General features: G+C 56.4%; 30 protein-coding genes, 3 tRNA genes, 1 pseudogene and 1 riboswitch. Of the genes and pseudogenes, 6 read left to right on the plus strand and 28 right to left on the minus strand.

Going from position 1 to position 47354, the window contains the following annotated elements; all coding sequences use genetic code 11:
* Window positions 1-11 precede the first annotated feature (11 nt).
* The 7 genes from ACZRMH_RS21695 to ltaE all read right to left on the minus strand — a co-directional run bounded on the left by ACZRMH_RS21695 (window position 12) and on the right by ltaE (window position 5958).
* Window positions 12-88, minus strand: a tRNA-Arg gene (locus ACZRMH_RS21695).
* Window positions 89-159: 71 nt separating this feature from the next.
* Window positions 160-236 (minus strand) — tRNA-Arg (locus ACZRMH_RS21700).
* Between the two features lie 106 nt (window positions 237-342).
* Window positions 343-433, minus strand: a tRNA-Ser gene (locus tag ACZRMH_RS21705).
* Window positions 434-494: 61 nt separating this feature from the next.
* A complete protein-coding gene (csrA, locus tag ACZRMH_RS21710) occupies window positions 495-683 on the minus strand; it encodes a carbon storage regulator CsrA (RefSeq protein ID WP_016782140.1) in 189 nt (62 codons plus the stop codon).
* Window positions 684-869: 186 nt separating this feature from the next.
* The gene (locus tag ACZRMH_RS21715) at window positions 870-2105 is read right to left on the minus strand and encodes an aspartate kinase (RefSeq protein ID WP_464015224.1); all 1236 of its coding nucleotides are present in this window, start codon (window positions 2103-2105) and stop codon (window positions 870-872) included.
* A gap of 83 nt (window positions 2106-2188) precedes the next feature.
* On the minus strand, window positions 2189-4807 hold the full coding sequence (gene alaS, locus ACZRMH_RS21720) for an alanine--tRNA ligase (RefSeq protein WP_464015225.1): 2619 nt from the start codon (window positions 4805-4807) through the stop codon (window positions 2189-2191).
* A 146-nt stretch (window positions 4808-4953) separates the two neighbouring features.
* Window positions 4954-5958 carry a low-specificity L-threonine aldolase gene (gene ltaE / locus ACZRMH_RS21725; protein WP_464015226.1) on the minus strand — a complete coding sequence of 335 codons (1005 nt, stop codon included), beginning with the start codon at window positions 5956-5958 and terminating at the stop codon, window positions 4954-4956.
* Between the two features lie 215 nt (window positions 5959-6173).
* A riboswitch (FMN riboswitch) is annotated at window positions 6174-6341 on the plus strand.
* A 131-nt stretch (window positions 6342-6472) separates the two neighbouring features.
* Between ltaE and ACZRMH_RS21730 the strand changes: the two genes are divergently transcribed.
* Window positions 6473-6985 carry a 6,7-dimethyl-8-ribityllumazine synthase gene (locus ACZRMH_RS21730; RefSeq protein WP_464015227.1) on the plus strand — a complete coding sequence of 171 codons (513 nt, stop codon included), beginning with the start codon at window positions 6473-6475 and terminating at the stop codon, window positions 6983-6985.
* Window positions 6986-7036: 51 nt separating this feature from the next.
* On the opposite strand, the gene astE is transcribed toward ACZRMH_RS21730, so the two are convergent.
* The 7 genes from astE to ACZRMH_RS21765 form a co-directional block, all read right to left on the minus strand.
* Window positions 7037-8047: a succinylglutamate desuccinylase gene (gene astE / locus ACZRMH_RS21735; RefSeq protein ID WP_464015228.1), complete on the minus strand. Its 1011-nt coding sequence runs from the start codon at window positions 8045-8047 to the stop codon at window positions 7037-7039.
* Between the two features lie 13 nt (window positions 8048-8060).
* Window positions 8061-8348 carry a topoisomerase II gene (locus ACZRMH_RS21740; RefSeq protein WP_083369594.1) on the minus strand — a complete coding sequence of 96 codons (288 nt, stop codon included), beginning with the start codon at window positions 8346-8348 and terminating at the stop codon, window positions 8061-8063.
* Window positions 8349-8413: 65 nt separating this feature from the next.
* Entirely contained in the window at window positions 8414-9760 is a 1347-nt protein-coding gene (gene astB, locus ACZRMH_RS21745) for an N-succinylarginine dihydrolase (RefSeq protein WP_464015229.1), read from the minus strand.
* Between the two features lie 140 nt (window positions 9761-9900).
* Window positions 9901-11370: a succinylglutamate-semialdehyde dehydrogenase gene (gene astD / locus ACZRMH_RS21750; protein ID WP_464015248.1), complete on the minus strand. Its 1470-nt coding sequence runs from the start codon at window positions 11368-11370 to the stop codon at window positions 9901-9903.
* Window positions 11367-12404, minus strand: a complete 1038-nt coding sequence (gene astA / locus ACZRMH_RS21755; RefSeq protein WP_464015230.1) for an arginine N-succinyltransferase — start codon at window positions 12402-12404, stop codon at window positions 11367-11369. The genes astD and astA overlap by 4 nt, the downstream gene beginning before the upstream one ends.
* Before the next feature lie 55 nt (window positions 12405-12459).
* Window positions 12460-13479: an arginine/ornithine succinyltransferase subunit alpha gene (gene aruF, locus ACZRMH_RS21760; protein WP_464015231.1), complete on the minus strand. Its 1020-nt coding sequence runs from the start codon at window positions 13477-13479 to the stop codon at window positions 12460-12462.
* A gap of 244 nt (window positions 13480-13723) precedes the next feature.
* Window positions 13724-14944: an aspartate aminotransferase family protein gene (locus ACZRMH_RS21765; RefSeq protein WP_464015232.1), complete on the minus strand. Its 1221-nt coding sequence runs from the start codon at window positions 14942-14944 to the stop codon at window positions 13724-13726.
* Window positions 14945-15434: 490 nt separating this feature from the next.
* Here ACZRMH_RS21765 and ACZRMH_RS21770 point away from each other — a divergent pair, with 490 nt between their 5' ends.
* The gene (locus ACZRMH_RS21770; RefSeq protein WP_464015233.1) at window positions 15435-20531 is read left to right on the plus strand and encodes an NEL-type E3 ubiquitin ligase domain-containing protein; all 5097 of its coding nucleotides are present in this window, start codon (window positions 15435-15437) and stop codon (window positions 20529-20531) included.
* Between the two features lies 1 nt (window position 20532).
* Here the strand turns inward: ACZRMH_RS21770 and argR are convergent, their stop codons facing one another.
* From argR to acs, 7 genes are all read right to left on the minus strand, one after another.
* A complete protein-coding gene (gene argR, locus ACZRMH_RS21775; protein ID WP_464015234.1) occupies window positions 20533-21513 on the minus strand; it encodes a transcriptional regulator ArgR in 981 nt (326 codons plus the stop codon).
* Between the two features lie 114 nt (window positions 21514-21627).
* Window positions 21628-22392 carry an ABC transporter ATP-binding protein gene (locus tag ACZRMH_RS21780; RefSeq protein WP_464015235.1) on the minus strand — a complete coding sequence of 255 codons (765 nt, stop codon included), beginning with the start codon at window positions 22390-22392 and terminating at the stop codon, window positions 21628-21630.
* 23 nt (window positions 22393-22415) lie between these two features.
* Entirely contained in the window at window positions 22416-23528 is a 1113-nt protein-coding gene (locus ACZRMH_RS21785) for a succinylglutamate desuccinylase/aspartoacylase family protein (RefSeq protein ID WP_464015236.1), read from the minus strand.
* Between the two features lie 3 nt (window positions 23529-23531).
* Entirely contained in the window at window positions 23532-24230 is a 699-nt protein-coding gene (locus tag ACZRMH_RS21790) for an ABC transporter permease (protein WP_464015237.1), read from the minus strand.
* Entirely contained in the window at window positions 24227-24916 is a 690-nt protein-coding gene (locus tag ACZRMH_RS21795; RefSeq protein ID WP_261739321.1) for an ABC transporter permease, read from the minus strand. Before ACZRMH_RS21795 ends, ACZRMH_RS21790 begins: the two co-directional genes overlap by 4 nt.
* Window positions 24917-25020: 104 nt before the next feature.
* Window positions 25021-25794 carry an ABC transporter substrate-binding protein gene (locus ACZRMH_RS21800; RefSeq protein WP_464015238.1) on the minus strand — a complete coding sequence of 258 codons (774 nt, stop codon included), beginning with the start codon at window positions 25792-25794 and terminating at the stop codon, window positions 25021-25023.
* 519 nt (window positions 25795-26313) lie between these two features.
* Window positions 26314-28269 carry an acetate--CoA ligase gene (gene acs / locus ACZRMH_RS21805; RefSeq protein WP_464015239.1) on the minus strand — a complete coding sequence of 652 codons (1956 nt, stop codon included), beginning with the start codon at window positions 28267-28269 and terminating at the stop codon, window positions 26314-26316.
* 415 nt (window positions 28270-28684) lie between these two features.
* On the opposite strand from acs, the gene ACZRMH_RS21810 reads away from it, so the two are divergent.
* The 3 genes from ACZRMH_RS21810 (at window position 28685) to ACZRMH_RS21820 (ending at window position 31105) form a co-directional block, all read left to right on the plus strand.
* Window positions 28685-28948, plus strand: a complete 264-nt coding sequence (locus ACZRMH_RS21810; RefSeq protein ID WP_464015240.1) for a DUF2790 domain-containing protein — start codon at window positions 28685-28687, stop codon at window positions 28946-28948.
* Window positions 28949-29089: 141 nt separating this feature from the next.
* Complete coding sequence (locus ACZRMH_RS21815) at window positions 29090-29347, plus strand: heme utilization protein (protein WP_464015241.1); 258 nt, start codon at window positions 29090-29092, stop codon at window positions 29345-29347.
* A gap of 507 nt (window positions 29348-29854) precedes the next feature.
* Window positions 29855-31105, plus strand: a complete 1251-nt coding sequence (locus ACZRMH_RS21820) for a ribonucleotide-diphosphate reductase subunit beta (RefSeq protein WP_016782118.1) — start codon at window positions 29855-29857, stop codon at window positions 31103-31105.
* Between the two features lie 78 nt (window positions 31106-31183).
* Here the strand turns inward: ACZRMH_RS21820 and ACZRMH_RS21825 are convergent, their stop codons facing one another.
* On the minus strand, window positions 31184-32230 hold the full coding sequence (locus tag ACZRMH_RS21825; RefSeq protein ID WP_464015242.1) for a hypothetical protein: 1047 nt from the start codon (window positions 32228-32230) through the stop codon (window positions 31184-31186).
* The gene (locus ACZRMH_RS21830; protein ID WP_464015243.1) at window positions 32227-32460 is read right to left on the minus strand and encodes a hypothetical protein; all 234 of its coding nucleotides are present in this window, start codon (window positions 32458-32460) and stop codon (window positions 32227-32229) included. The genes ACZRMH_RS21825 and ACZRMH_RS21830 overlap by 4 nt, the downstream gene beginning before the upstream one ends.
* Window positions 32461-33169: 709 nt before the next feature.
* On the opposite strand from ACZRMH_RS21830, the pseudogene ACZRMH_RS21835 reads away from it, so the two are divergent.
* Window positions 33170-34023, plus strand: a pseudogene (locus tag ACZRMH_RS21835) (IS5 family transposase).
* Here the strand turns inward: ACZRMH_RS21835 and ACZRMH_RS21840 are convergent.
* From ACZRMH_RS21840 to ACZRMH_RS21860, 5 genes are all read right to left on the minus strand, one after another.
* Window positions 33926-34240: a hypothetical protein gene (locus ACZRMH_RS21840; protein WP_464015249.1), complete on the minus strand. Its 315-nt coding sequence runs from the start codon at window positions 34238-34240 to the stop codon at window positions 33926-33928. The pseudogene ACZRMH_RS21835 and the gene ACZRMH_RS21840 sit on opposite strands and share 98 nt — an antisense overlap.
* A gap of 360 nt (window positions 34241-34600) precedes the next feature.
* On the minus strand, window positions 34601-34891 hold the full coding sequence (locus ACZRMH_RS21845; RefSeq protein ID WP_464015244.1) for a hypothetical protein: 291 nt from the start codon (window positions 34889-34891) through the stop codon (window positions 34601-34603).
* A gap of 1 nt (window position 34892) precedes the next feature.
* Window positions 34893-36536: a hypothetical protein gene (locus ACZRMH_RS21850; RefSeq protein ID WP_464015245.1), complete on the minus strand. Its 1644-nt coding sequence runs from the start codon at window positions 36534-36536 to the stop codon at window positions 34893-34895.
* 110 nt (window positions 36537-36646) lie between these two features.
* The gene (locus ACZRMH_RS21855) at window positions 36647-36919 is read right to left on the minus strand and encodes a hypothetical protein (protein WP_464015246.1); all 273 of its coding nucleotides are present in this window, start codon (window positions 36917-36919) and stop codon (window positions 36647-36649) included.
* 2 nt (window positions 36920-36921) lie between these two features.
* The coding region (locus ACZRMH_RS21860; RefSeq protein ID WP_464015247.1) for a hemagglutinin repeat-containing protein at window positions 36922-47354 on the minus strand (10433 nt) is incomplete at its 5' end.

The following is a 47354-nucleotide window of genomic DNA, read 5'->3' on the forward strand; positions in this document are numbered from 1 at the left end:
TGACTCTTAAATGGTGCACTCGACAGGATTCGAACCTGTGACCGCTCGGTTCGTAGCCGAGTACTCTATCCAGCTGAGCTACGAGTGCAAGTTGTGTTTGATAGACCAGACCACCGCTGGTTGTAACAAAGCTGACTGCCTTGGCAATCAACTCTAAAATGGTGCACTCGACAGGATTCGAACCTGTGACCGCTCGGTTCGTAGCCGAGTACTCTATCCAGCTGAGCTACGAGTGCATTTGAAGCGGCGTATTATAGACCGTTGAATCTCTCTGGCAAGATTTTTTTCAGTAATTTCAACAACTTACCGAAACCTGCCAGACCCAACGTGCTACATGAATAATGGCGGAGAAGGGGGGATTCGAACCCCCGACACCCTTTTGAGATGTACTCCCTTAGCAGGGGAGCGCCTTCGGCCACTCGGCCACCTCTCCGCAACACGGGGCGTATAATAACCAGCCTTTTCCCCGCATGCAACTAAAAACTTAAATAAAATTAAAGACTTGGTTCTTCGCCCTTTTCATTCTTGATCCGCAGGTAGATCTCTTCACGGTGCACAGCCACTTCTTTTGGCGCGTTCACGCCAATGCGCACCTGGTTGCCTTTAACGCCGAGTACAGTCACGGTAATTTCGCCATCGCCTATGATCAGGCTTTCCGCACAACGGCGAGTCAGAATCAGCATACGTTTCTCCTCACACTTTCATTTCAGGGACAACAGTCTGCAAAAAAAAAGAGCCCGGGCCTACTAGCCAATCAGCTATAGCACCCTGTGCTCCTTAGTATTGACTAACATGACAAAGCGGGGAGCTTTGTGCATGCCAGCCAAAAAACAAAGGGCGCGGATCAACCGCGCCCTTCTGGCAAGGCCTTACTCGCCCTGTCGGTCTGGTGCATCCAGATCAAAAGCGGTGTGCAGGGAACGCACGGCCAGCTCCAGGTACTTCTCTTCGATCACAACAGACACTTTGATCTCGGAGGTCGAGATCATCAGGATGTTGATGTTCTCTTTGGCCAGCGACTCAAACATGCGGCTGGCAACACCGGCGTGAGAGCGCATGCCCACACCCACGATCGAAACCTTGGCAATGTTGGTGTCGCCCACCACTTCACGGGCACCGATTTCGCGGGCCGTGTTTTCCAGCACGCTTTGCGCCGCAGTGTAGTCGTTGCGGTGCACGGTGAAGGTGAAGTCGGTGGTGTTATCGTGCGCAACGTTCTGCACGATCATGTCGACTTCGATATTGGCCGCACTGATCGGGCCCAGAATCTTGAACGCCACGCCCGGGGTGTCTGGCACGCCACGGATGGTCAGCTTGGCTTCGTCGCGATTGAACGCGATACCAGAAATGATCGGCTGTTCCATGGATTCCTCTTCATCAATAGTAATGAGGGTGCCTGGACCCTCCTTGAAGCTGTGCAAAACGCGCAGCGGAACGTTGTACTTGCCGGCGAACTCGACTGCGCGGATCTGCAACACCTTGGAGCCCAGGCTGGCCATTTCCAGCATTTCTTCGAAGGTGATCTTTTCCAGACGCTGCGCCTTGGCCACAACCCGCGGGTCAGTGGTGTAGACGCCATCGACATCGGTGTAGATCTGGCATTCGTCAGCCTTCAGGGCCGCCGCCAGCGCCACACCGGTAGTGTCGGAACCGCCACGGCCCAGCGTGGTGATATTGCCGAGTTCATCAACGCCCTGGAAACCTGCAACCACAACCACACGCCCGGCCTTGAGGTCGGCGCGAATCTTCTGGTCGTCAATTTTCAGGATACGGGCCTTGGTGTGCGAACTGTCCGTGAGGATGCGCACCTGGCTGCCGGTGTAGGACACCGCGGGTACACCGCGTTTGTTCAGCGCCATGGACAGCAGACCGATGGTCACCTGCTCACCGGTGGACACAATCATGTCCAGCTCACGAGGCAACGGGTGATCGCTGATCTGCTTGGCCAGGTCGATCAGGCGATTGGTCTCGCCACTCATGGCAGAGAGCACGATCACCAGGTCATTGCCGGCTTCGCGGAACTTCTTAACTTTATCGGCGACCTGCTCGATTCTCTCGACAGTGCCGACCGAGGTGCCTCCGAATTTCTGTACGATCAAAGCCATTTCAAAGCAGCCTCAGCCCATTAAGGGCGCCCATTTATCATTCAAACGACGCGCCATCACTAGACGATGGCGCGTTCTGGACCTCAGATACCTTGCTCGACAAATGGCACAGTCAGGGCCAGCGCGGCGTCCAGGGCTGCAGCATCAACACCGCCACCTTGCGCCATGTCCGGACGACCACCGCCCTTCCCGCCCACTGCCGCAGCAGCCTGCTTCATCAAATCACCGGCTTTGAGTTGGCCAGTCAGGTCTTTGGTTACGCCTGCAACCAGTACAACCTTGTCTTCGTGGACACTGCCGAGCAGGATCACTGCACGACCGAGCTTGTTCTTCAGCTGATCTACCAGCGCCAGTAGCGCCTTGCCATCTTGACCGTCCAGGCGAGCGGTCAACACTTTCACACCTTTTACGTCCACTGCCGACGATGACAGATCATCGCCCGCTGCGCTTGCAGCTTTTGCCTGCAATTGCTCAAGCTGTTTTTCCAGCTGGCGGTTACGCTCAAGCACTGCCGACAATTTGTCGACCAGATTCTCGCGCGAGCCCTTGACCAGGCTGGCAGCTTCCTTGAGCTGCTCTTCGGCAGCATTCAGGTAAGCCAGTGCGGCTGCGCCGGTCACCGCTTCAATACGACGGATACCGGAAGCGACACCACCTTCGCTGATGATTTTCATCAGGCCGATATCACCGGTACGCTTGGCGTGGATACCGCCACACAGCTCAACCGAGAAATCACCGCCCATGCTTAGTACGCGCACATTGTCGCCGTACTTTTCACCAAACAGCGCCATGGCGCCTTTTTGCTTGGCCGTCTCGATGTCGGTTTCTTCTGTCTCTACCGCGGTGTTCTTGCGAATTTCGGCGTTGACGATATCTTCCAGGGCCTTGATCTGCTCTGGCTTGATCGATTCGAAGTGGCTGAAGTCAAAGCGCATGCGCTGACTGTCGACCAGCGAACCCTTCTGCTGAACGTGCTCGCCCAGCACCTGGCGCAAGGCCGCGTGCAGCAAGTGAGTCGCAGAGTGATTCAACGCCGTGGCATGACGCACATCAGCATCAACCTGAGCCTCAACGGTCTCGCCCACTTTCAGGCCACCAGTTGCCACGACACCGTGGTGCAGGAAGGCGCCGCCGGTCTTGGTGGTGTCACGCACGTCAAAGCGCGCTGCGCCAGCCTGCAGATAACCGCAATCGCCGACCTGGCCGCCAGACTCGGCGTAGAACGGGGTCTGGTCGAGAATCACCACGCCCTCGTCGCCTTCATTCAGGCTGGCAACCGACTGCCCGTCTTTATACAGAGCAACAACTTTCGCCGAGGCCTGGGTGGCGCTGTAACCGACAAACTCGGTTGGCACATCGACTTTAACCAGGGTGTTGTAGTCCAGACCGAAAGAGCTGGCCGAACGCGCACGCACACGCTGGGCTTCCATTTCGCGTTCGAAGCCTTCTTCGTCCACGGTCAGGTTGCGCTCACGGGCGATGTCGGCCGTCAGGTCCATCGGGAAGCCGTAGGTGTCGTAGAGCTTGAACACTACGTCGCCCGGCACCACGGAGCCTTTCAGTTCAGCCAGGTCCAGCTCAAGGATTTTCAGGCCCTGTTCCAGGGTCTTGGAGAACTGTTCTTCCTCGGCCTTGAGTACGCGCTCGATATTGGCCTGCTCGCGTACCAGTTCCGGGAAGCTTTCGCCCATTTCGGCAACCAGTGCCGCGACGATCTTGTAGAAGAAATTGCCGGTTGCGCCCAGCTTGTTGCCGTGACGGCAGGCGCGACGAATGATGCGGCGCAGAACATAGCCACGACCTTCGTTCGACGGCAGTACACCGTCAGCGATCAGGAAGCTGCACGAACGGATATGGTCAGCCACAACCTTGAGTGATGCCTGGCCTTCGTTGGCGCAACCGATCGCGTCGGCCGCTGCGGTCAGCAGGCTCTGGAACAGGTCGATATCGTAGTTGGAGTTAACGTGCTGCATCACCGCACTGATCCGCTCCAGGCCCATGCCGGTATCTACCGACGGCGCTGGCAACGGATGCAACACGCCATCGGCGGTGCGGTTGAACTGCATGAACACGTTGTTCCAGATTTCGATGTAACGGTCACCGTCTTCATCTGGCGAGCCCGGTGGGCCGCCCCAGATTTCCGGGCCGTGATCGTAGAAAATTTCGGTACACGGGCCGCACGGGCCGGTATCGCCCATGGTCCAGAAGTTGTCCGATGCGTAGGGCGCGCCTTTGTTGTCGCCAATGCGGATCATGCGCTCGGCAGGTACGCCGACGTCTTTGGTCCAGATGTCGTAGGCTTCGTCATCGCTGGCGTAGACGGTCACCCACAGCTTGTCTTTCGGCAACTGCAAGACGCCGGTCAGGAAGGTCCAGGCGAAGTTGATCGCGTCTTTCTTGAAGTAATCGCCAAAGCTGAAGTTGCCAAGCATTTCAAAGAAGGTGTGGTGACGTGCGGTGTAACCGACGTTTTCCAGGTCGCTGTTCTTGCCACCGGCTCGCACGCACTTCTGGCTGCTGGTCGCTCGGGTGTAGGCACGTTTTTCTTGACCCAGGAAACAGTCCTTGAACTGGTTCATCCCCGCGTTGGTGAACAGCAGGGTTGGGTCGTTATTAGGGACCAAGGAGCTGGAAGGGACACGGGTGTGACCTTGCTCCTCGAAGAAGCGAAGGAAGGCTTCACGGATTTCTGCGCTTTTCATAGGTTCTTCCACGGAGGCTGCGGCCAGAAGCAAGTAAATCACGTCAATCGACAGTGCGACTCGCAAAGGGCCGCATTATATCGGCCCTTCGCCTCGGGTACAGCGTGTTTATACGATAGCGACAAGCAATTGGACGGATCGCAAGTTTATTGGCGGGAAAACTCGGTAAAAACAGCGATTACCTGCTCCATCTGACTGTGACTGACATCCATATGCGTCACCATTCGCAAGCGTGGGGCCGCGCTGAGGAGGATCCCCTCCTCGGCAGCAAAGGCCTTGAGGGCCTGGGCCCGCTCGCCGACCTGAACGTACACCATATTGGTTTGCACCGGTTCGACGTCATAACCAGCCGCGCGCAGGCCTTCAGCGAGGAACTGGGCGTTAGCATGGTCATCGGCCAGCCGCGCAACCTGATGGTCCAGCGCATACAGCCCGGCAGCGGCCAGTTGGCCGGCCTGACGCATGCCGCCACCGACCATCTTGCGCAAGCGCCGGGCCTTGCCAATCAAGTCCGCTGTGCCGCACAACACTGAGCCTACCGGCGCGCCCAGGCCCTTGGACAGGCACACCGACACCGAATCGAAATGCCGGGTGATATCACCGGCGTCCACGCCCAGCTTGACCGCCGCGTTGTACAACCGCGCGCCATCCAGGTGCAGGGCCAGGCCATGCTCTCGAGTCAGACGACTGGCTGCAGCCAGATACTCCAGTGGCAGCACTTTGCCCTGCATGGTGTTTTCCAGCGCCAGCAGGCGGGTGCGGGCAAAGTGAAAATCGTCCGGCTTGATCGCCGCCGCCACCTGATCCAGGTCCAGCGAGCCATCGGCCTGAACCTCCAGCGGCTGGGGCTGAATGGAGCCCAATACCGCTGCCCCGCCGCCCTCATACTTATAGGTATGGGCCTGCTGGCCAACGATATATTCATCACCGCGCGCACAATGGGCCATCAGGGCCAGCAGGTTGCTCATGGTCCCGGTGGGCACAAACAGCGCCTTGGCAAACCCCAGACGCAAGGCCAACTCGGACTCCAGCTTGTTCACCGAAGGATCTTCGCCATACACATCGTCGCCCATCGGCGCATTCGCCATGGCCTCGCGCATACCTGTGGTGGGTTGGGTCACGGTGTCACTACGAAGATCGATAACGGTCATTGGAGCGGCCTCGGTAATAAGTGGTCAGCACTGGATGCTAATAGGGAAACTTTCATTCAAACAATGAGTATTGCAGTGTGCCCCTGTATTTTCAGCCGGTCTCGTAGGATTCGACTGATAAACAAACAGAAAAATTGATAGCTATCAGCAAAAAGCAGCGATGCATCGACGAAAAATATGTGATACAAAATGCCCGCCGCCAGAAAGGCTGGTGGCAACGTTCTCAGGGCGGGGTGCGACTCCCCACCGGCGGTAATTGCGCGCAAAGCGCATAGCCCGCGAGCGCTTGACTGGCCCCCGCTTCGGCGCAGGCCAGCCAAGGTCAGCAGACCCGGTGTGATCCCGGGGCCGACGGTCATAGTCCGGATGAAGAGAGAACGGGATTGGCGCCAAAGGGCCGTAAACCGGGCGGGAATGTGACGATGCCGTATGGCCGTGCGCAGCCCGTCTGAACGTACCCTTTAATCCCATTCGATTCATATGCCCTGTTTTTCACACAAACAGGAATCTGAACATGCAACCCACCGCAATCGACAGCAAAAGCAAAAGCCATCACAACGAACGCGTCGCTTTTATCCAGGCCTGCTGGCACAAAGATATTGTCGACCAGAGCCGTAAAGGCTTTCTGGCCGAGATGCTGGTACAGGGCTATCAGGAAAGCGATATCGACTTCTTTGAAGTCGGCGGCGCCTTTGAAATCCCGCTGCATGCCAAACTGCTGGCCAAGACCGGCCGTTATGCCGGTATCGTCGGCGCGGCACTGGTAGTGGATGGTGGCATCTACCGTCACGACTTCGTGGCCCAGTCCGTGGTCAGCGCCCTGATGCAAGTGCAGCTGGAAACCGAAGTACCGGTGTTCTCGGTCAGCCTGACCCCGCACCACTTCCACGCTGGCGAAGAGCACCACAAATTCTTCTTCGAGCACTTTGTGCACAAAGGCCAGGAAGCGGCAAAAACCTGCGTTGATACCCTGCAGAAAATCCGCGACATCAAACGCATCGACACCCAGCAAAAACGCGCGGTGTAATTACCCCCCGCACACAAAACAGGCCCTTTTCAGGGCCTGTTTTGTTTCGCATCAAGCCAGCGCCGAAGCGCTGGCCGGCTCGATGATCATCCCGGCCCGCAGGCCATTCTTGACCTTGGGGTTGGGGAAGATAATCCGCGCGCCGTCTTCTTCGATGATCCAGCGAGTCTTGCTGGTGTCTTGTGCCAGCAAATAGCCCTTGGGCAATTCGCAGAAATTTTCGACATCCGCAGGCAAGTGCAGGATAAAGGCATCGCTGTGCTTGATCACTTCCCGAGCCACACTAAACAGCTGCAAGCCATCGATCGAAGCATCGGCCAGCGGTGACTCGCTGCCCTCGATAATCTGTTGCAGGCGCGACTCCAGGCGCTCGACATTGACCCCGGCGTTTTGCCCGAAAGGCCGGGCCTTGCCCAGTTCAAGGGTGAATGCCTCGGCACCCAGCTTGTCGTAGGTGTAGGCACTGAACACAATTGACGGCTTGTTTTGCAGCAGTACTGCTTCCATACCGGCAGCGCGCAGGCGGGCCAGTTCGTCGCGCGAATGCGCACGCCCTTCTTTATAGGGATACAGCGCAAACTGCTCGATCTTCGAACCGCGAATGGCCGTGTGCAGGTCATAATGCAGACGGGTACGCTCGGGAGGGCTGAAAAAGGTTTCAGCCAGATGTTCAAGCTCGCACGCACGCAGGGCCTCGGGGCCGCTGCTGCTCTCGTGACGACCGTTGAACAGCCGGTTGAGGTCTTCTTCGACAAATCGTGCACCGGTGCGCATGGCTCCGGGGTTGCCGAACAAGAACAGAATTCGTGCCCGGGGTTTGATTTCTCCCCGGGCAATGGCATGCAACAGGCGATCGAGCAACTCGATCGGCGCGGTTTCATTGCCATGGATGCCGGCGGACAACAACAGATCCATACCGTTGTCACGTGCCTCGGGCGGGCGTACTTCCAGCGCGCCTTCGGTCAGCCAGCGCATCCGCACGCCGTCGACAGTCAGTTGAGTTTTCTCGGCCGGTTCACGTCCGGCCAGGGTCAGTTCAAGCAGTTTGCCGAGAGCGAGCATAGAGCATCCTTAATCAGTGGTTGCAGTCTGGACCGTGCACGTGACCGTCTTCGTCGTCGCTCATATCAGCCGGTTCCATTTCCAGTTGCAGGCTGACAAGGTTAGTCGCTAATGGACGCAGCAGCAGGTTGGCGTATTCGGCATCGCCTTCTTCAACGTCAACACCGATCAACAACTGGCCACGGCCGTCCTGCTGGATCCACAGCTCTTTGCCCTGCCACATCACGGCAACGCGGGTGCAGCTGGTTTCCAGCTGGGTGCCGTCTGTGTCTTCAAGGATCAGCTTCAGGGTATCGGTCATTTTGTCGCTCTCATAGGGGGTGAAGGTGCGTGCCTGGCATCACGATCGCTCAGGCACGCGGCCGTTCAATTGATCTGGAATGGGTAAACCGAGCCCAGTTTAAGGATTTGCGTCAGTTCATCCAATGCCGTACGACATTCAAGTAATAATTGCGGGTCGGCCAGGTCGCTTTCGCGCAGGGCGTCGCGGTAGTGCTTGTTGACCCACTGGGTCAGGGTGTCATACAACGGCGCGGTCATAATAACCCCCGGATTGACCGCCGCCAGCTCGGTTTCGTTGAGTGCGACGCGTAACCGCAGGCAGGCCGGGCCACCGCCGTTCTGCATGCTCTGCTTGAGGTCGAATACTTTGACCTCGCGAATCGGCCCGCCAGCAGCCAGCAGCCCTTGCAGGTACTGCCATACACGCGGGTTGGCGCGGCATTCTTCCGGCACGATCAACAGCATCGAGCCATCGGCGCGGCTCAACAGCTGGCTGTTGAACAGGTACGAGCGCACTGCATCTTCAACCGCCACCTGATCGCGGGGCACGCTGATCGACTGGAAATTGCCGCCACGGGCTGCCAGCTTGCCATGCAACTCGGCCAGCATCTGTTCGGTATTGAGGAACGCATCCTGGTGATGGAACAGCAGTTCACCATTACCCACGGCGATCACGTCGTTATGGAACACCCCCTGATCGATAACCGACGGGTTTTGCTGGGCAAACACCACGCCCTCTTCGCTCAGACCGTGCAGACGGGCTACAGCCTGCGAAGCTTCGAGAGTCTGACGGGCCGGGTATTTTTGCGGCGCCGGGTAGCGGCTATCGAAGGCACTGCGGCCGAACACGAAAAACTCGACGCCTGCCTCACCATATTCACGGCAAAAACGCGTGTGGTTGGCCGCACCTTCGTCGCCGAACTGAGCGACGGCAGGCAACGCCGCGTGGTGGGCAAAGTGCTGTTGATCGGCAAACATGGCACCCAGCACGCGGCTGGTGGTCGGGTGCTCGATGCTGCGGTGGTATTTGCAGTTGAGATTGGCGGCGGTGAAATGTACACGCCCGTCTGCGGTGTCCGCGCTTGGGCTGACCGTGGCCGCGTTGGCCACCCACATGCTCGAGGCCGAGCAACTGGCGACCAGCAATGGCATGGCTTCCTTGGCGGCGCGCTCGATGACCTGAGCATCAGTACCGGCAAAACCCAGGCTGCGCAAGGCCGCAACGTCCGGGCGCTCTTGCGGGGCCAATACGCCCTGGACAAACCCCATGTCCATCAGCGCTTTCATTTTTTCCAGACCTTGCAGCGCCGCTTCCTTGGGATTGGAAGCCTGCTGGCTGTTGCTCTGGGAGGCGACGTTGCCAAACGACAAACCGCCATAGTTATGGGTCGGCCCCACTAAACCGTCAAAATTGACTTCAAAGGACTTCATCAGCGAGGCTCCGCAAAGCGATGGCTAAAGGTATCCCCTGTGGGAGCGGGCTTGCTCGCGATGCGAACAACGCGGTTTTACTGCCAGACCGCGTTGATGCAATCGCGAGCAAGCCCGCTCCCACAGGGATGAGATAAGCGTTACGACAGGCGTACGCCCGGGGTCAGTGTCGCTGGCAAGGTCAGGCTCGGCGCTTCCAGAGATGCCACCGGGTACGCGCAATAATCCGCCGCGTAATAGGCACTGGCGCGATGATTGCCCGATGCTCCAATCCCGCCAAACGGCGCACTGCTCGCGGCGCCCGTCAGTTGCTTGTTCCAGTTGACGATACCGGCGCGGCTCTGCAGCCAGAACTGCTGATAGCGCGCCTCGGAGTCCGACAGCAAGCCCGCCGCCAGTCCAAACGCAGTGTTGTTGGCCTCGGCAATCGCCGCATCAAAGTCAGCGTAGCGAATCACTTGCAGCAATGGCCCGAACAGCTCTTCATCCGAACGATCGCTGACCTCTGTCACATCGATAATACCCGGCGTCAGCAGGGCCGCATTGCTGTCTGGCTGGTGCATTTCCAGTAAGGCCACAGCGCCCGAACCCAACAGCACTTCCTGGGCATCCATCAGGGCGCGCGCAGCACCCAGAGAAATCACCGAACCCATAAACGGCGCTGGCTGCTGATCGAAAGCACCCACTTCGATGCTCTGGCTGACTTCAACCAGACGCGTCAACAGGCTATCGCCCCAAGCGCCTTGCGGCACCAGCAAGCGGCGGGCACAGGTACAACGCTGCCCGGCAGAGATAAAGGCCGACTGAATGATGGTGTACACCGCAGCATCCAGATCTTCGACCTGATCAACCACCAGCGGGTTGTTGCCACCCATTTCCAGGGCCAGGATCTTGTCCGGGCGCCCGGCAAACTGTTGGTGCAAGGCATTGCCGGTGCGGCTGGAACCGGTGAAGAACAGGCCATCGATACCGCTGTGCGCCGCCAGCGCGATGCCGGTTTCACGGGCACCTTGCAGCAAGTTCAGTACACCGGCCGGCAGCCCGGCTTCGATCCAGCACTTGACCGTCAGCTCGGCGACCTTGGGAGTCAGCTCACTCGGCTTGAACACCACGCTGTTACCGGCCAGCAACGCCGGAACAATATGGCCGTTGGGCAAATGGCCCGGGAAGTTGTACGGGCCAAAGACGGCGACCACACCGTGGGGCTTGTGGCGCAATACGGCGGTGGCATCACCCAGCGGGCCGCTTTTTTCGCCTGTGCGCTCACGGTAGCTTTGCACCGAGATCGCCACCTTGTTGATCATACTGGTGACTTCGGTCGCCGACTCCCAGAGTGGCTTGCCGGTTTCTTCACCGATACAGCGCGCCAGTTCATCCGCGTGATTTTTCAGGCTTGCGGCAAAGGCTTCAAGTACGCTCAGGCGCTGCTCGAAGGTGCGCCTGGCCCAGTCCGGGAACGCCTGACGCGCAGCCTTGACCGCAGCATCGACTTGCCCGGCGCTGGCACCATTACCTGTCCACAGCACCTGCTGGGTAACCGGGTTCAGCGACTCAAAAGCTTCGCCCTGCCCGTCCTGCCAGGCGCCTGCGATATACAACGTGCTCATTATTTCGACTCCCGTGAGGCTACTGGCTGGGCAGACAAGGCAACTGCGCGTACTTGATCACCGGCAGTCAGTTGCAGGCGTTTGGCGGTCAGCGGGTCGACCACCAAAGTACCTGCCGCCAGACGCGCAGGAGCAGCAGTGATACGGCAATCCTCGCGTTTGCGGTTGTGCATCAGGTAAGGCGTGGCATCATCACCCGGCGTGCCGATGGCCAGCACCAACGCTTCGCTGTCGCGTACGGCGCGGATTTTACTGGTCTCGCATTCCACCGCCGGGCCTGCGTCGAAAATATCGACATAACCCTGATAGCTGAAGCCTTCGCTTTTCAGCATGTTCAGGGCGGGTTCGGTGTGGGTATGCACCTTGCCAATCACCGCCCGGGCATCTTCAGACAGGAAGCAGGTGTACACCGGAAACTTGGGCATCAATTCGGCAATAAACGCCTTGTTGCCTACACCAGTCAGGTAGTCCGCCTGGCTGAATTCCATTTTGAAGAAGTGCCGACCCAGGCTTTCCCAGAACGGCGAACGCCCGGCTTCATCGGACATGCCGCGCATTTCGGCAATGATCTTGTTACCGAACAGCTCAGGGAACTCGGCGATAAACAGCATCCGCGCCTTGGCCAGCATGCGGCCATTGAGACCGGTGCGGTAATCGGCACTCAGGAACAACGAGCACAGCTCGGAGTTGCCAGTCAGATCGTTGGCCAGAAACAGGGTCGGGATTTCGCGGTAAATATTCAACTCCTGGGAAGCGCTGACAGTCAGGCCCACCCGGAAGTTGTACCACGGCTCACGCAAGCCTACGGCGCCAGCAATGGCGGAAATACCCACCACCTTGCCGTCGTCGTTTTCGAGCACAAACAGGTAGTCCGCATCGCCGCGCTCGGCTTCGCCACGGAAAGTTTTTTCAGCCCAGGTCACCCGATGCAGCAAGCGCTCTTCGTTGGCCGGCAAGGTGGTCAGGCCGGTTCCGGTGCTGCGTGCCAGCTCAATCAGGGCCGGTAAATCGCTGTTGCGTACAGGACGAACGATCATGCTATCTCCTTAGACAGGGCTCGCTGACGAACCCTGCGAAACTCGCTCAAACGCGTTAAACCGCCACAACCCGTACGCTGGCACCTTCGCCAACGCCGAGTGCTTCGGCCGCTTCCAGATCCAGCGTGACCGGCTTGCCCGGCGCCCAGTCAAGCTCCAGCAATACCGCGCGGTAGTCCTGCAACTGAGCATTGGCCACCAGATACTGACGACCGCCGCCCTTGCTCAGTTCGCCGATCTTGACCGGCACCACGCGGCTTTGGGCGATCGAGCGGATACCGGAAACCCGTGCATGCAGGGTCGGGCCACCGTCGAAAATATCGATGTAATGATCAGTCTCGAAGCCTTCGCGCATCAGGATGTCGAAAGTGATTTGCGCACGCGGGTGGACTTGCCCCATCGCCTCTTGGGCAGTGTCAGGCAGCAACGGCACGTAAATCGGGTAATGCGGCATCAGCTCGGCGAGGAAGGTGCGGCTTTTCAGCCCGCACAGACGCTCGGCGGCGGCGTAGTTCAAGTCGAAGAAGTTGCGGCCAATCGCGTCCCAAAACGGCGAGTCGCCATTTTCATCGCTGTAGCCCACGATCTCGGTGACCACGGAATCGGCAAAGCGCTCCGGGTGATTGGCCACAAACAGCAGGCGGCCACGGGAGTTGAGCTCGGACCAGGCCGACCCCACCAGTTCCGGAACCACATAAAAACTGGTCAGCAGGCTGTTACCGGTCAGGTCATGGCACTGCGACAACACGTGAATCTTGTTGTGGATCTTCAGCTCGCGGGAAGCGTGGACGAAAGTCTCGTTACGGAAGCTGTAAAACGGCTCCGAGTAACCGGCCGAGGCCACAATCGCGGAACAGCCCACCAGCTTGCCAGCGACCGTGTCTTCAAGCACGAAGAAGTAGCTCTCTTCGCCGTTGAAGCTGACTTCGGCGGCAAACGAGGTTTCGGACGCGGCGATCTTGTCGCGCAGGCGCTCGATATCGTCCGGCAATGAAGTGACACCAATCGGGCTATCCGCAGCCAGACGCTGTACCTCGCCCAGATCAGCCATTTGCGCGGGGCGCATCACCAGCATGGTGTCACTCCTTAATCCTTGAACAACATAGAGGGGAACATGCCGGGCCTCGTCTCAAACCACACAATTTCAACTGTGGGAGCGGGCTTGCTCGCGATGGCATCACTCGGATATGACTGACATACCGCGCTGCCTGTATCGCGAGCAAGCCCGCCCCCACATTTAAAACCCCGTGTGCATTGAGCCTGGCCCGGCACAGAAAAAATCGGTTCGACGCCCGGCAACCCGGGCGTCGAGGTCACACTCAGGCTTGCGTCAGCTTTTGCACGGCACGTTCGAAGCGGTTCAGACCTTCTTCGATATCGGCCTCTTCAACCACCAGACTTGGGGCGAAACGCACCACATCGGGGCCAGCCTGCAAAATCATCAGATTTTCTTTTTCAGCGGCATTGAAGATGTCTTTGGCCTTGCCTTTCCAGGCATCGCTCAACACACAACCGAGCAACAGGCCCATGCCACGCACTTGAGTAAACAGGCCGTATTGCTCGCCGATCTGCTCAAGACGGGTTTTGAACAGGTCATGCTTGGCCTTAACGCCTTGCAGCACCTCAGGGGTGTTGATCACATCGATCACCGCATTGCCCACCGCGCACGCCAACGGGTTACCGCCGTAAGTGGTGCCGTGGGTGCCGACCACCAGGTGCTTGGCCAGCGCTTCGGTAGTCAGCATGGCTGCGATCGGAAAACCGCCGCCCAGGCTCTTGGCGCTGGTCAGGATGTCCGGGGTCACACCGTAATGCATATAGGCAAACAGCTCGCCGGTGCGGCCCATGCCGGTTTGCACCTCGTCAAACACCAACAGCGCACTGTGCTGGTCGCACAGTTCGCGGGCGCCTTGCAGGTAAGCCTGCTCGGCTGGCAGTACACCACCTTCGCCCTGAATCGGTTCCAGCACCACGGCACAGGTCTTGTCCGAGATCGCCGCTTTCAGCGCGTCAAGATCGTTGAACGGGACATGGGTGATGCCGGTGATTTTCGGACCGAAACCGTCGGAGTACTTCGACTGCCCGCCTACGTTCACGGTGAACAGCGTGCGCCCGTGGAAGCTGTTAAGTGCAGCGATGATCTCGTATTTCTCGGCACCAAAACGGTCATGGGCTACACGACGGGCCAGCTTGAAGGCGGCCTCGTTGGCTTCAGCACCCGAGTTGCAGAAAAACACGCGCTCGGCAAAGGTCGAATCCACCAGCTTTTTCGCCAGGCGCAGGGCCGGCTCGTTGGTGAACACGTTGGACACATGCCAGAGGTTGTTCGCCTGCTCAGTCAGCGCGCCAACCAGTGCCGGATGGGCATGGCCGAGTACGTTAACGGCAATGCCGCCCGCGAAGTCGATCAGCTCTCGACCGGCCTGGTCCCACACTCGGGAACCGGCGCCGCGCACAGGAATAAAGGCCGCAGGTGCGTAGTTGGGAACCATGACCTGATCGAAATCGGCGCGTTGCACCGGGGCTTGCTCAACGGACATCGGAGTCTCCTGAAGAGGAACGCCTGCCTAAACTGGCGAGCGATGGGGGATTGTAAGGACAGATGGGGGTCAAGCCTTGCCGCCAAGCGACAACTTCTTACAGCGCTAAACCACGATTTTCCAAGGCTTTCGACAATGCGACATATTGCGTCACAAAGGCGCAGTTTAAACGCTGGGCAGCATTTACGGCAGCACCCTGGCGTTTTGATTTGCGCCAGAGACTCGGGCTTTGTATGCACACCTTATCAGCGCCCCTTCGGGGTGCTACATATCTAGGCTGTGAACCCTGATTGTTGATGCAAACAGCGTAACTACCAGCAGATATTTGCGCTTTTTTTCAATCCGGGTCTGGCCGATCTTGATTACCTGTTACGCAGCCATTGAGGGCGATTTTCCGAGTACCGCCCTGCCCCCTAAAACCGGGATATCCCCCAATAAGCAGCCTCGCAACAAGACGTATCATTTTCGTCTACTCACAGGTAACGACCCCATGAGCAGCTCTCTTGCAACTACATTGACGCCCGAAATACTGTTTCGCCACAGCCGCAATTTCAACCCGATAAAAGAATCACTCCCCCCCTGGGCATTTGAACTGCCTGCAAAAACATTTATCCCGTTAAAAACAACCAACCCAACGCTTCACCGCACCTTAAAAAACATTACCCCGGCGCAAAACAGCACATTCAAAAAAGCACTCACTGCACGCTGGCATGCACGCAATGAAGTGGATCAGTTATTGAGTCACCTGGTCGATATCCCGGCATTTGCCGGGCCACTGCTCAAGCAGGCAATCAAAACCCGATACAAGCTTGATCTGGATGTAAACAACATCTACATCAACCTTTACATCCCAAAATACTTGCCCATTACCGGCCTGCGTGACAGCAGCTCAACAACCTGGCGCGTCTCGCTTCTTGACGCCGCCCTGCACAATTTCGAACTGCATGAAACCTTACCCTATGCCTATCTGAGCGACTCGGGCTATATCAGCCGACCGAACCAACAGGGCCATTACCAGCCAAGGGACGATATTACCCGTGCGATGCCTGTCCTGGGGTTCACCGCCTTATGCAGGGCACTGAACCTTGGCGCCCGCTACAACGCTCATCTCAGGCTTCACCTGGGGCTTGATGACCGAGGCAAACAGCTGAGGCTCAAGACAAAAATACGGGAAAGCCATCACGCCGACCTGCAGGCCGAGATGACCCATGCCTCGTTGACCCGACAGATGCATCTTGCTACTTACGAATCACTGGCCACTTATCTCTCAGGCATGGGCAATAGCTGGCAGAACTACCGTTTGACCCTGTTTTCACTGGACGTCGAAGGCCCGATCCTCTTTACACCCGAAGGTCAGCGCTCGGTTGTGGTGTACATACCCCATGACCCTCTTTACCCCATCAAGGAGTACTCCTCCCTTGGCCGTTTTATCGAGCACCTGACCGAACGCCTGAAAAGCCCCGCCTACCAGCATTTCTTCAGCCGCTTTATCGCGCACGATCACTTGGCCGCCTTTTTCGGGGGGTTAAAAAAAGCCTATTTCAGAATCATCATAGACACCCCCAACGCGCCGGAAGATGCCTCGCGCGACTTTGGCGTAACTGAAACCCTTATCCCTCTGCAAAATCCGGAACTTGACTATTCGACCCTGGCCATTACCGATGATCTCTGGGAAACCCTGTACAGCCGAAAGCTGGCCAGGGTTTTCAATGATGCAAAAAGCATTGCCGTCTCTACCGATGCCGAAGACCGCAAAACACGGCAGGAGCGCTGGGAGCGCCTCAAGAGCATTGGCCTGGCACTGTTGAATGCAGCCACGCTGGTGATCGCCCCCTTCGTACCCGTCGTGGGTGAGTTGATGCTTTTACAGATGGCCTATCAGCTTGTTGATGACGTGTACGAAGGGGTACATGACTGGGTCGAAGGCAAAACCCTTGAGGCGTTCGAACATTTATTTTCGGTACTCGAAAGCGTGGTTCAGGCCGGGTTGTTTGCTGCTGGCGGGAAAATAGTCGGCGACCTTCTTCCCAAGCCATCCGTCTTCGTGGAAGGCATGCGCCCGGTCATGAGCAGCGACGGCAGCACGCGATTATGGAACCCGGATATCAGTGTCTACAGCCACGACCTGAATCTACCCGAAGCGTTACAACCCGATAGCCTGGGCTTGCGCCGTCACGACGACAAAATCGTGCTCAAGCTCAACCACAGCGCGCAAGCCGAGCACACGTTGGTGCTTGATCAGGGACAACACCCGCAGCAATACACTCTGCAACATCCGTCACGCGCTGAAAGCTATGCGCCCTCGATAAAACATAACAGCGAGGGGGGATGGCTGATGGAAGGCGAACGCCCTCAAACATGGGAAGGCTCGATCCTGATGCGCCGGCTGGGGCATATCACTGACGGTTTGAGCGACGCTGAACTTGAACAGTTGCGCACCATCAGCGGCACCGGCGAAGATATTTTGCGCAGGGTTCACATGCACAACGAACCCATCCCGCCATTACTTAAAGACAGCCTGACGCGCCTGAAAATACAAAAACAAAATATCCAGGACATCGCCCGTATTCGAGAGGGCCAAGCCATTGCTGATCGAGTGGAGTGGCTGGAGGCATTACCCACCGAGCTGACTGGCTGGCCAGAAAGCAAGGCACTGAAAGTTTTCTCGGACCACACCTTCAGCGGGCCTCCCCATACCTTCGGCAACCCTGAAGCACTGCCTGAGGACACGCTGGAAATATCTCAGGCAGCCATTAATCAAGGACAACTCTGGCCCCTTGTTGCCGAGCGTTTCAACCAGACAGAACTTGCAGGATTGGTAGGCGCCGATACACCTCAGGCAGAGGTGGTGAAAAAGCTGCGGGGCAAAGTTGCCGACCATGCCCATAAGCACAGAGAAAGCCTCTTCAAAGACGCCTGCTTCAGGGCAAATAAAACCAGACTCGCGCAAGCCCACCTGATTGAAAGTACCTTCCCTGAACTGCCCGCCCCTGTTACCCGCAAGCTGCTTGAAACAGCCAGCCCCCTTGAGACCCAGGACATCCTGCAAGAGCACAGAGTCCCGTTACGACTTGAAAAACTGGCCACCGAACTGCAAAGCCAAACCAGGATCGCTCACGCCCGGGAAGGCCTGCTCGAAGACGATCTGCTCAGCCCGGAGGGTGAGAAAATCGCCCTCAACACCCTGAAAATTTACACCGACACCCTGAGTGATCTGAATATAGAGGTCCGGGAACGGGTCACTAACGGTACTTTGCGCTGTGCACATACCCCGCCAGGTGCCACCTCCAGGCGGGTACTGGTACGTCTGGAGCCAGGCAAATACGAGGTTTACGATGAGCATAATGTATTGCTCAAGCCCGCTTCGAACTTCTACAGCGCCTTGCTCAAGGCACTGCCCGAAAGGAGCCTCACTCATTTAAAGTCCCACCTTTCCCCAGGGAAAACCCTCAAACAATGGCTCGCCGGGAAATACGACGAAACTGCACAAATCCGTATCGCCCTCGACCTGCCATCGGTGAGTTCCTCGGTTGCACGGGAAAGCGAAATTCTGCTTCGAGGCGCAGGCAACAGTCGAGTCGCCCCAGCACCACAAACCCCCTCACTGAGACAAAGAATCAAGGAGCTTTATCCCTATCGTGATAACCAGGAGATCGAACTGATTGCGCTGCGCATTGATAGCGAGCAAGCACTGGAGCATCTGAAGTCCACCGAGGAAGAACAAAAACAATTGTTCCGCGAACTGGAGGAATGGGCCACAGAACCTGACCTGCATCGCGTCGAAGGACTGGATATCGGACGCATCTATCTTGCGCGATCCCGGCTTAGCCGCATGATCATGGACGCCTGGCTCTCATCCGACAAAGCCCACATCAACAAGGCCGGCAGAATAGAAATCAGTGCCGTACTGGACCTCAGCAATAGCCCATTGGGACTTATCGGAGCAGACAGCCTGAAGCTGAGCAGTCCCGTGGATCAAGTTGCCGTACTGATGCTGGACAACTGCAAACTCTCATCCGCCCATCATGACTTCCTGAAAAACTTTCCAAACCTGCGAGTGCTGTCCATGGCCGCCAACGAACTGGAGCAGTTTCCTGCAGCCCTCAAAGACCTGCCGCGCCTCAAGCAACTGACATTGCCCGCAAACAAGCTGGTCATGAATCCAGAAGCTGTGGAACAACTCAAAGGCCTGACCCAGCTTCAACATCTTGATCTGAGCAACAACCCACTGGGAATGCCCCCGGCAGTCGGTCATATGCCAGAGCTCAGATCCCTGATTCTGAATCGCATACAGATCACGCAGTGGCCCGAAGGCCTCTTTTCACACCCCAGACCCAAGGATTTCGACCTGCGCCTGCTGGGTAACGAGATCACTTCAGTCCCCCAGTATCCTGACTCGTCCGACCAGGCCTGGCTGGTGGCCAACACACGCCTTGAGCGACAGAAACTCGACCTGGAAAATCAGGACCGCGTAAGCCAGTACCGCCGCACCCACGGGCTTGATCCCTACCGGACCTATCCGCCCCGAGGAGAGGCTGCCAGTGGATTTTGGCTTGATGGCACTGCTGAGCAACGCGCCGAGTTTCAAGCCAGTTGGGATGATCTGGAAAAAGAGCACGGTTCCCAAGGATTTTTTGAAGTCATCGAACGCATGGAAATACCTGCAAGCACCTTTGAAACAGAATCTGACAGGATTGAATATCAGGAAGGCTGGGAAGACCTCGCCTTGAAAGTCTGGCGATTGATCGATGCCGCCAGCAGCGACACAAACATGCGCAACAAGCTATTCACCATGGCCACTTCACCGACCAACTGTGCTGATGCTGGCGCCCAGATTTTCAATGCCATGGGGCTGGAGGTCATGGCTTACGAGATCAACGAAGCAGGCAGCAGCCCCCTGGAACTCGAAAGGGATTTACTCAAACTGGCCCGCGGCAAGGCACGACTGGTGAAAATCCATGACATCGCCAGGGCCGATGTCGCGCAGCGCGTAAAACCCCTTGAGCAAGGAGGCCTGGGCCTGAGGTTCACCTCTGAAGTCATCAACGGAGAGCCGGGAACAGTTGATGAAGTTGAAGTCCATACCGGCTATCAAGTCCGTTTGAGCAGCAGCCTGGAGTTGCCCTGGGTGCCCAATTACATGGTCTACCGCCTGACTGCCGGGGTTGGCAACGAGGAGTTTCGCAGGGCATATACATTGATTCAAGAGGCTGAACAGGGCGATGGCCTGGCCAATCAACTGCTTGAGGTACCCTTTTGGGAGGCCTATCTGGAGAAGGCTTATTCCACTGAACTGGAGGCCAATGTCGGGGTTTTCGAAGAAAAAGCGCAATGGCTGGATCAACTCAGGGAGCTTCAGGAAAACTGGGTCCGTTCCGCTGTGCGCCTTGAAGACCGAAGCCCTGAGCAAAAAACAGAGTTGGTTGAAATGGCTGAGAAACTTGCCGTTTCTGAAGCAGATATTCTCACCCAAGAACCGATGGATGACAGCCTTTATTACCGGATTTACAGCCAGCTCGCTGATCAACGCAAGGAACTAAGCCGCCAGTTGACTCGCACAGCACTCACCAAAGCCAACCTGGCCTGAATCAGCCGCGCTCGGCGGGGGCTGAAGACAACTCGAACGGGCTGCTGCTACGGCGCTGGTTACGATCTTCTCGCGGTGTTGCGCCGAAGAAGTTGCGGTAGGCGCTGGAGAAATGCGGCCCCGACGAGAAACCGCAGGACAAGCCGATCTGAATGATCGACTTGCTGGTCTGCATCAGCATTTGCCGAGCCTTGTTCAGGCGCAGTTCCAGGTAATACTGGCTGGGTACACGGTTGAGGTACTGCTTGAAGATGCGCTCCAACTGCCGACGGGATACGCACACATGCTGGGCGATTTCATCGGTGGTCAGCGGCTCTTCAATATTGGCTTCCATCAGCAATACGGCCTGGGTCAGCTTGGGATGGCTGGAACCCAGGCGATTTTGCAACGGAATGCGCTGACGCTCGCCGCCTTCGCGGATGCGCTCTACCACCAATTCTTCGGACACCGCCCCGGCCAGTTCGGCGCCGTGATCACGGGCCAGCACGGCCAGCAACAGATCGAGCACCGACAACCCGCCGCAAGCGCTCAGGCGATCACGGTCCCAATCAAACAAGTGGCTGGTGGCGATCACCTTGGGAAAGCGTTCGGCAAAATCATCCTGCCAGCGCCAATGCACGGCAGCACGATAGCCATCAAGCAGACCCAATTGCGCCAGCGGGTAGACCCCGGCCGACAACCCGCCAATCACGCAGCCTGCCCGCACCAGTTGCTTGAGTGCGCTGCTCAGGGCTGGCGCCAGCGTGGTCGGCGGCTCATCGGCCAGCAGGAACAATTTCTGGCAGCCTTCAAGCTTGCCGTTCCAGGGCTCGCCGGGCAATTGCCAGGCCCCTTCGGGCTGTGGCTCGGCCTGCAGGAACAGCAACTCGTAAACGACTTCAGGATGCACGCGCTGAGCAACACGCAACGCTTCCTCGGCCAGCGCCAGGGTCAAGGCTTTGGTGCTGGGCCAAATGAGGAAACCAATTCGATGGGCGGTCATAGCGTGCTATCCGGAACGGAAACGGGAATAAACCAATACACCTAGCCTAGGCCAGCTGCGCGGGATGCGGAGCATGACCTATTTTGGTGCACAGCGGCAGTCTTAAAATTGCAGTTACTTCAAGCTGCCTGACAGAAACTGCTGCAACCGCTCGCACTGTGGATTGACCAGCACTTCGCGCGGGTCACCGCTTTCTTCAACGATCCCTTTGTGCAGAAACACCAACTGGTTCGACACTTCACGGGCAAAGCCCATTTCGTGGGTCACCACCACCATGGTCCGGCCTTCTTGCGCCAGATCCTGCATCACCTTCAGTACATCACCCACCAGCTCCGGGTCGAGGGCTGAAGTCGGCTCATCGAACAGCATGACTTCAGGCTCCATCGCCAGCGCACGGGCGATCGCCACACGCTGCTGCTCACCACCGGACATATGCCCCGGATAGGCGTCTTTACGATGGGACACGCCAACCTTGTTAAGGTAGTGCTCGGCCTTCTCACGGGCATCGGCCTTGGACATGCCCAGCACATGCACCGGGGCTTCCATGATGTTTTCCAGCGCAGTCATGTGCGACCACAGGTTGAAATGCTGGAACACCATCGACAGGCGCGAACGCATGCGTTGCAACTGCTTGGGATCAGCGGCCTTGAGCGCGCCGTCCTTGTTGGCAATCAGCTTGAGCTCTTCGCCGTTGAGCAGGATCTTGCCTGCATGGGGCTGCTCCAGCAGATTGATGCAACGCAAAAAGGTACTTTTGCCGGAACCACTGGAACCGATGATGCTGATCACATCGCCTGCCTTGGCGGCCAGTGAAACGCCTTTGAGCACTTCATGACTGCCATAGCGTTTATGCAGGTCTTGGACTTCAAGTTTGTACATGCTGTCGGTTCTCACAAAAACAGTCAGTCGTTGAGCAAGCGCCCGTGACGCAAAGGCTTGCGCCCCGCCACTTTAGCCAGCCAGAAACCGGGTTGGGCATAGCGCAGTCGCTCAACGGCAAATAACACGCCGGATGTTCCTGCGCATACCGTACTGACCCGGTCAGATAAAGGATCAATCACTTCAAACAGCGGCTCACCTGCTTCAACCCAGGCGCCCACCGGGCGTAAAAAACTCACCACACCGGGGTGCGGTGCAAACAACAATTCGGTGCCTTCAAACGGCATGCCTTCGCACGCTTCATACTGCGCAGCAGGCCAATCACCATTGATCAGACCTTGCTCGGCCAGGAACGCCAGAATACCTTCAGCATAGGCCTCAGCCTGCGGGCGCCCGGTATCCGCCTGCCCTCCCAACTCCAGCGTGGTCGACATGCAGGCCAAAGGAATCTGCGCATCGCCAAACTGGCGCTGCAAACGCAGCCAGGGTACTGAACAGGCTTCATCGAAGGAGCTGCCGCCCGAATCTTCAGCCAGCAGGCCCACACGCACATCCAGGTGGGCGGCCAGTGAACGCCACTGCGGCCAATGCTGCGGCAAGGCGTACATATGCAGCGCGGCATCGGTCTCACAGTGCAGGTCCAGCACAATGTCTGCGTTGCAGGCATGACTCAGCAAGACACGCTGCATACCTTGCAACTGACTGGCTGCAGGTGGCAAGTCGGACAATATATCAAGCATTGTCTGACGGATCAGTCGGGTATTGGCGTGGGGATCATCCCCCAGACACCCTGCCAGCCGCTGCGCTACCGGCTCACTCAACTCAACGAAATCGCGGTTGAAGTTCTTGCCGCTACCAAACTCAAAACGTCCCTGATGGCTGCCCTGCAGCAATTGGCCAAGCCCAAGCGGATTGGCCACGGGCACCAGTTCGATGACACCGTTCAGGGCGCCCTGGGCTTCAAGTTCGGTCAGGCGTTTTTTCAGCTCCCAGGCGCAGCGCATGCCCGGCAGCTCATCGGCATGCAGGCTTGCCTGAATATAGGCCTTGCGCTCACCCGTACCGAAACGAAATACCGTCAGGTGGTGCTCAGAACCCAGGCTGCTCCAGGGCAGCAGGTGATCAATGCGTTCCATATGTCAGGCCTTGCGCGGGGCCATGTAGCCCAGCCAGCGGCGCTCGGCCAGTTTGAACAGGCGCACCAGAATGAAAGTCAGGCACAGGTAGAAAGCACCAGCTGTAATGTAGGCCTCAAACGGCAAGTAGTACTGGGCATTGACGGTACGCGCAGCGCCGGTAATGTCGATCAGGGTCACGATGGAGGCCAGACTGGTAGTCTGCAACATCATGATCACTTCGTTGCTGTACTGCGGCAACGCCCGGCGCATGGCCGACGGCAGCAAAATACGGCGATACATTTTCGAGCGCGACATGCCCATTGCCTTGGCCGCTTCGATCTCACCATTAGGCGTGGCCTTGAGGCTACCTGCAATGATCTCGGCAGTGTAGGCACTGGTGTTGATGGCAAACGCCAGGCATGCGCAGAAGGTGGCACTGGACAGCAGCGGCCACATAAAGCTGTCACGAATGACTTCGAACTGGGCCAGACCGTAGTAGATCAAAAACAGCTGCACCAGCATCGGCGTGCCGCGAATCACGTAGGTAAACAGCCAGGCCGGGAAGTTGACCCAAGCCTGCTTGGAGACCCGCATCAGCCCCAGCGGCACCGCCGCCAGCAAGCCGAAAAACAGCGAGATACCCAGCAGCTTCACGGTTTCCAGCAACCCGTTCAGGTACAGCGGCATGCTCGCCCAAATGACGTTGTAGTCAAAGATCATAGGTCAGCCGCCCTTACGCCTACCGAGTAGCGCTTCTCAAGTTGTCGCAATGCCAGCAGCGAAACACTGGTCAACACCAGGTACATCGCCGCAACGGCCAGGAAGAAGGTGAACGGCTCGCGGGTGGCATCCGCTGCCTGCTTGGCCTTGAACATCATGTCTTGCAGGCCGACCACCGAAATCAGCGCCGTGGCCTTGGTCAACACCAGCCAGTTATTGGTAAAGCCAGGGATCGCCAGGCGAATCATCTGCGGTACCAGTACCCGGAAGAACACCTGGAACGAACTCATGCCGTACGCCATGCCGGCTTCCGCCTGCCCTTTGGGGATGGCCATAAAGGCACCACGAAAGGTCTCGGACAAATAGGCACCAAAAATAAAGCCCAGGGTGCCGATACCGGCCGCCAGCGGGTTCAAATCAATATAGTCGTCGTAGCCCAGCATCGGCGCTACGCGGTTAAGCAAATCCTGACCGCCGTAGAAAATCAGCAGAATCAGCACAAGGTCGGGAATCCCGCGGATTACCGTTGAATACAGATCGCCCATCCAAGCCAGCCAACGTACCGGCGACAAGCGCAGCGAAACACCGATCAGACCTAGAACAATGGCCAGGGCCATGGACGACAAGGCGAGCTGAAGCGTCAGCCAAGCGCCATCGAGGATGACAGCCCCGTAGCCTTTCAACATGATTCCGGCCCTCTAAAAAATAGCTCGAAAATGGGGAATAAAAAATGGCGCAAACTTCAGAGATCCTGTCGCTTGCGCCATTTCGGACGTACAGCTGCGATGTATTACTGGCCGTAAATATCGAAGTTGAAGTACTTGTCCTGGATTTGCTTGTACTTGCCGTTTTCACGGATAGCCGTGATAGCAGTATTGATCTTGTCTTTCAGGGCGTCGCCCTTGCGCACGGCGATACCAATGCCATCACCAAAGTACTTGGCGTCGGTAAAGGCCGGACCTGCGAAGGCATAACCTTTGCCAGCCGGGGTTTTCAGGAAACCATCTTCCAGCAAGGTGGCGTCGGCAACGGTGCCATCAAGGCGACCTGCTTCCACGTCCAGGTAGATTTCGTTCTGCGAACCGTAAGGCACAACCACTGCACCTTTAGGCGCCAGGACTTCCTTGGCGAAACGGTCGTGGATCGAACCGCGCTGCACGCCGATTTTCTTGCCTTTGAGTTCATCAAGGCTGTCGCTGACCACTGCACCTTCCTTCATTACCAGACGAGCCGGGGTCAGGTAGTACTTGTTGGTGAAATCAACCGACTTCTTACGGTCTTCGGTGATGGACATCGAAGACAGGATCGCGTCGATCTTGCGCACTTTAAGCGCAGGAATCAGACCATCGAATTCTTGCTCGACCCACACACATTTGACCTGCATCTGCTCACACAGTGCATTACCGATGTCGTAGTCAAAACCTACGATACTGCCATCCGGCGCCTTGGAGGCGAACGGAGGGTAAGCCGCTTCAATACCAATTTTCAGAGGTTTGTCAGCAGCAAAAGCCTGCAGGGACAGCACGGACAGTGCCAGGGCGCCAAGAAGCACGAGTTTCTTCATCTTAGGACTCCATCGGTAAGGGCAATAAAAGCAGAGTGAGCCTGAGCCCAATATGCGGAGGTTAAACCGGGAATGCGGCGCCACGTCCTACTGGCGTCGTGCCGAAATCAGCACAACAACGACGAGCGAGTGATCGGCATTCTAACGACAGGCTTCAAGCCGTTATTTCTCCAATGCGACAACTAATTACAGATGCATCGAAAAATACGACCCTAGTCATTGACAACCCTTCAAATAAATGCAAGGGAAAAAGACATAGAACCAATAGAAGCTGCAAATAGCGGGCCTATTATTCGCAAACCCTTCTATTCCGGCAAGTGCAGCGTTTAATCTAATTTTTCAGCAGGTATAAAAGGGCTCTAAAACGGTGCTTTGAGTGTCGCAAAGCCCCACTTTGGCGCGATGGGTTACAAATGCGGTAACACTCTCGCACAACACCGCTCCCACAGGGGATTTGAGGCAGTCATAAAAAACCCCGCCAGGCAGCGCCGGGCGGGGTTCGAAGACAACGAAGGCGCGTTACGCCACCTTCATGCTCTTGTGCGTCTCAATCAGATGCTGCACTACACCCGGGTCGGCCAGGGTCGAGATATCCCCCAGACCGTCGTACTCGCCGGTCGCGATCTTGCGCAGGATACGCCGCATGATTTTGCCCGAGCGGGTTTTCGGTAGCCCCGGGGCCCACTGGATAACATCCGGCGAAGCGATCGGACCGATCTCCTTGCGCACCCAGTTTTTCAATTCAAGGCGCAGCGCTTCACTTGGCTCTTCGCCGCCATTGAGGGTGACATAGACATAGATGCCCTGCCCTTTGATGTCATGCGGCACGCCAACCACTGCCGCCTCGGCAACTTTAGGGTGCGCCACCATCGCGCTTTCGATTTCTGCCGTACCCATCCGGTGGCCGGATACGTTGAGCACGTCATCCACACGGCCGGTGATCCAGTAGTAACCGTCCTCGTCGCGACGCGCGCCATCACCGGTGAAGTACATGCCACGAAAGGTCTTGAAGTACGTATCAACGAAACGATCGTGATCACCATACAAGGTTCGCGCCTGGCCCGGCCATGAATCGAGAATCACCAGGTTGCCCTCGGCAGCTCCCTCTATAAGGTTGCCCAGGTTATCCACCAGCCCCGGCACCACGCCGAAGAAAGGACGCGCCGCAGAACCCGGCTTGAGCGCATGAGCACCCGGCAGCGGGCTCATCATGCAAGCCCCGGTCTCGGTCTGCCACCAGGTATCCACAATTGGGCAACGCTCTTTGCCGACCGTTTTGTAGTACCAGTTCCACGCCTCAGGGTTGATCGGCTCGCCCACCGACCCCAGTAAACGCAAGCTGGAGCCGTCAGCATCCTTAACTGCAGCCTGCCCTTCCGCCATCATGGCGCGAATGGCGGTTGGCGCGGTGTAGAGAATATTGACCTTGTGCTTGTCGACGATTTTCGACACGCGAGTGATATCCGGGTAGTTCGGCACACCTTCAAACAGCACCGTGGTCGCGCCATTGGCCAATGGCCCGTAAACGATATAGGTGTGACCAGTTACCCAACCCACGTCCGCCGTGCACCAGTAAACCTCACCCGGACGGTAATCGAACACACGCTCGTGGGTCAGTGCCGCATACAGCAGGTAGCCACCCGTAGTGTGCTGAACACCCTTGGGCTTGCCGGTGGAACCGGAGGTATAAAGGATAAACAGGGCTTCTTCAGCGCCCATTTCTTTGGGTGCGCAGTGTTTAGATGCCACGGCCATCAAATCGTGGTACCAGATATCGCGATGCTTGTACCAGGCGATATCACCACCGGTACGCTTGAACACGATGATCTTCTGCACACTTGAGGTGTCAGGGTTGGTCAGTGCCACATCAACATTGGCCTTGAGTGCCGTGCGCTTGCCGCCACGCAGGCCTTCGTCGGCGGTGATCACCACCTTGGACTTGCAGTCGATGATCCGCCCGGCCAGTGCTTCCGGGGAGAACCCGCCGAAGACCACCGAGTGAATGGCGCCGATACGGGTACAGGCCAGCATGGCCACCACTGCTTCGGGCACCATTGGCATATAGATAGTGACAACATCACCACGGTGCACGTCCTGACCGCGCAAGGCGTTGGCCAGCTTGCACACTTCTTCGTGCAGTTCACGGTAGGTAATGTTGCGCTGCTCGGAAGGGTCGTCGCCCTCCCAGATAATGGCTACCTGATCGCCGCGCTCGGCAAGGTGGCGGTCCAGGCAGTTATAGGAAACGTTGAGGGTGCCGTCCGCGAACCACTTGATATCGACATGGTGGTCGTCGAAGGAGGTCTGCTTGACGGTGGTAAAAGGCTTGATCCAGTCGAGACGCTTTGCTTGTTCGCGCCAGAAGCCATCCGGATTGACGACGGACTGCTGGTACATCGCCTTGTAGGTCGCCTCGTCAGTCAGCGTATTGGCAGCGACTTCAGGGCGTACGGGATACAGGGAAGCGGCACTCATGTTTCATACCTCAATGCTTGTAGTTGTTGTTTTATGACCCTGTTTTAGCCGGGCCAGCTCATGAGATCCATTCGACGTTGGTAGTAAGAAACACGCAGAAAAACCATGGCTTTGCTGCGCAAGGCTCAAGCACAAGGCTTACAGCGATTTACTGCTCGGTGCAGGCCTTGCAAACGTCAAAAAAGAACCCTTTTTCGACGATTGTTGTAGAAACTGTCAACAGTCTTTATCAAAACCCCCTCTATATGCCCGTGCGGTGCAGGCCTAAAATTCACCTCGCCAACCAAGGCACCGCGATTAACTCAAGTTGCAGCCCCCACGAAGGCAAGTTTAGTCGCTCTTCACAACTGAAGTTTCACACACGGCCTCACAAGGGCTGTGTGACCCCACTCGACCTAAAACAGGTAATCTTGAAATGAAAGCGTTGTTAGTTCTGGCCCTGAGCAGTGTGTGTCTGACCGCCATGGCTGATGAAGTGAACACACAAGCTGCGCAGTCACAACCGGCCGTTGAACAGTATTCCTACTCTTCCGAACTGGATATCGCCAAAGTGATTTCCATGAGCGAAATCCCCAGCGTTTGCGAAGTGGTGCCGGCCCAGATGGTCTACGAAGACTCCCAAGGCAAACAGCACACCCTTGAATACCGCGTCATGGGTAACGGCTGCTCCAACGGCTGATTAATTGCATCCGGTTTATTCCAGCATTAATCACTTACTTATTTAAGCGACTCAACGCAGCACTTGATTGCAACTTTCAACGCAACTTTATCGCCCTTGAACAGTTGCCTGCCTGCGCCTGTATCGCCCGGGAATTATTAAATGAAACGCGCCTTGATAATGGCTTTAAGTTTGTCCGTTCTGGCCAGCAGCGCATTTGCCGCTGACGGTTATGACCGCACCCACGCCGCCACCTTTACCGAAGACGGTTACGACAGCACCCGCTCGGCCAGCTTCGCCGAAGACGGTTACGACAGCACCCGCTCGGCCAGCTTCGCCGAAGACGGTTACGACAGCACCCGCTCGGCCAGCTTCGCCGAGGACGGTTACGACCGCACCAACGGTCGTCGGCTCGGCTGATACTGCTTCGATCTGACGCCCGGCCCCGGCCGGGCGTGGTCTGCCCCCTGCCCCGGCAAAACCCGCCTGATTCCAGCTCAAGCCACAGGTCATTTGACCTCTTCGGCCCAGGGCAAAAAAACTTATCCTGCAACAAACCCCCGCCCAACCGCAGCCCCGCCCAAGTCTAGGACAAATTTAGGGCGTTTCGTCGCATCCCCTGAAAAAAAACTGGCTGAAATACCCTGTGCAAAAGCCGTATACTGCCGCCATCAAAAAGGCTGGTATATCCCCTTGGCGGGCTATAAACCCACGCTGCTACGACCTCAAGGTCCAGAGCGAGAGCAGGTAAAACCTTCTCCCCTGAGCGACAGCGGGGCAAGCCTACGAATACATTCATGTTTTTGCGTGAGCACAAAGCTACTGCAAGCAACATTTCTTAGATCCAAGTGGCCTATGGCCGTGTAAAAACCACACCATAAGTGTTTTCACACAACCATCTGGCCCTCACGCAGGAGACGACACGTCATGCTGAGCTGGGACGAATTCGACAAAGAAGACGAAGGCGAAGTCGCTGTTAAAGGCGCCAACGCAGGCCACGCAACCGAAGCCAACATGGACCGCCTCGACGCCGCCGGCGGCGTTGCAGCCCAGGAAGCCCGTGCAGTGACCGCCACTGACTCGGCCGCGATCATTCGCGCCAAAGCGGCGCTGGACAACCTCGACATCGCGGAAGGTCTGGCCGAACTCGAAGGCGCATCCGCCCGTGTAGCGGTTGACGAAAAGATGATGATCAACTGCCGCGCCGACCTTAACCAGCTCGTACCGTTCAAGTATGACTGGGCGTGGCAGAAGTATCTGGACGGTTGCGCGAACCACTGGATGCCGCAAGAAGTCAACATGACCGCCGACATTGCCCTCTGGAAAAACCCGGAAGGCCTGACCGACGACGAGCGCCGCATCGTGATGCGCAACCTGGGCTTCTTCTCCACTGCCGACTCCCTGGTTGCCAACAACCTGGTACTGGCCGTGTACCGCCTGATCACCAACCCCGAGTGCCGCCAGTACATCCTGCGCCAGGCCTTCGAAGAGGCGATCCACACCCACGCCTACCAGTACTGCATCGAATCGCTGGCCATGGATGAAGGCGAAATCTTCAACATGTACCACGAGATCCCTTCGGTCGCGAAAAAAGCCACCTGGGGCCTGAAGTACACCCGTTCGATCTCCGATCCGAAGTTCGAAACCGGCACCGTCGAAACCGACAAGGAACTGCTGCGCAACCTGATCGCCTACTACTGCGTTCTGGAAGGCATCTTCTTCTACTGCGGCTTCACCCAGATCCTGTCGATGGGTCGCCGCAACAAAATGACCGGTGTTGCTGAGCAGTTCCAGTACATCCTGCGCGACGAATCCATGCACCTGAACTTCGGCATCGACGTGATCAACCAGATCAAAATCGAAAACCCGCACCTGTGGGACGCTGAAATGAAGGAAGAAGCTTCGCAGATGATCCTGCAAGGCACCCAGCTGGAAATCGAATACGCACGCGACACCATGCCGCGCGGCGTACTGGGCATGAACGCCGCGATGATGGAGGACTACCTCAAATTCATCGCCAACCGTCGCCTGTCGCAAATCGGCCTGAAAGAAGAATACCCGGGCACCACCAACCCGTTCCCATGGATGAGTGAAATCATGGACTTGAAGAAAGAGAAAAACTTCTTCGAAACGCGGGTGATTGAGTACCAGACCGGCGGTGCGTTGAGCTGGGATTGATACGCAGGGCTTGATTCAAGCCACACGTAGAAAGTAAAAAAGGGCCAACAGTGTTGGCCCTTTTTTTTGTGCGCGTTTTCATTTTCCCTTTATAAAACTCAAAAACCCGGAATCCTCCTGCCATAGTCCAGCCAGTTTCTTGAGCGACTTTTCAGCAGGCTCCAGATTTTTCATTTCTTCAACAGCCACTGCCCACCACAGAAACTTGCACGCTTCAAGATAGGGAGAATTATTATCCCGCTTACCCAACAGATAGAATTTTGCCACTTTTCGTGAAGTAGAGCAGTGGCCCATAAACGTCCACTTTAACCGTAACCGATCGAATAACGGGTTCTTTGGAAGACGATCGGGCACAGCAAATGAAGCCTCAGGCAAGTCATCACAGTAGCTCTCGCCATGCTTATCGAAAAATACCCGGTACATTGCATGGTGGTAGCGCTTAACCGAATAGTAGTGATTGAGACAGTCATTGGCCTCAACGACTTTTCGACCATAAAGCATGAACGATATAGCGATTTGCTCAATAGTAAGGATTGTTGCTCCATGAGGAGCCCATTGATCAATCAAACTAATAGCGCCCTCGAGGATATGCCCGTTGGCCTTGGTCATCCCGCAAACTCCGCTATTGAACAGCTTCAACGCAGGGGCGGGAGCTTTATTTTCAGCATCAAGGTGCGTAACGAGGGAGCTATACCACGAACGTCGGGAAGCTTGCGCCCAACTCAACTCAAACTCATCCATCAGAAACTGATCATCACTAACGCGCTTGAACAACTGGGCAGGGTCCTTGAGAAAAACCGTATCGGTATCAACGAAAATGGTTTTACCGGCAAGCTCGGCTCCTGCCTGGATCGCACAAGCCTTACGTCGATGACAATAACCACCTGCTCCTTGCCAGGCACCCAGTGTTTCAGCACTCAGAGGCAATACGGTGATCGGCCAGCCATCAAATGCCTCTGGCTGGTCAGTCATCAGCGTGATCGTAAAGTCAGCCGGATTCTTTCTACGGCGCAACGCCGACAAAATACTGAACTTCGCTTCATGCCGATAAACAGCTTTGTCGCCGTACATTAAATAGAGCAGTTGATTGGTGCTGATGGCGGACCCACTTGAGCACTCCATCATGTCTTCAAATACCGTTCTTTGAGATAAGGGCGCACCTTTAAACGGTCATCATCCGAACAAAGAAAAATCCACGTGCATTTGGCGACAGCATTATTCGCGAGTTTCGCCGCACCGCCCCAACCCAGAGATGAGTTAAGAACTTCTTCATAGAAGTTGATGGCCGCCTCAACAGTTGTGAAGACGTGTTCCTCCAAGGCGCTATCACTTGATAACGTTAACGTGTAGTTCACAGAACCATTCCCACATGATTTTTCGGGCGACATTTATTGTTATAAATCATTCAACTAGCCACACCACTAAGTGATGCAGGCATGAAATAGAAAACCAAACAGAAGAAGCGCCCCCCTCGTCTCGCCATTTTTATAGCCAGTAATTTCACTGCAAGTTCGTGACTGACTCAGAGGCTTCACTGCTCCACCATGACCGAGGCCAACCCTGCCATGAGCCGAGTAAAAAATACAGGCAACTATCTTGACACCGACACACTCATCTTCACCGATGAATTAATAGTTTTGTTATCGAATAACTCATAAGCAAGAGCATCCTAAAATCCATCACTCGGATATAAATCTTAGGCTTTTTTGGAAAAAATGCTTTAGGATATTTCCGAAAACAACCAAGAAAAATCCTTATCAGAGATGGGCTTTCTCATTGATGTGTGCAAGAACAAGTAAACATCCTGACTTTTCATACGTATATGGACTCTGCCAGACTAATGCCCCCTTTTTTTACCAACTAATAATGATCAATATTTATCACCTGCAACACTCGAATCATTGCTGCACTTAACTGAGAGGCCCGCCGCACAAAAAACTGCAAACCAGAAAGCGGGCACATTTTTTTGGCCTAGGCTCTGTACGAAATCAGCTGAAACCCATTTGAATTCCACGGGCGTTGAGATTCAGTAAAGTCGGCAACCATCAAAGGCAAGAGCCCACGATGGCCAAAGGGTACGAACTCCCCAACGCAGCCTGGGATTTGGTTGCAGACATCTTCAATGAATCACGCCGTAGCGGGCGGCCACGAACAGATGATCGCTTGATGCTCAACGGCGTCCTTTGGGTGCTCTGTTCTGGCGCCGCCTGGCGCGATATGCCTGAGCGCTTTGGCCCATGGTCGACGGTTTATCAGCGCTTTCGTGACTGGTGCAATCGCAGAGCGTTTGACCAGATGCTCAAGCGGCTTCACATCAAGCTCAACGAGCATGGGTTAATTGATCTGGAAACCTGGATGATTGACTCCACCGCAGTACGAGCAACCCGGGCCTCTTCTGGTGCTGGGAAAAAAGGGGGCCTGAAGAACCGCAAGACCATGCGCTCGGGCGCAGCCGGGGTGGCCTGACCACCAAGATCCATATGCTGTGCGATGCCAACGGCGTCCCGCTGAAGTTTATATTGTCGGGCAGACAGGCCAGCGACACCGCTTACGCCCAACCGTTGCTCGATGAGGCGTACATACCCAGCTTGCGCGGTCGCCCCCGCAAACGCTGCCGATGGTAGCTGGCGGACAAAGGCTATGACGCCGAAGCGTTGCGTAGCTACTGTGACCAGTATCGGATGCAACCGGTGATTCCACTGCGCAGCATGGAGCGCAAACCCAAGCCGGGGTTACCGAAACTGTTTGATCGTCCCAAGTACCGACAGCGCAAAATCATCGAGCCTATGTTTGGTTGGCTGAAGGAGAACCGCCGCATGTTTACACGCTTCGACAAACTCGCGAAAAGTTATGCAGCAATGGTCTCTCTGGCCTGTGCCATGCGATGTTTACGACATTACTTTTCGTACAGAGCCTAATCACGCTGCTGGACAGCTGCGCCGAGCTTTGGATCAGGTCGATGCGTTCTTGCATGGCCTTTTCGTCAGGCCGATCCAGATGCTGATTAGCGTTGGCGGTGTCGCGATTCAGCCCTGCCAGATCATTGGCGCCATCAGGGTTGCGAATGGTGATGGTGCCTTCGCTGATGGCGCTTTGGGTTTTGCTCTTGTCGGAGTCTTTGAGCAGCACCGGCATCGCGCCGCCAGCGCCCGAGCGGGCATTAACCCCGTCTCCTGTAAAACAACACCGGCACAAGGCCGGTGTCGAGAGAGTCAGATCAAGTCTGAACTTCTACAATTCGGAGAGGCGACAACTATCCTGACACCAGGGGATGTCGGACGATTTGGCATCTACGATTCACTCGGGCTGTGTCCTTGCTTGATCGGTGTGTGTTCGCAACTATCACCGTAGACCAAGGCCAGCCTTTTTTCATTTTTTACAGGCGTATCAGCTAGTTAGCCGTTAAGTAAGTGCCATTCAAATCCGTCCGTTTTTTCTGCTTTTTCTGTCAGCAAAATAAAACCATCTCCTTTTCGACTTTGAAATCCTCTGATTCTATTCAGATCCAAACGCCAAAAAAAAACCTAATAAATATACAAAAAATGACACACCTGCCAGCGCCGCTCGCCCTATGGGGTTAGCGTCCTTACCTAGCCCCCCGGGGCCTATCGACACCCTACCTCCCCCAAGGTATGCAAACACTGCCTGCCCAAACCAAAGTTGAAGCATCAATGCACTAAAAAACGGATGCCACTCACCAAAAAAACGCACAAAACAGTTAACCAGAGCAGCAACGAGCATAAGCCCACCAAACAAATATCTATACATATATAAAATCGAGCTCATATTAATCCTCCTTAAAAACCTCACCAGCCTGATCAACTATTCCCCCCCAAACTCCCATTACACTCAATGCATTCGACACCTTCAATGCTTCACCAGCAGAAAGCCCTTTACTAATAGCATATCGTTCAAACCCTTCACTCAGAGCGTAACTTGCCATTGCCTTTGGTGTCTCATCCTTCAAGTACCCTGACAGAACTGAAGCTATAGATGAACCGTTAGATAACAATCCTGCAGACCCACCAGAAGCAAATATCGATCCTACGGCCATAGCACTACTTACGTCCGCAATGACTTTGGCTTCCGCGGCCCTGAGCCACTTAAGGGTATTAATATCAGCCAAGTCAATATTAGCTCCATTAGCAACACACTCAGCACTCGCACAAGAATTGAACCTAGGTGTGTAAACAACACCCTCAATAGCCACAGGCACTACATACCCGCCTTTTTCATCCAATGCATAGCCTGTTAAACGATCTCTTTTTCCCGCGCCACCGGGTGGATAACTGGACGAATCCCCAGTGAGGTAACGTGAATAACCTGTTTCTGCTTCGGGGGTCCATGAATACACGCCAACATTATCTTTTATATAAGCAATCACATCCCTGTCCGCAGGCGCAAAACCTTGTACAAACGTCCTACCATCTCCCAACGGGAGCCAATTTCCATCGGGGTCATAAATACCTGTTCCTGAAGCCACCACATCTGTACCAGCGTTGATATCAGTGCCGTTAATCGACGACAAGCGCATTTGTGCTTCAATTTGCTCCACTGTGTATTTACCTTTACTTTTCTTCGCTAACTCTTGAGCAAGCAGCTTCTCATCCGGATGTAACTGTCGGTTGTACTTATCGACACCAAACCCAGCCCCTCCACCCACAACCGCCCCACCAGCACCATTACCCGATCCAGCCGCAGCTCCAATGCCACTCGCAATCAACGAGGCAACCGCATCTCGTTCTGACTTCGACATGCCGCTGCCGGCCAGTGCTTGGTCAATGGACGGCATCAACGCTGCTGACGCTCCGGCTCCCAATGCGCCGCTTTGTGCACTACCGCTCGACAAGCCGATTGCCGCACCCGCCATGGCATGCAGCAAAATGCGCGCTGCTCCGCCTTCGTCCCAAGCTGCCCTGATTGCACTGTCGGTGGATTTATCTCTTTGCGCGGTAGCGAAATCACCGATTTTTTTGAAAATTTCACTGGATGACGCGTTCGCAACAACCCCAACAGCGGTGCCACCCGTCGCCCCACCCAGACCTGCCGCAAGCAGGCCTGATGCAATATCAGCCATCAGCCTTTTATCGCCGCCGACCAGCCAGCTCTTGGCATCATCCAGGGCAATTGCAGCCGCTTGCTTTTGCTCCGGGGTAGTCGCCTCCCTGGCCAGTTTGGTGGCCGCGTCGGCCTTGGCTTTCGCCACGGTATTAATCACGCTGCTGGACAGCTGCGCCGAGCTTTGGATCAGGTCGATGCGTTCTTGCATGGCCTTTTCGTCAGGCCGATCCAGATGCTGATTAGCGTTGGCGGTGTCGCGGTTTAGCCCTACCAGATCATTGGCGCCATCAGGGTTGCGTACAGTGATGGTGCCTTCACTGATAGCGCTTTGGGTTTTGCTCTTGTCGGAGTCTTTGAGCAGCACCGGCATTGCGCCGCCAGCGCCCGAGCGGGCATCAACTCCATCTCCTGTAAAACAACACCGGCACAAGGCCGGTGTCGAGAGAGTCAGATCAAGTCGAGATTTCTACAATTAAACGCTTAGAGAGCAAGTTCCTGACGAACTTTCTCGGCTACCTCATCAATAATAAACCCAGGTCCAAATATAGTAAGACCCACGAATGTTTCTGACTCAATTTTAACTTTCTCGCCCATCAATTCAACCTCTGCGACCTCAATTTCTTGAGAGCCCCCAACCGCCCAGGACTTATCAAGCCCTACAGCGCCAAGCCTGACTAAAACAATGTGCAGGGCGTTACGCAACACCGCATCGTATTCATCACCCAGTACTATTGATGCAAATTCATTAGTCATATTTAAAAACCTAAATCCTTCCCGCCTGAACGACTTGCAGACTCAGTTATCTGCTCCCAGCTTTTGCCTTTAGCTCTCAGCCAATCAATAGATGGCCCAAGCTTGTCCCCATATACTCGCAAGTTTCGCTCATAAATCCCTGCAAGCTTATCAGGTGGTGTTAGATCCTTATATTGAACGCCTAACTCACGGCGTATCTGATGGAGTTGACGAGCGACTTGCTCTGGCGTTGCACCTGCTGCGCGCATTCTGAGACTAATCTCTGACAAACTATTAACTTCATCGACATATGCTTGCCGTAGAGGTGGAAGCTTATCTACCGAACCAGTTGCTTTTGCACCAACAACCGCAGCAGCCTTCCCTGCGGCTATTTTCTCCAGAACCGTCTCAACAACAGCCTTTGCGCCCTTACCTGCTGGCATCAGTAGCATAGCAGCATCGAGTTCGGGTGAAACCGTCAAAACTCCTTTACTGGCTAAATCAGACAATCGCTGAGCAGCAGCCCTTACATTAGACACAGCACTGGACAACTGGCCAATTTCTTTCGAATGCTCGCTGGTTTGTTCCTGCCCGTACTGACGCCATTGTTCATAAACCGTTCCTTGACCAAGTGAAACCGATGAACTGAATAACGTTGAGTCATTGAACTGCTTTTCTGTTGCATTAAACGCAAAGACCTTATCGCCATTCGCTACAATCTGACTTCCATCGTTCCATTTCAGAGGAATTTTCTGTGCCGCCAGCTGATCAATAATGCCTTTGGCGACGTCCAGGTCCTCCATAAAACGTTGGGACTCAGGGTCATTCCCTTGGGACTGCAAGACCAGCCCGTTTAAACGTGCTTCGTCAGCAGCATCAACAGAACCTCCTGCGGCGATCATCAATAGATCTATCCAACGCGCACTGGAACCTGGCTTACCTAAAGTGTTATCCAGCTCGTCAGCTTTTTTCTCCAGGACTGGAATTTCTTGTTGCTTATGCAATTGTCGATTAAAGGCCTCAACACCAAATCCAGCCCCGCCAGCCACAACCGCCCCACCAGCACCATTACCCGATCCAGCCGCAGCTCCAATGCCACTCGCAATCAACGAGGCAACCGCATCTCGTTCTGACTTCGACATGCCGCTGCCGGCCAGTGCTTGGTCAATGGACGGCATCAACGCTGCTGACGCTCCGGCTCCCAATGCGCCGCTTTGTGCACTACCGCTCGACAAGCCGATTGCCGCACCCGCCATGGCATGCAGCAAAATGCGCGCTGCTCCGCCTTCGTCCCAAGCTGCCTTGATTGCACTGTCGGTGGATTTATCTCTTTGCGCGGTAGCGAAATCACCGATTTTTTTGAAAATCTCACTGGATGACGCGTTCGCAACAACCCCAACAGCGGTGCCACCCGTCGCCCCACCCAGACCTGCCGCTATCAGGCCCGATGCAATATCGGCCATCAGCCGTTTATCGCCGCCGACCAGCCAGCTCTTGGCATCATCCTGGGCAATTGCAGCCGCTTGCTTTTGCTCCGGGGTAGTCGCCTCCCTGGCCAGTTTGGTGGCCGCGTCGGCCTTGGCTTTCGCCACGGTATTAATCACGCTGCTAGACAGCTGCGCCGAGCTTTGGATCAGGTCGATGCGTTCTTGCATGGCCTTTTCGTCAGGCCGATCCAGATGCTGATTAGCGTTGGCGGTGTCGCGGTTTAGCCCTACCAGATCATTGGCGCCATCAGGGTTGCGTACAGTGATGGTGCCTTCACTGATAGCGCTTTGGGTTTTGCTCTTGTCGGAGTCTTTGAGCAGCACCGGCATTGCGCCGCCAGCGCCCGAGCGGGCATCAACCCCATCTCCTTCCATGGCCCCGGAATAGCTCAAACTCCCGGCCTGGCTTGTTATTTCGCTTTTGTTTTTGATGTCACTGACCAACAGGCGATCAGTGCTGAGATGGTTTTTGTCTGCCGTTGCATCGCTGGCAATTACAGCGCCTTGAAGCGTGGTGGTTTGTCCCACATTGATGTCATAGCCGCCTTGGCCCGCCGACAAGCCCGTTTGATCGATCACGGCCTGATAATCGCTGTTCATTTTGCTACCAGCGATATTGGCGGAGCCCGAAACAGTGGCGCCTACACAGAACGGTGGAACACAGATGCTCGCGCCCATGCCACCGCTGGCTTGCTTGTTCTTCTGGCTGGCTTCGTCCTGACGCGAGGCCATGTTCAAATTGCCAGCGATATCAGCCTTGATGGCATCCGCCCGCACTTGAGCACCAGCCAGCGTAGTATCCTGACCGCTTTTGAGCACCAGAAGCCCAGTATCGACCGTACTGTTCACCTGGCTGACTGCATGGCCTTTACCCATGCCCTTGGCCACTTGCGCACCGAGGTCGAGGGTGAAACCAAATTGCTCACCGATGTTAAAGCTGGCGCCAATACTGGTTTTGTCGCTTTTACTCTGGTTGGCCCAATTTTTCCGCTCCTGGGCGCTTTCCAGGGTGATGTCATTCTCCGCCATTAACAGGGTGTCAGTGGCCTTGATACTGCTGCCAATGACGTGAATATCGCCCTTGGTATCTGGCGCATTGCCTGTTGCAACAATTGCCAGACTGCCACCGCTGTTGAGGGTAGATTGCTTAACCGTTTCGGCGTTGTACTCGCTGCTGCTTTTCTTGTTTGTTGAGGCCAGTTCGGTGCCGATTTTAATTACCGAGCCGCCACTGTTGGCAGGCTTGCCTTCCGACACGCTGGCCGCACTGGCATCCTTGTTGTCGACGGCGTTGTAAGCCGAGAGCAACGCTTGCGCGCCCTTGACCGCCTTGAGACGACTGTCGTCAGCCTCCTGCGAAGCCCTTATGTCGTTACGAATACTGTTGACCGTATCGACCGCCATACCACCCACCACCCGGCCAACGGCCATGCTCCTTGAGCTGTCTTTGGTGGTCTGGTGCGCAGTTTCGGTACCCGCGGCGATGGTCACGTTGGAACCGCTCAGGCTCATGTCTTGGGTGCTAACCACATCGCTGGCTATCACCGTCAGCTCTCGCCCGGCGACTAATGCTACGTTGCCAGTGCTGGAGCCAATGGTGCTGCCAGTCAGGGTCGTCTCCTGAGCTGAACCGTTGTGCTTTTGACTGCTGATGGACAGGTGCTGGTTACCGGTAATGTCATCCAGCCCAAGGTTGTTTCCGGTCAGCACGCCTGTCAGGTCGCGATTTTTCTCCTTGTGCATCTCGGTTCTAGAGAACGTATTTACGGCTGCATCAACGCTAAGATCACGCCCGGCTTGAACAACAAGATCATCGGTACTGACCAGCGCAGAGCCTGTTACTTTGACGTCTTGCCCGGCAGCCACGCTCACCGTGTCACCCGAAACCATGCTTCCTACTGCTGTGGTGCTGGTTTCACTGATCTTGTCCTTGACCTTGCTTGAATTCAGACCACCCCAACTGTTTTTACTTTTACTGCTCTCGTGGCGTGCACTGCTGGAGTCGCTGACGGCAAGGATCTGGACATCGTTGCCCGCAATCAATTTGGCAGCACCTTTTTCGGCATTCACAGCGCTGCCTTGCAGCAGCAAGTCGTCGCCGGCCATCAATGTACTGTTCCCACCCGAGGTAACCAGACTGCCTATGTTGGTGAGGGTTTCGGTTTCGTTAAGGCGAAAAGATTTACCGGATGAGCTTTTTTTGGTCTTGCTGTAGAAGCTGTAGTCCTGTTCCTCTGCGGACTTAAGTTCAAGATTCCCACCCGCCACCAAATAAGCCTCCCCCCCCGCCTCGACCCGACTGGCAACCAATGCCAAATCCTGCCCGGCGCTCAAGGTCACATCCCCTCCTGCCTTGACCGTGGTCGATACTTGGCTGACATGGTCGTCGCGGGTTTTGACTTTTTTGGTATTGAGCGAACTGTGTTGTTCGTTCGCCGCCGAGGCCAGGGTCAGGTCGCCGGTAGCAGCCATGGCGATGTCGCGGGCAGCATCGATCTGGCTGGCAATGGCGCTGATATCTCGTGCAGCAACGATCTGGAAGTCGCGGCCCGCCTCGATGACAGAGCCGTATTGAGTGGTGCTGTCGCCACGAGACAGAGTGCCAGCAACCTGGCTGCTGCGCTGTTCTGAGGCGGCAAGGTTGACGTCACGACCCGCCTTGAGGGTGGTGTCTGCGCCGCTTTTGATCAGGCTTCCGATGCTGTTGACGTCGCGCCCGGCTTGCAGGGACAGGTTGTTCGCCGCTTCGATGCGCGCGGCGTTGTCCACGAAGTCAGTGCGTTCGGTGCGGTAGCCGTTGCTGCTGTTATGGCTGGTGACGGTGCGCTCATTGAGCAGATCACCGCTGATGGCCGTCAAACTGACGTCGCGCCCGGCAATAATGCCGCCGGCCTTGTTGGTCAGGTTGTTACCCGCTAGCAGGTCGAGGCGGTTGCCCGCGTCGATCAGGCCGCTGTTTACCAAGTTGTTGCCCGCGCTGGCCACGAGGTTTTCGCTGGCTCGCAGGGTGCCCAGGTTGTTGAGGTCTTTGCCTGCGATCAACTTGACGTCGTTACCGGCAATCAATGCACCGTTGGGAGCGAGCCGGTTGTTGGCCTGGGCCAGGTACAGGACCGGAACCAGTACTTGTTCGTCGTTGATCGTGGTGTTTTCGAGCCAGACAATATCGTGGGTCAGGGCTGCGACCTGTTCGCTTGTGAGGGTGATACCCACGGACAGGTTGAGCGCCTGTTTGCTGGCGACGGCGTTGTCCATCAGGTACTTGAAGGTCGCCGCATCGCTGGTTTGGCCGTCGATAAAGCGCTGGCCAGTGCGGGCGGTGACGGCTTGCTGGATCAAGCGTTGTTCATAAAAGCCGTCGCCCAGGCGTTTCTGGCTTTGGTCAGGGTCGTAACCCAACTTCGACAGCAGGTAGTCCGAGCCCATAAATTGCTTGAGGTTGGTCAGTGCCGGATTGGTTTCAATCAGGTACTTGTGCGGGCGCGATGCAGTGTTTGCGTCAGGCAGGCCTTGTACGCGGTTGATGGTTTGGCCGTCGACCGGGGTTGAGGAGCCTGCTATGGCCCCGAGATCAATCGGCGCGATTGGCGAGCGATCTGCCGTGGTGACGTTGGAGCCACCCAGTTCCCAGCTCTGCGGGCCGCTGGTTGCCGGAGTAGTGCTGTCTTGTGCACTCAGACGGAACAGACCATTCTGCCCTTCAGGTAAGCTGAAACCGGGTAGCCCTACCGGATTGACTTGCTGTTGCGCCATATCAGGCGGCAATTGGGAGTTGATCTGAATCGGCGTTGAGTAGCCACTCCCCGCGCCCGTTTCGGTTGGGGTATGGCCCGCTGCAACGTAGGCGTAGTAAGGCCGTACAACACTGTTATTGATGTTCTGCTCGGCGTTGAGGTTAACGCTGCCACCGGCCTGGATAATGGCATCGTAGGACTGCCCCTCAATATTGCGGGTACTGGTGGTGTGCGAGAGTTTGCCGCCGCCCAACAGGCCAATAAAATAGCTCAGGTCTGCTTCGACTGTGGCCGAAGGTGCGGGGCTATTCTTGGCATTGAAGTTTGCCGCCGCCGGAACGGCAGCGAATATCTGTGTGACAAAGTTCCAGTAAGTGCGGGTGGTCTTGATCTCCTGTCCTTGCACGCCCTGGTTGCTGATGGTGTGCGCGTTAGCGCTCAGGTTGCCTGTGGCAGCGATGGTGCTGCTGTGGTTATTCAGTGTCCCGGCGTTGATCTGAAGATCCGCACCACTGCTCAACATGGATGCAAGGGTGCTGCGGATAATTTTCAGGCTGTCGGTTTCATCAATTCGCCACAGCCCGTTTCGACGACCACCGCTGCGGAAATCGCAGCCAGCGATGGGGATTGCATTGCAGTCGAGTTCGGTAACAGTCACCGAGCTTTTTTCATGGGCCGAGTACTCCAGCACATCCCTGACATTGTTGACGGTCATGGCGCTGATGGTGAGATTCTTCGCGCTCTCGATATTGCCCGAGCGGTTGTCCAGCAAGTCGGCTTTGCTCTGGTCCGCGTCTCTGGCGATCAGTACATCGCCCAAGGCATAGACCTGTGCATAGGCGTTGGTGAAGCTGGAAGCTAGCAACTGCATGTCAGAGCCGCTGAAAATCAGGCCATCGCGGTTGAGCAGTGTGTCGGTATCGAGTGTCAGCTTGGTCCCGGCGCCCAGCGTGCCGGTGTTGATCACATCACCGGCAATCAGGCTCAGGTCAGTCGCGGAGGTCAGGCGCCCCGCGTTGTGCAACTGCCCTGCCACAGTGATCCGGGTATCACCGCCACCGGCCAGGCTGGCGGTTTCGTTGAGGTTCATGTGCGCGGCGCCAAGGTCCAGGGTTCCAAGGCTGCTGACTCGGCCGCTGGCCGAGTAGGTACCATCGAGGTTCAGGCGCAGATTGCCGTCACTGGCGAGCAAACCGTCGTTGGACCAATTCCCGCCAGTGCCGGAAAAATGTTCGGAGGCGAGCAACTGGCCGCTGGCGGTTTGATTGAGACTGTTGACGTTAACCGTCAGGCGCGCAGCCTGAATCACACTGCTGTTGGTCCAGGTGTCCTGGTTGATGGCTATGCCACCTCGGCTCACCAAGCTGCCACCGACATTGTCGAGGAGCGACGGATCAATGGCGAAGGTGCCGTTACCTGAATGCAGTACCTTACCGCCAGCGTTCTGGAAGCTGCCCGCGAGTAACGTCAAGTCAGTGTTGGCGCTTTCAAGGGTGCCGTTGCGGTTGTCCAGCTGCCCGCCAATCTGGAACAGGGTGTTGCCGCTATTACCCAAGGTACGCAGTTGCCCTGCCCGGTTATCCACACTGGCGGCACTGACATTGAGGGTGCTGGCACTTTCGATAATGCCTTTTTGGTTATTCAGGGCGCCGCTCAGATCAAAGCTGACTTGCTGCGCAGCCACACGCCCGCCTGCCTCGCCGCTGTTATCAAAGGAGGCGCCGGTAACTTTCAACAAACCTTTGGCGAAGAGGCTACCGTCGCGATTATCTAAAACCCCGGTGGCAATAAAGGTATCGCCCGTTTGTGCGGAGATGCGGCCGCCGACGTTATCGATACTGTCCGCGTTCAGGTTCAAACGCTGTCCCTGGATAACACCTGCCAAACCGTTGCGCAGTACGCCGACTACGCCAGCATCGAGGGCTCCCTTAAGGCTGGCGAGTTCGCCTGCGCGGTTGTCCAGGTTGGCGGCCTTAAGCTTCAGGTCGCCGTTCTGGGCAATCAATTTGCCGCCCTGATTATCGAGATCGTCAGCAATATCCAGATGCAGACTGGTCTTGCTTTGCACCTTGCCCTTGACGTTGCCCAGGCGGTTAGCAGTGAGTTTCAGGTCGGCGTCCTGACTGTAGATCAGGCCGTCATTGCTGTTTTGCACCAGGCCACTAGCGCTGATGTCCAACCTGCCATCTGCCGCGACTGTGCCGCGGTTACGGTTGTCCAGGCCAGCAGTCAACAGAGTCAGCAAGCTACGGCTGACCAGTTCACCGCCCTGGTTGTCGATCTGCGTCGCCCGCTGGATCAGTATCGGGCCGCCGCTGGACAGCTTGCCGCGGGTGTTGGCCAAGGTGCCGAGCAGGTCGAGGGTTGTGGCGGTAGCCCCCGCGATGCTGCCGGCACTGTTGTCGAGGTCATGCGCGCTCAGATCCAGAGTCGCGCCACTATCGATTACACCGCCTAGGGCGTTGTTCAGTAAACCGCTGACATGAAGAGTTTGGGCGCCAGCACTGGTTATATTGCCCTTGGCACTGTTGTCCAGATCAGCCGCTGTTACGGTCAGGTTTTTTTGGCTGACCAGAACACCTGTGCCGCTGTTAAGAAGGCTGGAGCTGAGGTGTGCGTCAAGGTTGCCATAAAGGCTGGACAGCTTGCCGCTGTTGCGGTTGTCGAGCGTTGTGCCGGTGACACTCAAACCCTGCCAGCCAGAGATCAGCCCGCCCTGATTGAGCAGGCCGTGACCATTGATGGCCAACAGATTATTGCTGATCAGCTTGCCGGTACTGTTATCAAGGTTGCGGCCACTCAGGCTGAAGGTTTGGGTGGTGGAAATCTCGCCGCCACGGTTGTTCAGGTCACGCAGATGCTTGAGGGTCAGGGGACCTTTGGTGGTGATCAGCCCGCCCGCGTTGTTCAGATCGCCCGTTGCTGTACCGAAGTCCAGTGTGATGGCCTTGCCCAGCAACGAACCCTTCTGGTTGTTCAACTCCCCACTGTTGGCCGTCAGGGTGTTTCCCGCTTCGATAAGGCCCTGGCGGTTGTTCAGCAGACCCTGAACATCCAGCTGCAGATCGCCAAGGCTGGTCAGGGAGCCGGAGCTGTTATCGAGGTCTGCTGCTTGCCCATCCACCGTCGCAGCGGCGATCCGGCCCTTGATATTGGTCAGGGCCTGAGCAATATGCAGGGACAACGCGCCATCACTCAAGAGCTGGCCACTGCTGTTGTCAAGGTGATCCGCCGCTAAGCTAAAGCCTTGGCGACTGGAAATTTCGCCACCCTGGTTGTTGACGCCCTTGAGATTTTTCAACACCAACAGCGGTCCGTTGATCAGACCGCCCTGGTTGTTTAACTGGCCGTGATTGAGGTCCAGAGTGAGTGCGGTTTTGCTGGTCAGTTGCCCACCCTGTTGGTTCAGACCTGTGACGCTGGCATTCAGGGCTTTGGCGCTAACGATGCTACCGTCACGGTTGTCCAACTGCCCCGTCGTGATAACGAGGTCGTCAGCGGTGTTGATGCTACCGCCGCTCTGGTTATCCAGCGCACCGGTGTTGATCTGTAGCGCTTGCCGGGCACTCAGGGTGCCCTTCTGGCTGTTGTCGAGGCTGGCGCTGCGCACGTCCAGACCGGCATTGGTTACCAGGCCTCCCCCTCGATTATCCAGGGCGCCGCTGGTGCTCACACTGAGTTTGCCGCCACTGGACAGTCTGCCCAGGCTGTTAACCAGAGTCGCAGCCGAAATATTCAACAAGCCTTCAGTGCTGATCAAGCCCTGACTGTTTTCTACACCTTCACTGAAGGCAAGCCTGCTGTCTTTTAGACTGGAGAGCCTGCCACCCCTGTTGTCCAGATGATTACCGGTCAGAGTCACGTCCGCCTGACTGGTGACTTCGCCACCGCGGTTATCGACATCTGCCACATCCAACTGCACCCCTTGAGTGCCGCCGACCAGACCGCTCAAGCGGTTATCCAAGGTATTGCCGACCAGGTGAACAGCCCCTTGGCCGATCAATTTACCGTTCTGGTTGTTGAGATCCTGTACCTGAACCTTGAGGTTTTGCTTGCTGGAAATCTGGCCGCTGCTGTTGTCGAGGCTGGCGGCGGTGACAAGGGCACTCCCGTCAGCCACCACCACACCACTCTGGTTTTGCATTTCACCGTCAACGCTCAAGCCCATTTCACCCAGGCTATTGAGCATGCCAGCGCGGTTATCCAGGCTGCCGATACGGGCATCGATGCTGTTGGCTGAAACCAGCCCCTTGCTGTTAAGCAACCGATCGATTTTGAGGTCGAGATTGCCGCTACTCAGCACCCGCCCCTTGTTCTGGTTATCCAGAGTGCCTGCGCGGATGCTGGCGATCTGTTTGGCACTCAGTGTGCCGCCCTGATTGCTAAGGGTTTGCGCGTTAACCGTCAGTGTGCGGCTGGCGACAATGCTAGCCTCTGTGTTGATCAGTGCCTGTGCGTTGATTTGCACATCACCGGCCATGTTGCGCGTGTTGTCTGAATTGACCCCGGCTTCGATAACGCCGTGGTTGGTCAACTGCGCGCCGCTGGAGAGTTTGATACTGTCGCGGGCAGCAAGATTTTTACGACTGGTGAGGTCGCCTTGAGCCTGCATATCCAGTGCGGCCCCCGCATAAACCGCCCCTTGCGCGTCCAGGCTCGCAGCCTTGACCTTGATCGCCCCGCCAGCCGTGACCTGAGCCATGCTCAAATGCCCATTGGCATCAAGCTGAATATCCCCGCCACTGGCCGCCAAGGTACCGTCCAACTTGACCCCGACACCGGCTTCAGTACCCACCAGCCTGATCGCACCAGCGTACATTCCGCCCAAGGCGCTGGAGTCAATTGCCAGCTGCGGCTTGGCGCTGCCGTCATCTGCACGCGCAGTGGCCTGCAGGGTCCGGGCATTGACGTCGTTACGACCGGCAATCACCGTCAAATTGCGCGCATTGATCTGGGCGTTGATCTTCGCCGAGCGGGTGATGATGTCGAAGCGGTCAGCGTTGCTGGCGTTCAAGCCCTGACCGTCGATGGTCACGGTACCGCCATCGACCTGATAACGATCCAGACGGCCGTTATCGAGGATGGGTTTGCCGGTGGTCAACGTGACGCTCGGAGTATTGATAAAACCGCAGCCACTACAGGTAATGCCGTAGGGGTTGGCCACGATTACCTTGGCCGATTGCCCCGCTACTTCGGTGTAGCCGCGCAACTGGCTGGGGCTGCCACCGCTGACTT

Source organism: Pseudomonas sp. B414 (assembly GCF_055408445.1).

Bases quoted from the DNA above. Each gene is read 5' to 3' on its own strand.
- astB (WP_464015229.1), bottom strand. From the start codon at position 9,760: ATGAAGTCCTTTGAAGTCAATTTTGACGGTTTAGTGGGGCCGACCCAT.
- ACZRMH_RS21815 (WP_464015241.1), top strand. From the start codon at position 29,090: ATGAAACGCGCCTTGATAATGGCTTTAAGTTTGTCCGTTCTGGCCAGC.
- ACZRMH_RS21770 (WP_464015233.1), top strand. From the start codon at position 15,435: ATGAGCAGCTCTCTTGCAACTACATTGACGCCCGAAATACTGTTTCGC.
- ACZRMH_RS21810 (WP_464015240.1), top strand. From the start codon at position 28,685: ATGAAAGCGTTGTTAGTTCTGGCCCTGAGCAGTGTGTGTCTGACCGCC.
- acs (WP_464015239.1), bottom strand. From the start codon at position 28,269: ATGAGTGCCGCTTCCCTGTATCCCGTACGCCCTGAAGTCGCTGCCAAT.
- ACZRMH_RS21765 (WP_464015232.1), bottom strand. From the start codon at position 14,944: ATGTCCGTTGAGCAAGCCCCGGTGCAACGCGCCGATTTCGATCAGGTC.
- ACZRMH_RS21820 (WP_016782118.1), top strand. From the start codon at position 29,855: ATGCTGAGCTGGGACGAATTCGACAAAGAAGACGAAGGCGAAGTCGCT.
- ACZRMH_RS21785 (WP_464015236.1), bottom strand. From the start codon at position 23,528: ATGGAACGCATTGATCACCTGCTGCCCTGGAGCAGCCTGGGTTCTGAG.
- ACZRMH_RS21740 (WP_083369594.1), bottom strand. From the start codon at position 8,348: ATGACCGATACCCTGAAGCTGATCCTTGAAGACACAGACGGCACCCAG.
- aruF (WP_464015231.1), bottom strand. From the start codon at position 13,479: ATGCTGGTGATGCGCCCCGCGCAAATGGCTGATCTGGGCGAGGTACAG.
- ACZRMH_RS21850 (WP_464015245.1), bottom strand. From the start codon at position 36,536: ATGCCGGTGCTGCTCAAAGACTCCGACAAGAGCAAAACCCAAAGCGCT.
- ACZRMH_RS21795 (WP_261739321.1), bottom strand. From the start codon at position 24,916: ATGTTGAAAGGCTACGGGGCTGTCATCCTCGATGGCGCTTGGCTGACG.
- astE (WP_464015228.1), bottom strand. From the start codon at position 8,047: ATGCTCGCTCTCGGCAAACTGCTTGAACTGACCCTGGCCGGACGTGAA.
- ACZRMH_RS21845 (WP_464015244.1), bottom strand. From the start codon at position 34,891: ATGAGCTCGATTTTATATATGTATAGATATTTGTTTGGTGGGCTTATG.
- ACZRMH_RS21715 (WP_464015224.1), bottom strand. From the start codon at position 2,105: ATGGCTTTGATCGTACAGAAATTCGGAGGCACCTCGGTCGGCACTGTC.
- ACZRMH_RS21780 (WP_464015235.1), bottom strand. From the start codon at position 22,392: ATGTACAAACTTGAAGTCCAAGACCTGCATAAACGCTATGGCAGTCAT.
- csrA (WP_016782140.1), bottom strand. From the start codon at position 683: ATGCTGATTCTGACTCGCCGTTGTGCGGAAAGCCTGATCATAGGCGAT.
- ACZRMH_RS21800 (WP_464015238.1), bottom strand. From the start codon at position 25,794: ATGAAGAAACTCGTGCTTCTTGGCGCCCTGGCACTGTCCGTGCTGTCC.
- argR (WP_464015234.1), bottom strand. From the start codon at position 21,513: ATGACCGCCCATCGAATTGGTTTCCTCATTTGGCCCAGCACCAAAGCC.
- ltaE (WP_464015226.1), bottom strand. From the start codon at position 5,958: ATGACCGTTATCGATCTTCGTAGTGACACCGTGACCCAACCCACCACA.
- alaS (WP_464015225.1), bottom strand. From the start codon at position 4,807: ATGAAAAGCGCAGAAATCCGTGAAGCCTTCCTTCGCTTCTTCGAGGAG.
- astA (WP_464015230.1), bottom strand. From the start codon at position 12,404: ATGATCGTTCGTCCTGTACGCAACAGCGATTTACCGGCCCTGATTGAG.
- ACZRMH_RS21730 (WP_464015227.1), top strand. From the start codon at position 6,473: ATGCAACCCACCGCAATCGACAGCAAAAGCAAAAGCCATCACAACGAA.
- ACZRMH_RS21840 (WP_464015249.1), bottom strand. From the start codon at position 34,240: ATGCCGGTGCTGCTCAAAGACTCCGACAAGAGCAAAACCCAAAGCGCC.
- ACZRMH_RS21855 (WP_464015246.1), bottom strand. From the start codon at position 36,919: ATGACTAATGAATTTGCATCAATAGTACTGGGTGATGAATACGATGCG.
- ACZRMH_RS21790 (WP_464015237.1), bottom strand. From the start codon at position 24,230: ATGATCTTTGACTACAACGTCATTTGGGCGAGCATGCCGCTGTACCTG.
- ACZRMH_RS21825 (WP_464015242.1), bottom strand. From the start codon at position 32,230: ATGATGGAGTGCTCAAGTGGGTCCGCCATCAGCACCAATCAACTGCTC.